The organism is Pantoea sp. X85 (genome assembly GCF_029623675.1).
In the GTDB taxonomy this organism is placed as follows: domain Bacteria; phylum Pseudomonadota; class Gammaproteobacteria; order Enterobacterales; family Enterobacteriaceae; genus Pantoea; species Pantoea leporis.
Genome location: NZ_CP121108.1, coordinates 1,094,817 through 1,150,426, shown reverse-complemented (window position 1 = coordinate 1,150,426; position 55,610 = coordinate 1,094,817). Strand labels below are relative to the sequence as shown.

General features: G+C 56.4%; 58 protein-coding genes, 1 other RNA gene and 1 other annotated feature (2 of these 60 cut by a window edge). Of the genes, 29 read left to right on the top strand and 30 right to left on the bottom strand.

The window, feature by feature from the left end:
- The 3 genes from P6287_RS05255 to purK all read left to right on the top strand — a co-directional run.
- On the top strand, positions 1-447 hold the 3' portion of the coding sequence (locus P6287_RS05255) for a UDP-2,3-diacylglucosamine diphosphatase (protein ID WP_277974607.1). The gene continues 270 nt to the left of window position 1, outside the view; 447 of the gene's 717 nt are visible here — the last part of the coding sequence; its start codon lies beyond the left edge, outside the window; it ends in the stop codon at positions 445-447.
- Positions 448-578: 131 nt separating this feature from the next.
- Positions 579-1,088 carry a 5-(carboxyamino)imidazole ribonucleotide mutase gene (gene purE / locus P6287_RS05250; protein ID WP_192236684.1) on the top strand — a complete coding sequence of 170 codons (510 nt, stop codon included), beginning with the start codon at positions 579-581 and terminating at the stop codon, positions 1,086-1,088.
- Positions 1,085-2,149, top strand: coding sequence for a 5-(carboxyamino)imidazole ribonucleotide synthase (gene purK, locus P6287_RS05245; RefSeq protein ID WP_277974606.1), 1,065 nt, complete (start codon positions 1,085-1,087; stop codon positions 2,147-2,149). The genes purE and purK overlap by 4 nt, the downstream gene beginning before the upstream one ends.
- Before the next feature lie 116 nt (positions 2,150-2,265).
- Here purK and P6287_RS05240 read toward each other — a convergent pair whose 3' ends face one another.
- The 3 genes from P6287_RS05240 to ybbA all read right to left on the bottom strand — a co-directional run bounded on the left by P6287_RS05240 (position 2,266) and on the right by ybbA (position 6,192).
- On the bottom strand, positions 2,266-3,009 hold the full coding sequence (locus P6287_RS05240; protein ID WP_101762377.1) for a class I SAM-dependent methyltransferase: 744 nt from the start codon (positions 3,007-3,009) through the stop codon (positions 2,266-2,268).
- A gap of 82 nt (positions 3,010-3,091) precedes the next feature.
- Positions 3,092-5,509, bottom strand: coding sequence for a putative ABC transporter permease subunit YbbP (gene ybbP, locus P6287_RS05235; RefSeq protein ID WP_277974605.1), 2,418 nt, complete (start codon positions 5,507-5,509; stop codon positions 3,092-3,094).
- Positions 5,506-6,192 (bottom strand): putative ABC transporter ATP-binding protein YbbA, encoded by a 687-nt coding sequence (ybbA, locus tag P6287_RS05230; RefSeq protein ID WP_101762379.1) that lies wholly within the window; start codon positions 6,190-6,192, stop codon positions 5,506-5,508. The genes ybbP and ybbA overlap by 4 nt, the downstream gene beginning before the upstream one ends.
- Between ybbA and tesA the strand changes: the two genes are divergently transcribed.
- The 5 genes from tesA to P6287_RS05205 all read left to right on the top strand — a co-directional run bounded on the left by tesA (position 6,160) and on the right by P6287_RS05205 (position 9,961).
- Positions 6,160-6,786, top strand: a complete 627-nt coding sequence (gene tesA / locus P6287_RS05225) for a multifunctional acyl-CoA thioesterase I/protease I/lysophospholipase L1 (RefSeq protein WP_176971305.1) — start codon at positions 6,160-6,162, stop codon at positions 6,784-6,786. The genes ybbA and tesA overlap by 33 nt on opposite strands.
- A 31-nt stretch (positions 6,787-6,817) precedes the next feature.
- Entirely contained in the window at positions 6,818-7,591 is a 774-nt protein-coding gene (locus P6287_RS05220; protein ID WP_137385302.1) for an SDR family oxidoreductase, read from the top strand.
- Between the two features lie 79 nt (positions 7,592-7,670).
- Positions 7,671-8,525, top strand: coding sequence for a co-chaperone YbbN (locus P6287_RS05215; RefSeq protein ID WP_101762382.1), 855 nt, complete (start codon positions 7,671-7,673; stop codon positions 8,523-8,525).
- Positions 8,526-8,588: 63 nt separating this feature from the next.
- Positions 8,589-9,503 (top strand): SPFH domain-containing protein, encoded by a 915-nt coding sequence (locus P6287_RS05210; RefSeq protein WP_101762383.1) that lies wholly within the window; start codon positions 8,589-8,591, stop codon positions 9,501-9,503.
- Positions 9,503-9,961, top strand: a complete 459-nt coding sequence (locus tag P6287_RS05205) for an NfeD family protein (RefSeq protein ID WP_277974906.1) — start codon at positions 9,503-9,505, stop codon at positions 9,959-9,961. The genes P6287_RS05210 and P6287_RS05205 overlap by 1 nt, the downstream gene beginning before the upstream one ends.
- On the opposite strand, the gene cueR is transcribed toward P6287_RS05205, so the two are convergent.
- The gene (cueR, locus tag P6287_RS05200; protein ID WP_101762384.1) at positions 9,937-10,353 is read right to left on the bottom strand and encodes a Cu(I)-responsive transcriptional regulator; all 417 of its coding nucleotides are present in this window, start codon (positions 10,351-10,353) and stop codon (positions 9,937-9,939) included. The two genes, P6287_RS05205 and cueR, sit on opposite strands and share 25 nt — an antisense overlap.
- Before the next feature lie 96 nt (positions 10,354-10,449).
- On the opposite strand from cueR, the gene copA reads away from it, so the two are divergent.
- The 3 genes from copA (at position 10,450) to ybaK (ending at position 14,579) form a co-directional block, all read left to right on the top strand.
- On the top strand, positions 10,450-12,969 hold the full coding sequence (copA, locus tag P6287_RS05195) for a copper-exporting P-type ATPase CopA (protein WP_277974604.1): 2,520 nt from the start codon (positions 10,450-10,452) through the stop codon (positions 12,967-12,969).
- A 68-nt stretch (positions 12,970-13,037) separates the two neighbouring features.
- Positions 13,038-13,838: a TraB/GumN family protein gene (locus P6287_RS05190; RefSeq protein WP_192414064.1), complete on the top strand. Its 801-nt coding sequence runs from the start codon at positions 13,038-13,040 to the stop codon at positions 13,836-13,838.
- A 261-nt stretch (positions 13,839-14,099) separates the two neighbouring features.
- Entirely contained in the window at positions 14,100-14,579 is a 480-nt protein-coding gene (gene ybaK, locus P6287_RS05185) for a Cys-tRNA(Pro)/Cys-tRNA(Cys) deacylase YbaK (RefSeq protein ID WP_137385298.1), read from the top strand.
- Here the strand turns inward: ybaK and P6287_RS05180 are convergent.
- On the bottom strand, positions 14,576-15,445 hold the full coding sequence (locus P6287_RS05180) for a LysR family transcriptional regulator (protein WP_101762388.1): 870 nt from the start codon (positions 15,443-15,445) through the stop codon (positions 14,576-14,578). The two genes, ybaK and P6287_RS05180, sit on opposite strands and share 4 nt — an antisense overlap.
- A gap of 90 nt (positions 15,446-15,535) precedes the next feature.
- Here P6287_RS05180 and P6287_RS05175 point away from each other — a divergent pair, with 90 nt between their 5' ends.
- Positions 15,536-15,967: a multidrug/biocide efflux PACE transporter gene (locus P6287_RS05175; protein ID WP_110865657.1), complete on the top strand. Its 432-nt coding sequence runs from the start codon at positions 15,536-15,538 to the stop codon at positions 15,965-15,967.
- A gap of 50 nt (positions 15,968-16,017) precedes the next feature.
- Here P6287_RS05175 and ushA read toward each other — a convergent pair whose 3' ends face one another.
- Entirely contained in the window at positions 16,018-17,769 is a 1,752-nt protein-coding gene (gene ushA, locus P6287_RS05170; RefSeq protein ID WP_277974603.1) for a bifunctional UDP-sugar hydrolase/5'-nucleotidase UshA, read from the bottom strand.
- A 459-nt stretch (positions 17,770-18,228) separates the two neighbouring features.
- On the opposite strand from ushA, the gene ybaL reads away from it, so the two are divergent.
- Positions 18,229-19,917 carry a YbaL family putative K(+) efflux transporter gene (ybaL, locus tag P6287_RS05165; RefSeq protein WP_101762391.1) on the top strand — a complete coding sequence of 563 codons (1,689 nt, stop codon included), beginning with the start codon at positions 18,229-18,231 and terminating at the stop codon, positions 19,915-19,917.
- 47 nt (positions 19,918-19,964) lie between these two features.
- On the opposite strand, the gene P6287_RS05160 is transcribed toward ybaL, so the two are convergent.
- The 4 genes from P6287_RS05160 to P6287_RS05145 form a co-directional block, all read right to left on the bottom strand.
- Positions 19,965-21,266 (bottom strand): inosine/guanosine kinase, encoded by a 1,302-nt coding sequence (locus P6287_RS05160; protein WP_277974602.1) that lies wholly within the window; start codon positions 21,264-21,266, stop codon positions 19,965-19,967.
- A gap of 58 nt (positions 21,267-21,324) precedes the next feature.
- Complete coding sequence (gene hemH / locus P6287_RS05155) at positions 21,325-22,284, bottom strand: ferrochelatase (RefSeq protein ID WP_192414060.1); 960 nt, start codon at positions 22,282-22,284, stop codon at positions 21,325-21,327.
- A 121-nt stretch (positions 22,285-22,405) separates the two neighbouring features.
- On the bottom strand, positions 22,406-23,050 hold the full coding sequence (adk, locus tag P6287_RS05150; protein WP_008103865.1) for an adenylate kinase: 645 nt from the start codon (positions 23,048-23,050) through the stop codon (positions 22,406-22,408).
- 151 nt (positions 23,051-23,201) lie between these two features.
- On the bottom strand, positions 23,202-24,032 hold the full coding sequence (locus P6287_RS05145; protein ID WP_192414058.1) for a DUF6024 family protein: 831 nt from the start codon (positions 24,030-24,032) through the stop codon (positions 23,202-23,204).
- Between the two features lie 188 nt (positions 24,033-24,220).
- Here P6287_RS05145 and P6287_RS05140 point away from each other — a divergent pair, with 188 nt between their 5' ends.
- Entirely contained in the window at positions 24,221-25,090 is an 870-nt protein-coding gene (locus P6287_RS05140) for a LysR substrate-binding domain-containing protein (protein ID WP_222181566.1), read from the top strand.
- 53 nt (positions 25,091-25,143) lie between these two features.
- Here the strand turns inward: P6287_RS05140 and htpG are convergent, their stop codons facing one another.
- From htpG to P6287_RS05110, 6 genes are all read right to left on the bottom strand, one after another.
- Positions 25,144-27,018, bottom strand: coding sequence for a molecular chaperone HtpG (gene htpG / locus P6287_RS05135; protein ID WP_101762396.1), 1,875 nt, complete (start codon positions 27,016-27,018; stop codon positions 25,144-25,146).
- A gap of 99 nt (positions 27,019-27,117) precedes the next feature.
- On the bottom strand, positions 27,118-27,723 hold the full coding sequence (gene recR / locus P6287_RS05130; protein WP_008103873.1) for a recombination mediator RecR: 606 nt from the start codon (positions 27,721-27,723) through the stop codon (positions 27,118-27,120).
- A complete protein-coding gene (locus tag P6287_RS05125; RefSeq protein ID WP_008103874.1) occupies positions 27,723-28,052 on the bottom strand; it encodes a YbaB/EbfC family nucleoid-associated protein in 330 nt (109 codons plus the stop codon). The genes recR and P6287_RS05125 overlap by 1 nt, the downstream gene beginning before the upstream one ends.
- A gap of 50 nt (positions 28,053-28,102) precedes the next feature.
- Positions 28,103-30,082 (bottom strand): DNA polymerase III subunit gamma/tau, encoded by a 1,980-nt coding sequence (gene dnaX / locus P6287_RS05120; RefSeq protein ID WP_277974601.1) that lies wholly within the window; start codon positions 30,080-30,082, stop codon positions 28,103-28,105.
- Positions 28,700-28,761: a sequence feature (DnaX frameshifting element), on the bottom strand. It overlaps the preceding gene by 62 nt.
- Positions 30,083-30,233: 151 nt before the next feature.
- Positions 30,234-30,785: an adenine phosphoribosyltransferase gene (gene apt, locus P6287_RS05115; RefSeq protein ID WP_008103878.1), complete on the bottom strand. Its 552-nt coding sequence runs from the start codon at positions 30,783-30,785 to the stop codon at positions 30,234-30,236.
- 149 nt (positions 30,786-30,934) lie between these two features.
- Complete coding sequence (locus tag P6287_RS05110) at positions 30,935-31,318, bottom strand: DUF454 family protein (protein WP_101762399.1); 384 nt, start codon at positions 31,316-31,318, stop codon at positions 30,935-30,937.
- Positions 31,319-31,376: 58 nt separating this feature from the next.
- Here P6287_RS05110 and P6287_RS05105 point away from each other — a divergent pair, with 58 nt between their 5' ends.
- From P6287_RS05105 to rsmS, 3 genes are read left to right on the top strand one after another with little or no spacing between them, the layout of a single operon-like run.
- Positions 31,377-31,889 (top strand): primosomal replication protein, encoded by a 513-nt coding sequence (locus P6287_RS05105; protein ID WP_101762400.1) that lies wholly within the window; start codon positions 31,377-31,379, stop codon positions 31,887-31,889.
- A gap of 52 nt (positions 31,890-31,941) precedes the next feature.
- Entirely contained in the window at positions 31,942-32,187 is a 246-nt protein-coding gene (locus P6287_RS05100) for a hypothetical protein (RefSeq protein WP_101762401.1), read from the top strand.
- Positions 32,188-32,195: 8 nt separating this feature from the next.
- The gene (rsmS, locus tag P6287_RS05095; protein ID WP_101762402.1) at positions 32,196-32,354 is read left to right on the top strand and encodes a pleiotropic regulatory protein RsmS; all 159 of its coding nucleotides are present in this window, start codon (positions 32,196-32,198) and stop codon (positions 32,352-32,354) included.
- On the opposite strand, the gene acrR is transcribed toward rsmS, so the two are convergent.
- On the bottom strand, positions 32,341-32,979 hold the full coding sequence (acrR, locus tag P6287_RS05090; protein ID WP_110867732.1) for a multidrug efflux transporter transcriptional repressor AcrR: 639 nt from the start codon (positions 32,977-32,979) through the stop codon (positions 32,341-32,343). The genes rsmS and acrR overlap by 14 nt on opposite strands.
- A gap of 142 nt (positions 32,980-33,121) precedes the next feature.
- Between acrR and P6287_RS05085 the strand changes: the two genes are divergently transcribed.
- The 4 genes from P6287_RS05085 to ykgO all read left to right on the top strand — a co-directional run bounded on the left by P6287_RS05085 (position 33,122) and on the right by ykgO (position 38,041).
- Positions 33,122-34,312: an efflux RND transporter periplasmic adaptor subunit gene (locus tag P6287_RS05085; protein WP_101762404.1), complete on the top strand. Its 1,191-nt coding sequence runs from the start codon at positions 33,122-33,124 to the stop codon at positions 34,310-34,312.
- A 16-nt stretch (positions 34,313-34,328) separates the two neighbouring features.
- Complete coding sequence (locus tag P6287_RS05080; protein WP_101762405.1) at positions 34,329-37,478, top strand: multidrug efflux RND transporter permease subunit AcrB; 3,150 nt, start codon at positions 34,329-34,331, stop codon at positions 37,476-37,478.
- Between the two features lie 149 nt (positions 37,479-37,627).
- On the top strand, positions 37,628-37,885 hold the full coding sequence (locus P6287_RS05075) for a type B 50S ribosomal protein L31 (RefSeq protein ID WP_101762406.1): 258 nt from the start codon (positions 37,628-37,630) through the stop codon (positions 37,883-37,885).
- 15 nt (positions 37,886-37,900) lie between these two features.
- Entirely contained in the window at positions 37,901-38,041 is a 141-nt protein-coding gene (ykgO, locus tag P6287_RS05070) for a type B 50S ribosomal protein L36 (protein ID WP_008103894.1), read from the top strand.
- Positions 38,042-38,085: 44 nt separating this feature from the next.
- Here the strand turns inward: ykgO and P6287_RS05065 are convergent, their stop codons facing one another.
- Genes P6287_RS05065 through P6287_RS05055 form a run of 3 tightly spaced genes read right to left on the bottom strand, consistent with a single transcriptional unit; the run spans position 38,086 to position 40,479 of the window.
- Complete coding sequence (locus tag P6287_RS05065) at positions 38,086-38,964, bottom strand: metal ABC transporter substrate-binding protein (RefSeq protein ID WP_277974600.1); 879 nt, start codon at positions 38,962-38,964, stop codon at positions 38,086-38,088.
- 22 nt (positions 38,965-38,986) lie between these two features.
- The gene (locus tag P6287_RS05060) at positions 38,987-39,826 is read right to left on the bottom strand and encodes a metal ABC transporter permease (RefSeq protein WP_101762408.1); all 840 of its coding nucleotides are present in this window, start codon (positions 39,824-39,826) and stop codon (positions 38,987-38,989) included.
- Positions 39,823-40,479: an ABC transporter ATP-binding protein gene (locus tag P6287_RS05055; protein ID WP_277974599.1), complete on the bottom strand. Its 657-nt coding sequence runs from the start codon at positions 40,477-40,479 to the stop codon at positions 39,823-39,825. Before P6287_RS05055 ends, P6287_RS05060 begins: the two co-directional genes overlap by 4 nt.
- A 340-nt stretch (positions 40,480-40,819) precedes the next feature.
- Between P6287_RS05055 and P6287_RS05050 the strand changes: the two genes are divergently transcribed.
- The 3 genes from P6287_RS05050 (at position 40,820) to P6287_RS05040 (ending at position 41,941) form a co-directional block, all read left to right on the top strand.
- The gene (locus P6287_RS05050; protein ID WP_101762410.1) at positions 40,820-41,173 is read left to right on the top strand and encodes a hypothetical protein; all 354 of its coding nucleotides are present in this window, start codon (positions 40,820-40,822) and stop codon (positions 41,171-41,173) included.
- A 147-nt stretch (positions 41,174-41,320) separates the two neighbouring features.
- Positions 41,321-41,698: an Hha toxicity modulator TomB gene (gene tomB / locus P6287_RS05045; protein ID WP_007886936.1), complete on the top strand. Its 378-nt coding sequence runs from the start codon at positions 41,321-41,323 to the stop codon at positions 41,696-41,698.
- Positions 41,699-41,722: 24 nt separating this feature from the next.
- Complete coding sequence (locus P6287_RS05040; RefSeq protein WP_007886938.1) at positions 41,723-41,941, top strand: HHA domain-containing protein; 219 nt, start codon at positions 41,723-41,725, stop codon at positions 41,939-41,941.
- Between the two features lie 129 nt (positions 41,942-42,070).
- Here the strand turns inward: P6287_RS05040 and ffs are convergent.
- Positions 42,071-42,167, bottom strand: an RNA gene (gene ffs, locus P6287_RS05035) — signal recognition particle sRNA small type.
- A 177-nt stretch (positions 42,168-42,344) separates the two neighbouring features.
- Between ffs and P6287_RS05030 the strand changes: the two genes are divergently transcribed.
- Positions 42,345-42,656 (top strand): MGMT family protein, encoded by a 312-nt coding sequence (locus tag P6287_RS05030; RefSeq protein WP_101762411.1) that lies wholly within the window; start codon positions 42,345-42,347, stop codon positions 42,654-42,656.
- A gap of 145 nt (positions 42,657-42,801) precedes the next feature.
- On the opposite strand, the gene P6287_RS05025 is transcribed toward P6287_RS05030, so the two are convergent.
- Entirely contained in the window at positions 42,802-43,359 is a 558-nt protein-coding gene (locus tag P6287_RS05025; RefSeq protein ID WP_110867736.1) for a YbaY family lipoprotein, read from the bottom strand.
- Positions 43,360-43,564: 205 nt separating this feature from the next.
- Between P6287_RS05025 and tesB the strand changes: the two genes are divergently transcribed.
- Positions 43,565-44,428 (top strand): acyl-CoA thioesterase II, encoded by an 864-nt coding sequence (gene tesB, locus P6287_RS05020; protein WP_101762413.1) that lies wholly within the window; start codon positions 43,565-43,567, stop codon positions 44,426-44,428.
- A gap of 70 nt (positions 44,429-44,498) precedes the next feature.
- On the opposite strand, the gene amtB is transcribed toward tesB, so the two are convergent.
- The 5 genes from amtB to P6287_RS04995 all read right to left on the bottom strand — a co-directional run bounded on the left by amtB (position 44,499) and on the right by P6287_RS04995 (position 50,442).
- Positions 44,499-45,788 (bottom strand): ammonium transporter AmtB, encoded by a 1,290-nt coding sequence (amtB, locus tag P6287_RS05015; RefSeq protein WP_101762414.1) that lies wholly within the window; start codon positions 45,786-45,788, stop codon positions 44,499-44,501.
- Positions 45,789-45,821: 33 nt separating this feature from the next.
- On the bottom strand, positions 45,822-46,160 hold the full coding sequence (gene glnK, locus P6287_RS05010) for a P-II family nitrogen regulator (RefSeq protein WP_007886947.1): 339 nt from the start codon (positions 46,158-46,160) through the stop codon (positions 45,822-45,824).
- Positions 46,161-46,419: 259 nt separating this feature from the next.
- On the bottom strand, positions 46,420-48,195 hold the full coding sequence (locus tag P6287_RS05005) for a SmdB family multidrug efflux ABC transporter permease/ATP-binding protein (protein ID WP_277974598.1): 1,776 nt from the start codon (positions 48,193-48,195) through the stop codon (positions 46,420-46,422).
- The gene (locus P6287_RS05000; RefSeq protein WP_277974597.1) at positions 48,188-49,957 is read right to left on the bottom strand and encodes a SmdA family multidrug ABC transporter permease/ATP-binding protein; all 1,770 of its coding nucleotides are present in this window, start codon (positions 49,955-49,957) and stop codon (positions 48,188-48,190) included. Before P6287_RS05000 ends, P6287_RS05005 begins: the two co-directional genes overlap by 8 nt.
- A 23-nt stretch (positions 49,958-49,980) precedes the next feature.
- Complete coding sequence (locus P6287_RS04995; protein WP_008103913.1) at positions 49,981-50,442, bottom strand: Lrp/AsnC family transcriptional regulator; 462 nt, start codon at positions 50,440-50,442, stop codon at positions 49,981-49,983.
- Between the two features lie 115 nt (positions 50,443-50,557).
- On the opposite strand from P6287_RS04995, the gene P6287_RS04990 reads away from it, so the two are divergent.
- Positions 50,558-51,592, top strand: a complete 1,035-nt coding sequence (locus P6287_RS04990; protein ID WP_277974596.1) for a PLP-dependent cysteine synthase family protein — start codon at positions 50,558-50,560, stop codon at positions 51,590-51,592.
- A 34-nt stretch (positions 51,593-51,626) separates the two neighbouring features.
- Here P6287_RS04990 and cof read toward each other — a convergent pair whose 3' ends face one another.
- On the bottom strand, positions 51,627-52,448 hold the full coding sequence (gene cof, locus P6287_RS04985; protein ID WP_210081232.1) for an HMP-PP phosphatase: 822 nt from the start codon (positions 52,446-52,448) through the stop codon (positions 51,627-51,629).
- A gap of 93 nt (positions 52,449-52,541) precedes the next feature.
- Here cof and P6287_RS04980 point away from each other — a divergent pair, with 93 nt between their 5' ends.
- The gene (locus tag P6287_RS04980; protein WP_277974595.1) at positions 52,542-54,257 is read left to right on the top strand and encodes an SgrR family transcriptional regulator; all 1,716 of its coding nucleotides are present in this window, start codon (positions 52,542-52,544) and stop codon (positions 54,255-54,257) included.
- 26 nt (positions 54,258-54,283) lie between these two features.
- Positions 54,284-54,979, top strand: coding sequence for a 7-cyano-7-deazaguanine synthase QueC (gene queC, locus P6287_RS04975; protein ID WP_101762419.1), 696 nt, complete (start codon positions 54,284-54,286; stop codon positions 54,977-54,979).
- 37 nt (positions 54,980-55,016) lie between these two features.
- Here the strand turns inward: queC and P6287_RS04970 are convergent, their stop codons facing one another.
- A complete protein-coding gene (locus tag P6287_RS04970; protein ID WP_137385275.1) occupies positions 55,017-55,424 on the bottom strand; it encodes a YbgC/FadM family acyl-CoA thioesterase in 408 nt (135 codons plus the stop codon).
- Positions 55,425-55,526: 102 nt separating this feature from the next.
- Positions 55,527-55,610: the final stretch of a ComEA family DNA-binding protein gene (locus P6287_RS04965; protein WP_101762421.1), read on the bottom strand. 240 nt of this gene lie beyond the right edge of the window; only the last 84 of its 324 coding nucleotides appear in the window; its start codon lies off the right edge, out of view; its stop codon occupies positions 55,527-55,529.

Below are 55,610 nucleotides of genomic sequence, written 5' to 3'. Positions count from 1 at the left end.
GGCATGACGCTGCTGCCGGAAGAGAAGGTGCTCGATCGCTACGGACATCGTGTGTTGATCATGCACGGCGATACCTTGTGCACCGACGATGAAGGCTATCAGCGCTTCCGCGCCAAAGTGCATCAGCGCTGGTTGCAGCGTCTGTTCCTCACGTTGCCGCTGCGTCTGCGCATGCGCATTGCCGCGCGCATGCGCAATGGCAGCAAGCAGGCGAATCAGCATAAATCGGTCAGCATCATGGACGTCAATCAGTCCGCGGTGGAAGCCGCGATGACGCGTCAAGAGGTGCCGATTCTGATTCACGGCCACACGCATCGTCCCGCCATTCACGCCTTCCCGCTGCACGGCAAAAACGCCGAGCGCGCGGTGCTGGGTGCCTGGCATGAGAACGGATCGATGATTCAGCTTGATGCCAGCGGCGTCAGCCTGATCGAATTCCCCTTCTGAAATCCGGGCATCAATGCCCGTTTTCCGCCTACGCAACCGTTTTCCTTGCTGCCATCTCATGCTATTCTCTGTGCCCTTCTTCGCCTGCCCGCCCGGCCAGGTTCGTTTGCATATTCACAGGAGTTGACCGCATGTCATCCAACGCCGCCCCGGCCCGTATCGCCATTGTCATGGGTTCCAAAAGTGACTGGGCTACCATGCAGTTCGCCGAGGAAATTCTTAACAGCCTGGATGTTCCCTTCCACGTTGAAGTGGTCTCAGCTCACCGTACGCCCGACAAACTGTTCAGCTTCGCGGAAACCGCAGCCGACAACGGTTTTCAGGTGATCATCGCCGGTGCCGGCGGTGCTGCCCATTTGCCGGGCATGCTGGCCGCGAAAACGCTGGTGCCGGTGCTGGGCGTGCCCGTGCAAAGCGCGGCGCTGAGCGGCGTCGATAGCCTCTACTCCATCGTGCAGATGCCGCGCGGCATTCCGGTGGGTACGCTGGCAATTGGTAAAGCCGGTGCTGCCAACGCCGCCCTGCTGGCGGCACAGATTCTGGCGATCCACGACAGCGCGCTGTCAACGCGCATCGCCCACTGGCGTCAAACGCAAACTGATGAAGTGCTGAACAACCCGGATCCGCGGGAGGACGCATGAAGCCGGTTTGCGTATTAGGAAATGGTCAGTTAGGCCGCATGCTGCGCCAGGCCGGAGAACCGCTGGGCATCGCGGTCTATCCGGTGGGCTTAGATGCAGAACCTTCTGCGCTGCCGATCGCTGAAAGCGTGATCACCGCCGAGATCGAGCGCTGGCCGGAAACCGCGTTAACCCGCGAACTGGCGAGCCATCCGGCCTTTGTGAATCGCGATATCTTCCCGCGTCTGGCCGATCGCCTGACGCAAAAACAGCTGCTGGATCAGCTGAACCTCGCCACCGCGCCGTGGCAGCTGCTGGCCGATAAAGCCGAGTGGCCAAATGTGTTCAGTAACTTGGGCGAACTGGCGATTGTAAAGCGTCGTACCGGCGGCTATGACGGCCGTGGCCAATGGCGTTTGCGCGCCAATGAAACCGATGCGCTGCCGGATGAGTGCTACGGCGAATGCATCGTTGAGCAGGGCATTAATTTCAGCGGCGAAGTGTCGCTGGTCGGCGCGCGTGGACACGATGGCAGCACGGTGTTTTATCCGCTGACGCACAACCTGCATCAGGACGGCATTCTGCGCACCAGCGTGGCGTTCCCTCAGGCCGATACCGCACAGCAACAGCAGGCGGAAGCGATGCTCAGCGCCATCATGCATGAGCTGAACTACGTCGGCGTGATGGCGATGGAGTGTTTCATTACGCCAGAAGGTTTGCTGATCAACGAGTTAGCACCGCGCGTGCACAACAGCGGCCACTGGACGCAGAATGGCGCGTCAATCAGCCAGTTCGAGCTGCATCTGCGTGCGGTTTTGGGCCTGGCGCTGCCGCAACCGGTGGTGTTTGCGCCGTCGGTGATGGTGAATCTGATTGGTACTGAGGTGAATCTGGCGTGGCTGCAGCAGCCGCTGGTGCATCTGCATTGGTATGACAAAGAGGTGCGTGAAGGCCGCAAGGTTGGGCATCTTAATCTCACCGATAGCGATCACGCGCGTCTGGCGTCAGCCTTGAATGCGCTGGTGCCGCTGCTGCCGGAAGCGTATGCAAGCGGGATTGCGTGGGCGGTTGAGAAGCTGTAGTTCAGCTGTTTTTCCCTCACCCTAGCCCTCTCCCACTGGGAGAGGGAACCGATCGAGCTAACATCTCCCTCTGGGAGAGGGCCGGGCTGAGGGCATCAGCCCGCCCAGAACTCCCTTTATCCCACCATCTTCATCGCCACATGGCTCCAGCGATTCAGATGCGTAATCTGGAACCCATGCGCACTGAACAATGCATTCAGCGACGCTTCCGAATGAATCGTAATATGACCGGTGCGCGGCGCAATATACCAGTCAGTCATCCCCAAATGACTCACTTCGTCAGTGGTCGCGGTGCTGAAGAAAAACACCCCGCCTTTTTTCAAAAAACCTGATACTTCTGCCAGCGTTTTATGCGGATCCGGCGTATGCTCAAACACCTCAAAACTGGTCATAAATTCATAAGAATTCAGTTCTGGATAATCGCCGGGCACAAACGGATCCCACGCCACCATATCAATGCCCACTTCCTGCATTAAGCGCGCCAGCGTGCCGGTGCCGCCACCGTAATCCAGCATTTTTTTGCCGTGATATTTTTTGAATAACGTCAAAATCAGATCGCGATTTCTCATCGGTCGATTGATCTCATAGTTAGGATCAAACTGCCCGTAAGCCTCGTTATACATATGCTGTGCATAATCCGCTGGCGTCCAGTCATCGCATGCGTGGGTATACACCAAACCACAGGTCTGGCATTGATGATAATAAATCGCCACGCCGGTGAGCGGATAAGTGTAACGACTGGCATTTTCCGAATGACAGATGGTATTGAAATCGGTCACACCATACAGCGTGGCCTCGCCCTGGCAGACTTTACAGCAGCCGATTTCAACAACGGATTTGACGATAAGTGGAGATGACATGTTTAGCCTTAAATAAGTCTGGTCTGCTTTTATGAGTCGACTCACGCAGACCAGAACTTAAATTTAAGACAAATCGTTTTGCTTATCCGGCATTGAAGCTTCTGAACAGCGCCTTCTGTTTTAACAGCCGAATCCCCAACCAGGCACCGCACAGCGAGAGCAGCAGCGCGCCGCCGATCGGCAAGGCGATCCACAACGTCCAGTCTGGCTGCCACGGGAAATCGAAGATCTTACGCTGCAAGCCCCACAGCGCCGCTTCCGCGCCCAGCGCCGCCGCAATCCCCGACACCACGCCCAGTAGCGCAAACTCACACCATAAGGTGCCGCGCAGCAGGCGCTTACTGGCACCCAACGTGCGATAGACCACCAACTCCTGCCGACGCTGACGCATGCCAACCTGGATCTGCGCCAGCAACAGCAGCACGCCGCACACCGTCACCAGCACCACCATCACTTCCAGCGCCTGGCTCACCTGCGTCAGCACCTGACCGATCTGACGCATCATGCTGCCAATATCCAGCAGGCTCAGCGTCGGGAATGCGCGATTAAGCTGTGCCAGCAGCGCCGGATTGCTCTCCATACGGAAGCTGGTCAGCCAGGTTTGTGGCTGTTGATCGAGTGCGCCCGGCGGGAAGATAAAGAAGAAGTTCGGCCGCAGACTCTCCCAATCCACCTTGCGCAAGCTGGTGATTTTGGCGCTGAACTGCTGCGTATCGCCGCTGAAGGTCAAGCTATCTCCGAGCTTCACGCCCAGACGATCCGCCAGCTCCACCTCCATCGACACTTCACCGGCTTGCGGCGGCCAGTTACCGGAAATCAGCGGATTGTGATCCGGACGCTCCGCTTGCCACGTCAGATTAAGTTCGCGATTCAGCGCGTTATCCAGCTGGGGATCAGCCTCTTTGCCGTTTAGCTCGGTCAGCCGCGCACGCACAATCGGGTAGAAGGTTTCCGGCTTGAGCTGATGTCCGGCCAGGAACTCGCGCACCTGCGGCACCTGCTCTTTGGTAATGTTCAGCAGGAAATAGTTCGGACTGTCAGGCGGCAGTTGCTGTTGCCAGCGATCCAGCAGATCGCCGCGCATCACCAGCAGCAGCGCCAGCAGCATAAATGACAGCGAAAATGCCGCCAGCTGGCTGAGCGTCATCGCCGGTTGACGCAGCAGACGGTTGATCGCCAGGCGCAGCGCCAGATTGCGCACCACCAGCCGACGCAGCAGCAGCAAGGTGCCCCAGCCGAGTAACGCCAGCAGCAGCGCCAGCATCACCACGCCCGCCAGCAGCGCCCACAGCATTTTGCTGCCGCCCATCAGCAGCGCTAGCAAGCCAATCACCACCAGCGCCATTGCCGGCAGATAGAATCGCAGCGGCCAGACGTTCGCCACCGCATCCCGCCGCAGTACGCGCAGCGGTTGCGTCGCCATCAGCAAACGATACGGACGCAAACCCACCAGCAGCGAAATCACAAACATCGCGCCGATCGCCCACAGCCACGGCCAGAAACTCGCCCCAGGCAGCGCGCCCGGCAGCACCGGTTTCAGCATCAGCAGCAGAATCACTTCAATGCCCTGCCCCAGGGCGCTCCCGACAATCGCCGCCAGCAACAGCACCGCCAACCATTGACCGATAATCAGCCGCTGCAGTGCCTTGCGCGTTGCGCCCAGCGTTTTCAGCACTGCCACCAAATCGTAGCGGCTGCGGCAGTAATGACTCATCGCCACCGCCACCGCAGCAATCGCCAGCATCAGCGTCAGCAAGGCGGAAAGCAGTAAAAACTGCTGCGCACGCTGCATTGAGCGGCCCAGCGCATCTTCCGAATTCTCCACGCTGATCCAGCGCTGATCGGCTTTTAGCTGCGGCGCGATCCAGCTGTCATAGCGCGCCAGGGGTGCCGGATCGCCGGAGAATTTATAGCGCCAGCTCAGACGACTGCCCGGCTGCACCGCACCGGTTTTCTCTACGTCGGCCAGATTCATCAGCAGACGCGGCGCGGTCTGGAACGGATTGAAGCCGCCATCCGGCTCCTGAATCACTTCCCCGGCAATGCGCAGCGTGGTGTCGCCGACATCCACGCTGTCGCCCACTTTCAGATTCAGCAGCGCCAGCAAACGCGGCGCAGCTAACACCGTGCCCGCTTGTGGACGTAAGCCCGGCGGATTGGTTTGCAGCGTGCCGAACATCGGATAGGCGTTATCCACCGCCTTCACGTCCGCCAGCTGCGGCGTCTCTTGCGCGAAAGTCATGGTCATAAAGTGCAGCTGGCTGCTGACCGACAGCCCTTCGTCACGCGCTTTGTTAAGCCACGCTTCCGGCGCGGGCGCGGTGGTGCGCAGCGTGCGATCGCCGGCCATAAAGTCGCGGCTCTGCTGGCTTAAGCCTTTTTCCATGCGATCGCTGATCGAGCCCAGCGCTAGCACGCAGGCCACGGCTAAAGTGAGCGCCAGCCAGACAATCAGCAGCGAGGGCGAACGCCACTCGCGCCAGAACCAGCGCCAAATCATGACTCCTCCCACAACTTGCCGTCGCGCAGCCGTAAGCGACGGTCGCAGCGCGCCGCCAGTTGTTCATCGTGCGTCACCAGAATCAGCGTGGTGGCAAAATCGCGGTTGAGGGAGAACAGCAGATCGGCGATACGATCGCCGGTTTTACGATCGAGGTTGCCGGTGGGTTCATCAGCAAACAGCAGGCCGGGGCGACCACTAAAGGCACGCGCCAGCGCCACACGCTGCTGCTCGCCGCCCGAAAGTTGCGCCGGCAGATGGTGCAGACGATCTTTCAAACCCAGCACCGTCAGCAGTTCCACCGCCTGGCGGCGACTTTCGCGATCGCTGTCGCCACGCAGCAGCGCCGGCAGCTGCACGTTTTCCAGCGCATTCAGCGTCGGCACCAGCATAAAGGATTGAAACACAAACCCCACTTCACGCGCACGCAGCGCCGCTCGCTGCTCTTCATTCATGCTGTGTAGCGGCTGGCCAAGCAGATGCACTTCGCCGCTGCTGCCGTCGTCCAGTCCGGCCAGAATGCCCAGCAGCGTGGATTTGCCCGAGCCGGACTCGCCAATCAGGGCGATGGTCTCAGCTGGTTTGACAACCAGCTCAACTCCGGTAAGGATGGTCAGCTGATGCTCTCCCTGACCGACGGACTTAGTAAGATGATGAACTGCAACAATGTTTTCCGCTGGCATTATCCCTTCCTGTTGTTATTGCTTCTGCTGGTGTCCCGACTCGCCGCCGCCGATACCTTGCTGGTGTTGGGCGACAGCCTGAGCGCCGGGTATCGCATGTCCGCCACCGCGGCCTGGCCCAGCCTGCTGAATAAAGAGTGGCAACAGCAGCCCAAAGTGGTCAACGCCAGCATCAGCGGAGATACCGCAGGACAAGGGCTGGCGCGTTTACCGGGCCTATTAAAACAGCATCAACCCCGCTGGGTGTTAATCGAATTGGGCGGTAACGATGGCCTGCGTGGTTTCCCGCCGCAGAATATCGCCGCGGACCTGACCAAAGTGATCGACGAAGTGAAAGCCGCTAAAGCGCAGCCGCTGCTGATGCAGATTCGTCTGCCGGCTAATTATGGACGTCGTTATACGGAAGCGTTTAGCGCGATCTATCCGCGCCTGGCACAGCAGTACGACATTCCTCTGGTGCCCTTCTTTATGGAGCAGGTCTACCTGAAGCCGGAGTGGATGCAGCAGGATGGAATTCACCCCAATCCGGATGCTCAGCCGTTTATCGCCAACCTGATGGCGACCGAACTGGCTCCGCTAGTAAAGCATGATTAATGCAGGCGTGTGATTTTTAACGGGTAAAGAAATGCAAAAAACAATTCTCATCACCGGCTGCTCGAGCGGCATTGGTTTGGTCGCCGCAAATGACCTTTTATCGCGCGGCTATCGCGTGCTGGCCGCCTGTCGCCGCGCCGACGATGTGGCGCGCATGGAAGCATTGGGATTTATTGGCGTGCAGCTCGATCTCGATGATGCCGCCAGCGTCGATGCCGCCGCCGATCGCGTGCTGGAACTCACCGATCATCGCCTGCACGCGCTGTTTAACAACGGCGGTTTTGGTCAATATGGGCCGCTCAGCAGCGTTTCGCGTCAGCAATTAGAGAAGCAATTTTCCACCAATCTGTTTGGCACTCATCAACTGACCATGCGCCTGCTGCCCGCGCTGCAAGCCAGCGGCAACGGACGCATCGTCAATACCAGTTCGGTACTGGGACTGATCTCGACGCCGGGGCGCGGCGCCTATGCCGCCAGCAAATGGGCGCTGGAAGCCTGGAGCGATGCGCTGCGTCTTGAAGTGCGCGACTCTGGCGTGCGCGTTAGCCTGATTGAACCCGGCCCGATAAGCACGCGTTTCACCGATAACGTGCATCAGGGCCAGCAGGATAAACCGGTACAAAATCCGGGCATCGCCGCGCGTTTCACGCTGCCGCCGGAAGCGATTTTGCCGAAGCTGCGCCACGCGTTAGAGAGCAAACATCCGCGCCTGCGCTATCCGGTAACGCTGGTGGCCTGGGCGATGAGCCTGCTGAAACGCCTGCTGCCAGGTTGGATACTGGATCGCATTTTGCGCAGCAACTAAGCTGCAACGCAGAATCAAACTTGAACCGGGGCAGCTTGCCCCCATATCCTCAACACACTTTCTGACAAGAGACGTATTCATGTCACACGCTTTGATTATCGACATCAACGAATCCAACCTGCAGCAGACCTTAGAACAGTCGATGCAGCTGCCGGTGCTGTTCTATTTCTGGTCCGAACGCAGTCAGCACTGTCTGGAACTGACGCCGGTGCTGGATCGCCTGGCGCAGGAGTATGCGGGTCAGTTTATTTTGGCGAAGCTGGATTGCGATAAAGAGCAAATGGTGGCATCGCAGTTTGGCCTGCGCTCGATCCCAACCGTTTATCTGTTCCAGAACGGTCAACCGGTTGACGGCTTCCAGGGACCGCAGCCGGAAGAGGCAATTCGCGCTCTGCTGCAAAAAGTGTTGCCGCGTGAAGAAGAAGTTAAAGCGCAGCAGGCGATGCAATTGATGCACGAAGGCAAACCGCTGGAAGCGCTGCCGCTGCTGAAAGACGCCTGGCAGCTGAGCAACAAAAACAGCGAAATTGGCTTCCTGCTGGCAGAAGTGTTGATCACCCTGAACCGCAGCGACGAAGCAGAAACCGTGCTGGATGCGGTGCCGCTGCAGGATCAGGACACGCGCTATCAGAGCCTGATTTCGCAAATCGACCTGTTAAAGCAGGCCGCCGATACGCCAGAAATTCAGCTGTTGCAGGAGCAGTTAGCCAGCGATCCGACCAATGCCGAGCTGGCTGCTAAACTGTCGTTACAGCTGCATCAGGTTGGCCGCAACGAGGAAGCGCTGGAGTTGTTGTTCAGCTTCCTGAAAAGCGATCTCAGCGTCGGTGACGGCCAGGTGCGTAAAATGTTCCAGGAAATTTTGGCCGCACTCGGCACCGGCGACACGCTCGCCACGCGCTATCGCCGCCAGCTTTACTCGCTGCTGTACTGATCGGTACCGCGCGTTAAACGGGCCGAACGACTCGGCCCGACAATCTGACAGCCAGGAGGTTATATGTTAACGGTCATTCCCGTCATCATTGTGCTCGCACTCGTTACCGTGTGGGCCGGTGTAAAAATTGTTCCACAAGGTTACCAGTGGACGGTAGAGCGCTTTGGCCGCTACACCAAAACCCTGGCGCCAGGCCTCAATTTGCTTGTGCCGTTCATGGATCGTATTGGTCGCAAAATCAATATGATGGAACAGGTACTCGATATCCCTTCGCAGGAAATCATCTCTAAAGACAACGCCAACGTCACCATTGATGCAGTCTGCTTTATTCAGGTTGTCGATCCGGCGCGCGCCGCCTACGAAGTCAGCAATCTTGAACTCTCGATCCTGAATTTGACCATGACCAATATCCGCACCGTGCTTGGCAGCATGGAGCTGGATGAGATGCTGTCGCAGCGCGACAACATCAACACGCGTCTGCTGCATATCGTTGATGAAGCCACCAATCCGTGGGGCGTGAAAATTACCCGTATCGAAATTCGTGACGTGCGCCCGCCGCAGGAATTGATCGCCGCGATGAACGCGCAGATGAAGGCGGAACGTACCAAACGCGCCGATATCCTTGCCGCCGAAGGCGTACGTCAGGCGGCGATTTTGCGCGCAGAAGGGGATAAGCAGTCGCAAATCCTCAAAGCAGAAGGCGAACGCACCTCGGCCTTCCTGCAAGCTGAAGCGCGCGAGCGTCAGGCGGAGGCGGAAGCCACGGCGACGCGCATGGTCTCCGAGGCGATAGCCGCCGGTGATATTCAGGCGGTGAACTACTTTGTGGCGCAGAAATACACCGACGCGCTGCAAAAAATCGGCGAAGCCAACAACAGCAAAGTGGTGATGATGCCGCTGGACGCCAGCAGCCTGCTCGGTTCAATTGCCGGTATCAGTGAGTTGCTGAAGGAGAACCGGACGGAGCGCAGACCATGATCCTGATGGAGCTGATTGCGCATCCACACTGGTTCTGGCTGACGCTGGGCGGCCTGCTGTTGGCCGCCGAAATGCTCGGCACCAGCGGTTATCTGCTGTGGAGTGGCTTAGCCGCCGTCGCGGTGGCGCTGATTGAGTGGCTGTTTCCCATCTCATGGACCAGTCAGGGCATTGTGTTTGCGGTGATGACGCTGCTGAGCGCGTTCTTCTGGCATCGCTGGATGCGCTATCGCGAATCGTCGCAGGTCGCCAACACGCTTAACCAGCGCGGCAACCAGTTAATGGGCATGCAGCTGACGCTGGATAACGCGCTGAAAAATGGCCTTGGTCACGTACGCATTGGCGACAGCAGCTGGCGCGTGCAGGCAGATAGCGACCTGCCGGCGGGCACGCCGGTGATTGTCACTGGCGTGGTCGGCATTACGCTGATGATTCAGCCGCGCTTGCCATCGGCGTGATGGCAGCAACCGGCCAGGTGATTGATGATCGGGCACTCTGCGCTGTCATCGCCGGGGCAAGCCTCCGCCAGTTCCAGCAAGCGCGCACGCATTGCATGTAACTCTTCGATGTGCGCAGCAATCTCGTCGGCTTTCTGCAAGGTGCGCGCTTTAACATCGGCGCTGTGGCGCGCGGGATCGTTGAACAGCGTCACCAGTTCACGGCACTCTTCCAGCGTAAATCCCACCTGACGCGCCTGGCGCAGCAGATTTAGCTCATCAATATGATGCGCCGCGTAATGGCGATAGCCATTGTCACCGCGCGACGGCGGCGTCACCACGCCCTTCTCTTCGTAGAAGCGAATCGCTTTGCTGGTGAGTCCGGTTTTTTTTGCCACATCGCTGATGTTCATCTTTCCCCCTTGACCTTCCATTCAGGGGAAGGTTTAGGCTGTAGTTCTAATGCAAATTTTGCATGCAGTCAAAATCATTAGCCTGAGGAGTACACCATGTCACATACCCAACTGCTGGCGCTGGACGGCTTGTCCTGTGGCCACTGTGTAAAACGCGTCAAAGAAGCGCTGGAGCAGCGCAGCGATGTTGAACAGGCGGACGTCACGCAGCAAGAAGCGCGCGTGACCGGTGCGGCGAGCGCCAGCGATCTGATCGCTACGGTTGAACAAGCCGGTTATCACGCGGTGCTAAAAGAAGGCGCAGCCAGCCCAAAGCCTGATCCGTTGACAGCTACAGAGCCGCCGCCGGAGGCGCTGACAACGGAGTCGCAACCGGCACAATCCACTGAAGCTGAGCTTGCTGTGCATCATTTACTGATTGGCGGCATGAGCTGCGCCAGCTGCGTAAGCCGCGTGGAACAGGCGCTGCGAAAAGTGCCGGGCGTCAGCCAGGCACGCGTCAATCTCGGTGAGCGCAGCGCGCTGATCATGGGTGATGCAAGCGCCGAAGCGCTGGTGAGCGCGGTCGATCAGGCTGGGTATTCCGCCGAAGTGATCGAGGATGAACAAACCCGCCGCGAACGCCAGCAGGTTAGCGCGCAGCACGCCATGCGCCGCTTTAGCTGGCAATCGGCGCTGGCGTTGCTGCTCGGCGTGCCGATGATGATTTGGGGCATGCTCGGCGACAACATGATGCTGAGCGCAGATAACCAAACGCTGTGGCGCACGCTCGGCGTGATTACCTTGCTGGTGATGGTGATGGCCGGCGGCCACTTCTATCGCAGCGCGTGGCGCAGTTTGCGTCACGGCACAGCCACCATGGACACGCTGGTGGCGCTGGGAACCGGCGCGGCGTGGCTCTATTCGATGAGCGTCGCCCTTTGGCCCGAATTCTTCCCGCATCAGGCGCGTCATCTCTATTTTGAAGCCAGCGTGATGATCGTTGGCCTGATCAATCTCGGCCACGCGCTGGAGCAGCGCGCACGCCAGCGCGCCTCGCAGGCGCTGGAACGATTACTGGATTTAACCCCGGCGCAAGCGCGGGTCATCAGCGATCAGGGTGAAACGCTGCTACCGCTCAGCGAGGTTAAGTCCGGCATGACGCTGAAGCTGGTCACCGGCGATCGCGTACCGGTGGACGGTGACGTCGCCAGCGGTGAAGCCTGGCTGGATGAAGCGATGCTGACAGGCGAGGCAGTGCCGCAGGCCAAACAGCCGGGAGATAAAATCTTTGCCGGTACGCTGGTACAAGACGGCACGCTGCACTTTGTGGCGCGCGCCATCGGCAGCCACACCACGTTGGCGCGCATTATCAATCTGGTGCGTCAGGCGCAAAGCAGCAAACCGGATATTGGCCGACTGGCGGATCGCATCTCCGCGGTATTTGTGCCGGTGGTGGTGGCGATTGCGCTGCTGAGCGGGGTGATTTGGTATCTGGCGGGTCCGCAGCCGCAACTGGCTTACACGCTGGTAATTGTCACCACGGTGCTGATCATCGCCTGCCCTTGCGCTTTGGGTTTAGCCACGCCGATGTCAGTGATTGCTGGCGTCGGACGCGCCGCAGAGCTGGGCGTGCTGGTGCGTGACGCCGATGCGCTGCAGCGAGCCAGCGAAGTCGATACCATTGTGTTTGATAAAACCGGCACCCTGACGCGCGGCACGCCGCAGGTCAGCGATGTGGTGCTGTATGGCGACTGGAATCGCGAGCAGGTGCTCAGCGCGGCGGCGCAGATGGAGCAAGGCTCCAGCCATCCGCTCGCCAAAGCGATTCTTGAGGCTGCGCCTGCGGTGAACGCCGAAGCGGTTAAGCAATTTCGTACAATACGCGGCAAAGGCATCAGCGCTACAGTGGCAAACAGAACGCTGCTGCTGGGGAATCAGGCGCTGCTGGATGAGCAGCAGGTTGATTACCGCGCCGCGCAGGACGATATCGCGCGCTTCGCCGCACAAGGCGCAACGCCGGTGCTGCTGGCCGACAATCAGCAGCTGCTGGGATTGATCGCGCTGCGTGACAGCTTGCGTCCCGAGAGTAAAGCGGCGCTGCAGCGTCTGCATCAGCAAGGTTATCGCCTGATTATGCTGACCGGCGATCATCAAAAAACCGCGCAGGCCATTGCCGCCGAAGCGGGTATTGATGAAGTGATTGCCGGCGTGTTGCCGGATGGCAAAGCGCAGGCGATTACTCAGTTACAGCAGCAAGGCCGCAAAGTGGTGATGGTCGGCGACGGCATTAATGATGCGCCCGCGCTGGCGCTGGCCGATGTCGGCATTGCAATGGGCGGCGGCAGCGATGTGGCGGTAGAAACCGCCGCCATGACGCTGATGCGCAACGATCTGCACTGCGTCGCCGATGCGCTGTCGATCTCCAGCGCTACGCTGCGCAATATGCGGCAAAATCTGTTGGGCGCCTTTATCTACAACAGCCTCGGGATTCCCATTGCGGCCGGCGTGCTCTATCCGTTTACTGGCATGCTGCTGAGCCCGATTGTCGCGGGCGCGGCGATGGCGCTGTCATCCATTACCGTGGTGAGCAACGCTAACCGTTTGTTGCGCTTCAAGCCGGCGCAACGGCAATAGCCATTCCAGCCCTGTTTTTCATGAGATGAAATCGCTAGCATGGTTTTTTGCCTTAAAAAGGACAGGGAATGAGACACGGTCTGTGGCACAGCATCCAACAACGGATCGCGACCCTTTTTCCGGCCAGTTACAGCTGGCCGGCCATGGATATTCAGCTGGGCGATCGTCGTTTGCATTTGGCGGGCAGCATTCACATGGGCACGCGCGATATGCAGCCGCTGCCTGCCGGGCTATTGCGCCAGCTGCATAAAGCCGACGCGCTGATTGTCGAAGCCGATATCACTCAAGGCGAATCGCCGTTCAGCAATGATGATGAACATCCGCCGCTGGCAATGCGACTCGACGACGACGTGCTGCAGCGCTTGCAGGCCTTGTGCGATGAGCTTTCGCTGTCACTGAGCCTGTTCGATACGCTGCCGTTCTGGCAGATCGCGCTGATGTTGCAGGCGCAACAGGCGCAGCGGCTGGGATTGCGTCCGCAGTTTGGTATCGATTATCAGCTGTTGCAGGCGGCCAAAGCGGCCAACAAACGCATTATCGAGCTGGAAGGTCCGGAAACGCAGATCGCCCTGCTGAAATCGCTGCCGCAGGATGGTTTGCCGCTGTTGCTGGATACGCTGGAACACTGGCACACCAACGCGCGCCTGCTGCAAACCATGATCAGCTGGTGGCTGGATGCGCCGCCCACCCAGCAACCGGTGGCGCTGCCGACCACCTTTAGCAGCGAGCTGAACGACACGCTGATGCGCAACCGCAACCAGCACTGGCGCGAGCTGCTGCTGGCGTTACCGAAAGGGCGTTATGTGGTGGCGGTGGGCGCACTGCATCTGTATGGCGATGATAATTTGCCGGGACTGCTGAAGAGCTGATTTATGCACATTTCGTAGCGGCGCAATTTATTGCGCGTTGAGACGCGCCGCTACGGGCTTGTGCGGTTGATTAACTGTGCGTTTGGCAGAAAAAAAGAAGGCCAATAATACTATTGGCCCGTCAAAGAGGAATTTGTTTATGATTTTGGTTATCACCAACAATCTCTTGCTGGCGCGGGCCAATTCTCGCGCAAAGTTCAGAATTTCGCCACTGTTTTTCCATCAAAACTGAAATAAGAATTTTCCTAACAAGGACCGATCATGACGCCTGCGGTAAAACTTCTGGAAAAACAAAAAGTCACCTTTACCCTGCATCCCTACGACCACGATAGCCACGAAACCAATTTTGGCGACGAAGCGGTGCGTAAACTTAATCTGGATGCGCGCCAGGTGTTCAAAACCTTGCTGGTATCGCTCAACGGCGATGCTAAAGCGCTGGCGGTTGCGGTGACGCCGGTCTCAACCCAATTGGATCTAAAAAAGGTCGCCAAAGCGCTGGGCGCGAAGAAAGCGGATATGGCCGATCCGCAGCTGGCACAGCGCGTGACCGGTTATCTGGTAGGCGGCATTAGCCCGCTGGGACAGAAAAAACGTCTGCCGACGGTGATCGATCGGCAGGCAGCGGAGTTTGCCACCATCTTTATCTCCGGCGGCAAACGTGGGCTGGATATCGAGCTGGCCGCGCAAGATTTGTCTCGCCTGCTGGATGCGCCGCTGGCCGACGTCGCACGGCGCGATTAGTCGGGCTGCTGGGCGCAGAGTTGATCGATCATCCAGCGCCCGGCCGGTCCCGGCGGATTACGCCGCGACCACACCACATCAACCGCGATATGCTGCGGCCAGCCCGGCACCGGCAACTCCTTCAACACCTGATGACCAAACTGCTCCACCAGCCAGCGCGGTAATATACTCCAGCCAAAACCCTGCTCCGCCATCTCTAACAGCAATAAATAAGATGGTGCCGACCACACGCGTCCGGCGGGCAAGGGATCGCGATTTTGTACCCAGGTATTGAGCCGCAGATGCCGCAACTCACCTAACTGCCCTTCACTCACCTGCTGAGCCTGCGACAGCGCATGATCCTGATGAAGGTAGATCGCCATCTGCGCCCCCACTTGCAAGCGTGCCACCGCCAAATCCGGCGGCAATTGTGGCTGCGCCCGCACCACGCCAAGGTGCACGCGCCCGGCTTGTATCAAATCTAATGCATCAGCATCCTCGGCGATCATGCACTCAAAATCGATATCTGGATAACGCACCTCAAACCGGTTAAGCAGATTTTCATGGTGATCCGCTTGCCAAAAATCGGAGATCGCCAGGCTAAGGCGCGGTTCTACGCCCTGCGACAAGCGCACTGCCAGCTCATCCAGCCGCTGGCTGGCGGCCAGAATCTGCTGCACTTGCGCAAACGCGCGCTGGCCATGCTCGGTCAATACCGGGTTACGTCCGCTGCGATCAAACAGCGTGAAACCCAGATCGTCTTCCAGATTAGCGATCGCGTTACTGATGGTGGACTGGCTTTTAGACAACGCGCGCGCCGCCGCCGAAAAGGATCCGCTGGCCACGGTTTGCACAAATGCCTCAAGGGATTCCGGGGAATATTTCATGTTGAACCATCGCTTTTATCGATAGGTGATCATTTTATCTTAGCATCACCCAGTGCGAAAATAGGGGTTATCACCAATAAGGAGGTTTATATGCGTACCCGTTCGCTGAAAGAACGTTTTTGTCATGCCGCAGGCTTTGAAGGGTTAGCACTTATCACTGTTGCGCCGCTGGCTGCCTGGATCATGGAGAAACCGCTGTTTCAGATGGGCGCGCTGGCGATTATGTTGTCAACCGTCGCCATGCTGTGGAACATGATCTATAACACCGGCTTTGACCGCATCTGGCCGCCGCAGGTGAAACGCGGATTCGGTTTACGCGCCATGCATGCGCTGGGCTTTGAAGGCGGTTTTATCCTGATTGGCTTGCCGATTGCCGCCTGGATGCTGAATATTTCACTGCTGGAAGCCTTTGTGCTGGAAGTGGCGTTCTTCCTGTTCTTCCTGCCCTATACCATGGTTTACAACTGGATGTGGGATAAGTTGCGCCACCGTTGGGTGACGCAGAAATCGTGTCAGGCGTGATGTGCATTTGAAAAGAGGTCGCCATGAATGGCGACCTACGAGCGCAGAGTTCAATGTTGTGCGGCGCGCGGCCAGATCCACGCCAGAATCATTTGCGGGTAGCTTGGTTTGCGTTGCTTCTCCAGCGCTTTGTTGCGCTCTTCAATTTGCGCTGCCGTCAGATGCACGATGCCGGTCGGTTGATAATCCGCTACCTTCAGCGGTGAATGCTGGCTGACATACTCACGCAGCACATCCGCATCGCGCTGCCCGCTGTTGCTGAAGCCAGCATGGGTTTCAATGTTCGGATAACCGTCGCCGCCGCTGGCGTTAAAGCTGTTAGTCGCCATGCGGTAGGTTTTATCCTTTTGCAGCGGTTCGCCATTAATCTTCACGTCGCTGACGCCTTTACCATCCGCCACCAGGCTGATGTTGCTGAACTGCGCGAAGCCGCCGGAGTCCACTTTGATATTGGCAACCGTCGCCAGATAATTCAGCACTTCATTACCCTTCAGCGTCACCGACACCACCTGATTGCCAAACGGCTGCACCTGCAACAAATCGCGCCAGCTGAGATTACCCTGCGCCAGCGAAGTGCGAATGCCACCGCCGCTCATCACCGCAAAGTCCGCTTTGGTCGCCGCCATTTGGGCGCGCAAAATTAGCTGCCCAAGATTGGTCTGCTCAAAGCGTACCTTGTCGCGCTCACCGACAAACACGCCGTCGCTGCTGCCGACGTTAACATCCAGTTTCTTGCCAGCACGCAGTTGATACGGCGTTAACAGCTTCATCATCGCGCTGTTTTTCGGGATCTCTTCCTGCCAGGTAAGCCAGGATTCGCTGCCATCAAGATTTTTTACCTTGTGCTTGAGGTTGACCGGGATCAGCTGGTAATTCTCCAGCGTCAGCTCACCATTGCGGAAGGTGAAGTCGCCGCGCCCAACAAATTTGCCCCACTCTTTTGCCTGCATGATCCACACGCCGTTTTGCCGATCCGGCTGGCAGGGCTGGCCTGGCTGATAATCTTTTACGCTGACGTTCTCTTTCTCCATGCACACCGCATCCTGCGAATGGCCGCCAATGATCACGTTGAGGGTGCCCGGTGGCAGGCTGCGCGCCAGCTCCACGTCGCCTGGCGCATTGCTGCCGTGCTGACCGTCGTCGTAGTGGCCCATGTGTGTCAGCGCGATGATGACATCAGGCTTTTCGCTGGCGCGTAGTTCCGCCACCGCTTTTTCGGTCTCTTTCACCGGATCGCGAATATCAATCGTCGCAATGTTTTCCGGATTGGCGATGCGCAGCGTGTCGGTGGTGGTCAGGCCGATCACCGCAATCTTCAGCCCCATGCGGTTAAAGGTTGCCCACGGCTTAAATAAGCGCGTGTCGGTGCCTTTTTGATAGATGTTGGCCGAAAGGAACGGAAATTTGGCCCACTTCTGCTGCTGTTGCAGCACGCTAAGCGGTTTGTCGAATTCGTGGTTGCCCAACGCCATGGCGTCATAGCCCACCAGGTTCATGCCGCGAATGTCGGGTTCAGCATCCAGCATGTCTGACTCTGGCACGCCGGTATTCACATCGCCCGCCGACAGGATCAGCGCGCCGCCACCTTTGGCCTGCACATCGTAGCGCTGTTGATCCATCAGCGTTTTCTGTGCCGCAAGGCCATATTCGCCCTGTGCGTTCGGCCAGTAACGACCGTGATGATCGTTGGTGTGCAGAATGCTGAAACGATAACTGCGATCCGTTTGCCACGCCTGCGCCAGCATCGGCAGCAGTAAAACTGTCAGCGCCAGCCAGCGCCCTTTTCGCGGTGATAAAAACAAAGTCGATCTCCTTATTCTGCGTTTTTCCACTTAGCGGTGGACTTAATGTGCGTTATCGCCCTTCTGTGTCGCACAGATGGCTGGCTAACTCAAGATGAAACACGCATTGCATCATGGCACAGCGTGACGACCAGCATTTTTAAATTCGCTTCTCGCTGGGACTGACAACCCAATTCTACACCTGGCGGTGACTTTATCGACTTAGGACCGCTTTAACCCTAACAACCCCTGCTGTGAAGCCAATTTCCCCCTGCAACTATTTTTTCCGCGCCACCCTTCATTCTGCGTATTTCCAGCCGATATCGTGAGATAACTGACGAAAATGGAGCTTCAGCTGCGTTTTAGTCTCATTTTTTCAATTTAGTGGGCTTTAACCGCTCAAATGTTTAAACGCGGTAAGGGATTGTGCATTACACTAGGTTGTTACAAGCGGATACATTTGCACACAAGGAGACAGGCATGCATCACACCACACCGTTGATCACTACCATTGTCGGGGGACTGGTCCTCGCATTTCTCCTTGGTATGCTGGCAAACCGCCTGCGCATCTCACCGTTAGTCGGTTATCTTCTGGCTGGCGTCCTGGCCGGCCCCTTCACGCCAGGCTTTGTCGCGGATACCAACCTTGCCCCTGAACTGGCTGAACTCGGCGTTATTCTGCTGATGTTCGGCGTCGGTTTGCACTTCTCGCTGAAGGATTTGATGTCGGTAAAGTCCATCGCCATTCCTGGCGCCATCGCGCAAATCGCCGTGGCGACGCTGCTGGGAATGGGACTTTCATGGACAATGGGCTGGTCGTGGATGACCGGCCTAGTATTTGGGTTGTGTCTTTCCACCGCCAGCACCGTGGTGCTGCTGCGCGCGCTGGAAGAGCGTCAGTTGATTGATAGCCAGCGCGGGCAAATCGCCATTGGCTGGTTGATCGTGGAAGATTTGGTGATGGTGCTGACGCTGGTGTTGCTGCCAGCCATCGCCGGCATGCTGGAACAGGGCAACGCCAGCCCAACGCTGCTGTTGTGGGATCTGCTGCTGACCATCGGTAAAGTCGTCGCCTTTATGGTGCTGATGATGGTGGTTGGCCGTCGCGTGGTGCCGTGGATTCTGGCAAAAAGTGCCGCGACCGGTTCACGTGAGCTGTTTACCCTTGCGGTGTTAGCGCTGGCGCTCGGTATCGCCTTTGGCGCCGTCGAATTCTTTGATGTCTCCTTCGCCCTCGGCGCCTTCTTTGCCGGCATGGTGCTGAACGAATCTGAACTTAGCCACCGCGCGGCGCACGATACCTTGCCGCTGCGTGATGCGTTCGCCGTCCTGTTCTTTGTGTCCGTCGGCATGCTGTTTGACCCGATGATCCTGATTGAGCAACCGCTGGCGGTGCTTGGCGCGCTGGCGATTATCGTGCTGGGTAAATCTATTGCCGCCTGGCTGCTGGTAACGCTGCTGGGTCATTCACGTCGCACCGCGATGACCATTTCGGTGAGCCTGGCGCAGATTGGTGAATTCGCCTTTATTCTCGCCGGCCTCGGCATCTCGCTCGGCATGCTGAGCGAGGAAGGCCGCAATCTGGTGCTGGCGGCGGCGATTCTCTCCATCATGCTTAACCCGATTCTGTTTAGCGTGCTGGAACGCTACCTTGACAAAACCGAGACCATCGAAGAACAGACGCTGGAAGAAGCGATCGAAGAAGAGAAGCAGATTCCGGTGGATATCTGCAATCACGCGGTTTTAGTAGGTTATGGCCGCGTCGGCAGCCTGCTGGGGCAAAAGCTGATGGAAGCGGATGTGCCGCTGGTGGTGGTGGAGAACTCCCGTCCGCGCGTTGAAGCGCTGCGCGAGCAAGGCATCAAAGCGGTGCTGGGCAATGCGGCACGCGTGGATACCATGGAACTGGCGCGCCTCGACTGCGCCCGCTGGCTGCTGCTGACCATTCCGAATGGCTACGAAGCCGGTGAAGTCGTGACGGCAGCGCGCGAGAAGCGCCCGGACATTGAGATTATTGCCCGTGCGCATTATGACGATGAAGTGACCTACATAATGGAGCGCGGCGCGAATCGCGTAGTGATGGGCGAGCGTGAGATCGCCAACAGCATGCTGCATGTGCTGGAAGAAGAGATTGCGCAGAACCCGATTGTACGTGAGTGCCCGATTTAAGTGAGTGCGGTCTTTAGCAAGGTCGCCATTAACGGCGACCTTGCGTTTTATCTGTCCCAATATGACTCTTCTAAACTGTCTTCCCGCTCCGGCAGGCCGCGCGTCAGGCGCGGTGAATGCTGGTTCAGCACCTGATAACTTACCCGGTTCGCGTATTTACACACCTGTGCCAGCGACGAATAGGTCAGGTAGGCGCGGCCGTGTTTGCTGGAGTTCGGCACTTTTTGGCGGTGGAAGTTGTTAGCGGTGATGTCGTGCAGCAGCGCCGCCAGCGCACCATCGCCCGCGCCGTTGGTGTTCATGATCTTCTCTGGGCCGCCCATATATGGCGCGATATGCGAGAAGATGCGCAGCGGCTGATCGCAATCCTTGTGGCGCATCGCGCGGCTAAATTCATATTGGTTGAACTCAGCCAGCGCGCCCGGCAGCAGCGGATGGTTGGTTTTGCGCTTGTACTCTTCTTCAGTGAAACCGGCCATGTACAAACCGGTTGGCCCAGCGGTACACAGCACCAAATCCACCCAATCCAGCGCCATATTCGACGCCAGTAGCGGATCCTGCTCGCCGGTCAGCGCAAAAGCCTCTTCTTCGTTCATCGCCACAATTGAGACGTGATCGCGCAGGAAATCGCGCCAGAACTGCGGATTATCCTGAATCACGTATTTGGTGCCGAGCGTCAATACCACCGGCACGTTGTGTTTTTTGGCGTAGTCGATGGCGCGTAAAGTGGCTTCCGGCATCGGTTCGCCCGGCTGGCAGCGCACCAGATAGGAAGTCAGCACCAGCGCCGACGCGCCTGCAATGACCTCTTCCGGAATGCTGTTGGCCTGCAGCTGGTTCATCAAGCCGGGACTGATGGCAAAGGTACGCTCGCCCTGCTCGCCAATCAGCGTAAAGCAGCGGCCAATCGCGCCATCGACGCCCTGCAGGAAGTTAAGATCCATGCGGCTGGAGGTGTTGCACAGGTAGCGATAGGCGTAGCCGCCGATCTGGATGTTATTGCACATCACGCCGAGCAGCACCGAGCGGTCATCTGCCAGCACCGAATAGTTATGCAGGGTATTTCCGATGGTGCCACCGGCAAATTGATGGCTGATGAGCGCTTCGCGCATCAGTTCGTTGTAGAGCGCCTCGGCGGTAGCATCGTCGATCACCAGCGAGTGACCGGCGCTTAAACCGTAACGCTGCAGAAAGTCGTCGTCGACTTTGGCTTCAATATCCACCAGCGTCTGGTCGATACCCACCACCCAACTGCCCTCTTCCTGCTCTTGCTGCGAGGCTTGCAGCAGCGGATCGCGCGCGTTGACGGGGAAATAGTGTTTGGATTTGCGTTTGCCGGGAAATTTCATCGAGAGTGCCGTCAGGGAAAATCAGGCAGAGAATGATATCACACTCTCTGCCACACCCTTAACGACGCGCGTTGACCAGCTGCACCATCATTTCAATGTGCTCCGCATCGGCGTTGAGCGCAGGAATGTACTCGAACTTTTCGCCGCCGGCATGCAGGAAGATCTCGCAGTTCTCACCGCTGATCTCCTCCAGCGTTTCAAGGCAATCCGCCGCAAAGCCCGGACTCATCACCTGCACATGCTTGATGCCTTTGGCCGGCAAACCTTTCATGGTTTCATCGGTGTACGGCGTCAGCCACGGCTCGCGACCAAAGCGCGACTGGAAGGTCATCATGATTTTGTGTGGCGCAATGCCCAACGCCGCGGCCAGCGCATCGGTGGTGTCTTTGCAACGCAGCGGATAATCATCGCCTTCATTGGCGAAACGCTGCGGAATGCCGTGATAGGACAGCACCAGCAGATCCGGTTCGCCATGCAGCGCAAACGAGCGCTCAACCGAGGCTTTCAGCGCGGCGATGTAAGCCGGATGCTCCGCGTAATCACGGATAAACGCCACTTCTGGCAGCGAGCGCAGTGGTTTAAAGCTGGTGGCTAAGCCATCCCATACTGCGGCAACCGTCGAGCAGGAGAACTGCGGATAGAGCGGCAGCACGATGAGTTTGGTCACGCCCTGATCCAGCAAGCGCTTCAGCGCGCTGTCGAGGCTTGGCTGGCCGTAGCTCATACCGAGTTCAACCGGCATATCAAGGCGCTGCGCCAATGCTTCACGCTGACGCTTGCTGAACACCATCAGCGGTGATCCTTCATCCATCCATACGGAAGCATACAGTTTCGATACGCGTGGCGAACGGAAAGGCACGATGATGAAATTGAGAATCGGCCACCACAGTAAGCGCGGTGTATCAACCACTCGTGGATCGCCGAGGAATTGTTTCAGATAGCGTTTAACCGCAGGTGTTGTGGGTGCGTCTGGTGTGCCTAAGTTAACCAGCAAAACCCCGGGCTTTTCTTGCCTCATGGTATTTCCTTGATGTCGAAACGAATGGGTCGAATGCAAAATCAGGGGGAAATTGTAGCGGAAATTGAAGGAGGGGAAAGCAATTGCTGCAAAAGGGCCGGACAACCGGCCCCTCAACGCATTAACCGAGAATCGTGGCCAATTGCGTGCTCACTTCGGCGACAGGACGTGTGCCGTCGATTTTGTGATATTCGGTGTTGCCGTCTTGCGCTTCTTTGCCGTAGTAGGCAATCAGCGGCGCAGTCAGTTGATGGTATTCCACCAGACGCTTACGCACGGTCTCTTCCTGGTCATCTTTACGCGTGGTCAGCTCTTCGCCGGTCAGGTCATCTTTACCTTCCACTTTCGGTGGATTGTAAGTGACGTGATAAACGCGGCCCGATGGCGTATGTACGCGGCGGCCAACAATACGATCCACAATCAGCTCGTCCGGTACAGCGAACTCCAGCACGTAGTCAACCTTGATGCCCGCTTCTTTCATCGCGTCAGCCTGCGGGATAGTGCGTGGGAAGCCATCGAGCAGGAAACCGTTTTTGCAGTCTTCCTGCGCGATACGCTCTTTAACCAGCGCAATCACCAGCTCGTCAGTCACCAGTTTACCGGCATCCATGATCGCTTTTGCCTGTTGGCCCAGTTCCGTACCTGCTTTGACTGCCGCACGTAACATGTCACCGGTGGAGATTTGCGGAATACCGTATTTCTCCATGATGAATTGAGCCTGAGTGCCTTTACCTGCGCCCGGAGCTCCGAGCAGAATAATACGCATTGCGTAATTCCCCTTGCGAATCGCATTGTTCAATCTGAGAAGGCGAAGAACATACCATTATGGCCCGCGCACCACAAGGAAACGGGCGCGCTCGCCACGAAAGGTCTACTTTGACCTGCTTTGTCAGCAAATACCAGCAGAGTGCCCGTTTTTAGGAATCGCGGCTAAGCATGAGCACGTCTTTGAGGCGTTTTTTCAGTGCGGGTGTGACGTTCAGCTGTTTGTTGACCCCGCCGCGCACGTCGGCGCACAAGCGTAATTGCGCCTGTTCGGGCAGCACCTGAATATCCTGCGGCAATTCACTGGCATTGAGGCCGTTCGGCAGCGGAAAAAGCGCAAAGGGTAATCCCGGTTGCTGAATGGAGTGCAGGATGAATGGCGAGTCGAACGCGATTTTTTCCACCATCGCAATATTGTACGGACGCCATTCGCTCTCCTTCATCATTGCCAGCGCCTGTTCTGGCGCGCCACCGAGCGCTAATCCTTGCTCAAACAGCCGCAGCTCGCTGCGCACCAATGTGCTGAAATCGGCGGTGCGCAATGCGATTAACACCAGATCGCCGCATAACGCCGAATGGCGATCAAGGCGGGCGACAAACAGTCGCGCATCGCTTACCAGCCGTTTGTGTAGCTGCGTGGCAAACGACTCCGATGCATCGGTGACGCCGTGGCTTTGACATTCGCTCAACGCACGCACGCGACCTTGCTGCATATCAACATGATCCACCAGCGCAATGTTGCCCGCAGTCATCGGCAAAGTGGGCAGCACGCTCAGTTCGCTAACCGGATAGTGCGAGGCATAGCGCGTGTGATTACGTGATTGCTCCTGACGGAGAAACAGCTGGGAAAGCAGCACTCGCGAGATATGCAAAGAGGGAGCGAAGAAGAGATCGAAATTTTCAAGCCGGTAATAACGGGAAAGCGAGCCGCGAAGCTTATCGCGCGCCGCCGCCGCCCTGGCAGAAGCAAGTTGTGGAGCCATCGCGTGGTATGTCTCTGGTTATTATGCTGTGTGTGGGAGGTGAAACCTGCGGTGATAGTCGGCGTAAAACACAGAGAGCCGTAGCCGTCAACCTGCCAGAATCTGGTGGAAAGGTTAGGCCAATGCGGCTGGACATTAAAATGATATAAACTGACAATCCCTGTTAGGTTTTTACACAGGGGACGAGTATGACCGTGCTTCCATCGTTACGTGCACTGCACTATTTCCACCAGGCGGCACTGTTCAGCAGTTTTAGCGTAGCGGCCGAACGTCTGCATGTCACCCATAGCGCCATTAGCCATCAGGTTCGACAGCTGGAGAGCTGGATGGGGAAGCCGCTGTTTGTGCGTACCAATGGACGCGTCAAATTAACCTCACACGGTGAACGTTTGCTGGTGAGTTGTCAGAAAGCCTTTAGCGAGCTCTCCACCACCTGCGAAAGCATTCGTACCGGCATGCGCCATCATATCAGCGTCTCCTGCGCGCCCAGCTTTCTCTCGCAATGGCTGATTCCGCGCATCGCCAGCTTCTATCAGCGCTATCCCGATATTGAAGTGCAGTTTCAGCCGCTGGTGGAGATTGACCAGTTGCGCAGCGAGCACACCGATGTGCTGATTCTCAGCGCCGAGCAGTCGCCGGATGACGATATTGATGCCACCTTGATCAGCGATGATTACATCGGTCCGCTGTGCGCCCCGCAGTTTGCCGCCCGCTTTCAAAGCGAGCAGGATCTCGCCGCGCTGCCGCTGCTGCACGCCGATACGCGGCTGCATGCGTGGGCCGAATGGGCGAAAACCAGCGGCGTACGCGGCAATTACTGGATCGGCAAGCATTTCGATAATTTGACGTTAGCCATTCAGGCGGCGAGAAACGGATTGGGCGTGATTATGGCGCCACGCTTGCTGGTGCGTCAGGAGTTGAGTGACGGCACCCTGATCGCACCGCTGGGCTTTGTGCGCGTCGATCGCGCCACGTTAATGATGACCAAGACTTCGCGTCAGCACGATGCAGAGATTACGTTGTTTCGCGATTGGTTGCGGGATCAGGCGCAGATTTAACAGCAGATATAAAAAAGGTCGCCATGAATGACGACCTTTCGGGTTTGGTGCGATTACGCCGTCAGCAACTGGTTCATGCGACGGATAAACTGGTTTGGATCGTCAAGCGTACCGCGCTCGGCGAGCAGCGCCTGATCCAGCAGCAGCTCAACCCACTCGGCAAAGCGCGTCTCGTCCTGGGTATCAGCCACGCGTTTCACCAGCGTATGATCCGGATTGATCTCGAAAATGTACTTCACGTCCGGCACGTCCTGACCGGCCGCGGCAAACAGCTTCGCCATCTGCGTGGTCATTTCGTTAGCATCGGTGGTGACGATCGCTGGCGTGTCGGTGAGACGATGCGTCAGACGCACCTCTTTCACACGCTCGCCCAGCAGCGTTTTCACGCGCTCAACAAACGGCTCCAGCGCCTTCTCCGCTTCTTTCTGCTCTTCGGTCTCTTCATCGGCCAGTTTGCTCAGCGAATCATCCGCTTTGCTGACTGACTGGAAGGTTTTGCCGTCGAACTCGGTGAGGTAGCTCATCATCCATTCGTCGATACGATCGGAGAGCAGCAGCACCTCGATGCCTTTCTTGCGGAACAGTTCCAGATGCGGGCTGCTCTTCGCTGCGGCATAGCTGTCGGCGGTGATGTAGTAAATCTTGTCCTGACCTTCCACCATGCGCGTCACGTAATCGTCGAGCGAAACGGTCTGCTCAGCGCTTTCGCTCTGGCTGGTGGCAAAGCGCAGCAGTTTGGCAATCTGTTGCTGGTTAGCGTTGTCTTCGGCTGGACCTTCTTTCAGTACCAGACCGAACTCTTTCCAGAACTGCTGATATTTTTCCGCGTCGTCTTTCGCCAGCTTCTCTAACATCTGCAGGCTACGCTTGGTCAGCGCGCCACGCAGGCTCTGGGTCACACGGCTGTCCTGCAGGATTTCACGCGAAACGTTGAGCGGCAGATCGTTGGAATCTATCAAACCACGCACGAAGCGCAGGTAGTTCGGCATGAACTGCTCGGCATCGTCCATGATGAACACGCGCTGTACGTAGAGTTTCAGGCCGTGCTTGCTGTCGCGGTTCCACATGTCGAACGGCGCACGCGCCGGGATATACAGCAGGCTGGTGTATTCCTGCTTACCTTCCACGCGGTTATGGCTCCAGATCGCCGGATCGCTGAAATCGTGGGCGATGTGTTTGTAGAACTCGTTGTACTCGTCGTCGCTGATCTCAGACTTGTTGCGCGTCCACAGCGCCTGGGCTTTGTTGATCTTTTCCCAGGTGGTGGTGTCGCTCTCTTCGTCTTTGCTTTCAATCTCAACCGGCAGCGCGATGTGATCGGAGTATTTGCTGATCACGTTACGCACGCGCCACGCATCGAGGAAATCATCTTCGCCTTCACGGAAGTGCAGCGTAATTTCGGTACCGCGATCGGCTTTCTCAATCTCTGCCAGCGTATATTCGCCTTCGCCAGCAGATTCCCAGAACACCGCTTCATCGGCTTTCGCGCCGGCGGCGCGGGTGCGCACGGTGACTTTATCCGCCACAATGAACGCAGAGTAGAAGCCCACGCCGAACTGGCCGATCAGCTGGCTGTCTTTCGCCTGGTCGGAGCCCATGGATTCGAGGAAGGATTTGGTGCCGGATTTAGCGATGGTGCCGAGGTTCTCAATCACCTCATCACGGCGCATACCGATGCCGTTATCGCTGAGCGTCAGCGTGCGATTTTCCGGATTGACCGAGATACGTACGCGCAGGTCGCCGTCGCCTTCATACAGATCGGGCGTCGACAGCGCGCGGAAGCGCAGTTTGTCGGCGGCATCTGAAGCGTTGGAAATCAGCTCGCGCAGGAAAATCTCTTTATTTGAATAGAGTGAATGGATCATCAGGTGCAGAAGTTGTTTTACCTCTGACTGGAAGCCACGCGTCTCTTGTCCTTTCATGGTCATTGCTACCTCAACTGAATCGGGGTTGATGATACGTTGAGAGAGAAATGGGGATGAAGGAGAGGATTTCAAGCCGATGTCTGTGAAGACATCGGCAAGTGATTAGAAATTAATCTTGTGGCGTCCGGCGAGCGAGTGCGACAGCGTGGTGCCATCGACCATTTCCAGCTCACCACCGACCGGCACACCGTGTGCAATGCGGCTGGCATCAACGCCATATTGTCCGCACAGCTCGGCGATGTAGTTGGCCGTGGCTTCCCCTTCCACCGTGGGATTGGTGGCGAGGATCACTTCGGTTAAGGTTTCGCGCTCGAGACGCTGCTCCAGCCGATCCAGGCCGATATCCTGTGGACCAATGCCATCCAGCGGTGACAAGTGCCCCATCAGCACAAAGTAGCGGCCGCCAAACTGGCCGGTCTGCTCAATGGCGTGGATATCTGCCGGGCTCTCCACCACACAAATCTGGCCGTTTTGCTGACGACGCGGATTGGCGCAGATGGTGCAGATTTCCTGTTCGGTGAAGGTACGGCAATCGGCGCAGTGACCGATTTCCGACATGGCGCGGGTCAATGCCTGCGCCAGACGCATGCCACCGCTACGATCGCGCTGCAACAGCTGAAAAGCCATACGCTGCGCCGACTTCGGGCCAACGCCCGGCAGGCAGCGCAACGACTCCATCAAAGATTCAAGCAGTGGACTGGTTTGCATCAGAACGGCATCTTGAAGCCAGGCGGCAGCTGCATACCTGAAGAGACCGCAGCCATCTTCTCTTTCTGCGTTTCGTCAATACGGCGTGCCGCATCGTTGAAGGCCGCGGCGATCAGATCTTCCAGCATGTCTTTGTCATCTTCCAGCAAGCTAGGATCGACTTCAACACGACGGCAGTTGTGCGCACCGTTGATGGTTACTTTAACCAAGCCAGCGCCTGATTCACCGGTCACTTCGATCGCGGCGATCTCTTCCTGCACTTTGGCCATTTTGTCTTGCATCTGCTGGGCCTGTTTCATCAGGTTGCCCAATCCGCCTTTACCAAACATAGTTTTCTCTCTCTGCTGGGGCTGCGCGCAGTTGACGCGCGGCAGCATGTTCACACCGGTCGAATACTCTCTTCATCCAAATCGGCATCGAAGAATCGACGCAATGTCTGAATATGGGTATCGCTTTCGATCGACTGTCGCGCCTGCGACAGCTTCTCTTCATAAATGGCCTGGCGCCACTCCAGTGGCGTCAATACCGTAGGATTATCGTCTTCAATAATCGTCAATTCAACCGGCTGACCGGCAGACTGACTCAGCGCTTCCGCCAGCGCCTGCCTGGCAGAAGCTGAATTCAGATGGCGCTGACTGCTGCGCAGATGCAGCGTAACGCCGGCTTCGCCCGCCTCTTTCCACGCATTGAGCGCCACTTGCTGCACCAGTTTCGGTAGCGTCAGCGCGGCGATTTCAGCAGCCCACGCATCGCGCTGCTGGGCTTCTTCCGCCAGACGCAGCGCCAGCTCAGGGGTTTTCTCATGCTCCAGTGCCGAACGCAAGGCTTTTGGCGTCGCCACCGGCTCCGCTTTAACCTCCACCGGCAGCTGCGTTTTCCAGCGATAAGCTTCCGGTTTGGCCGGGGCTTTTACCGTGGGTTCGGACGCACGTTGTTGCACACGTTCAGTGACGCTAGCGAGACGTTCCAGCGCCGGATTCGCCGGCCGCGCGGAACGCGCTGCCGGCTCACTCTTTTTTGCTTTGCCGGCTCCCTGACGCAGCAACTGCGTTCGCGCCTGTAACAACTGGCTGGTGGAGTCAGGTAACGGATCGGGCGCGGGCTGCATGTCTGGATAATCATCCGACACCGGCGGCGCGTCAGGGTTCGGCGGTGCCATCTGCGGCTGCGCAGCCGGTGCGGGCGCGGCTTTCGCTGCAGCTTGTGGCGCAGCAACCTGCGGCGCAGCTTGTGGCGTCAAGGTGGGACGCGCCACCGGCTCCGCAATCGTTGCCTGCGGATGGAACGCCAGCGCCCGCAGCAGCGTCATCTCTACGCCTAAGCGCCGATCCGGTGCCAGCGGCAGATCTTTACGTCCCATCAACAACGTTTGGTAATAGAGCTGCACGTCAGCCGGTGGCAAGACGCGGGCTAACTCGCGCAGGCGATCGGCCTGGCTGAGATCATCCTCGCTGAGCGAGCCTGGCAACAGTTGCACCATCGCAATGCGGTGCAGTAAGCGCAGCATCTCAACCAGCAGCGCTTCCCACTCAACCCCACGCGACGCGGCCTGATTCAGCAGCGCCATCACCTGTTCGCCCTGGCCATCCACCAGCGCTTCAATCAGCGCCAGCGGCTGTTCATCGTCGAGCGTGCCAAGCATTTGTGCCACGGTGTCACGCGTTACGCTGCCCTGCCCCATGGCAATCGCCTGGTCGGTCAGGCTCAGCGCATCGCGCATGCTGCCGTCAGCGGCGCGTGCCAGCAGATGCAGCGCACGCGGTTCGGCAGCAATCTGCTCCTGCTGCAACACATGCGCCAGCTGCTGCTGGATTTGCTCCACGTCCAGCGCTTTGAGATGGAATTGCAGGCAGCGGGACAAAATCGTCACAGGCAGCTTCTGCGGATCGGTGGTCGCCAGCAGGAATTTAACGTGCGATGGCGGCTCTTCCAGCGTTTTCAGCAGCGCGTTGAAGCTGTGACGCGACAGCATGTGCACTTCATCGATCAGATAGACCTTGAAGCGACCGCGCGCCGGCGCGTACTGCACGTTATCGAGCAGATCGCGCGTATCTTCAACTTTGGTGCGTGATGCGGCATCGATCTCAATCAGATCGACAAAACGGCCCTGCTCGATTTCGCGGCAGTTATCGCATTGCCCGCACGGCGTTGACGTGATGCCGGTTTCACAGTTAAGCCCCTTCGCCAGCAGACGGGCGATCGAGGTTTTCCCGACGCCGCGTGTGCCAGAAAAGAGATAAGCATGATGGATTCGTCCCAGTGACAACCCGTTGGCCAGCGCAGTCAGCACATGTTCCTGACCGACTACGTCAGCGAAGGCCTGGGGACGCCATTTTCGCGCAAGTACCTGATAGCTCATGTGGATTCAATCACTGGAATTTAGGGAGAAGGGAGAAAATGCAGCTTCGCAAACCCTGTTTATTTTGGCAGTAGTTTAACAGCCACCAGCGGATCAGCAACCACTAACTTTGCAGAGGTGGCGCCCCGCCGTGCAGCGGAGCGCGCAGGCCTTAGTGGCCGGGGAAATTCACCAGGCTGAAGCACTCGACGCCCATGGCAGTCAGGCGGGCTTCGCCGGTCAGGTCAAACAAATTAATCACAAATGCGGCGTCTTTCACTTCTCCACCGGCGCGGCGGATCAGTTTCACCGTTGCTTCCAGCGTGCCGCCAGTCGCCAGCAGATCGTCCACCACCAGCACCACATCGCCTGGTTTGATGGCATCTTTGTGCAGTTCCAGCGCATCGGTGCCGTACTCCAGCTCGTAGCTTTCGCTGAAAGTTTCACGCGGCAGTTTGCCCGGCTTACGCACCGGCACAAAACCCACGCCCAAACCCAGCGCCACCGGTGCGCCAAACAGGAAGCCACGCGCTTCCGTTCCCACCACCTTGGTGATGCCTTTGTTACGATAACGCTCCACCAGAATGGCGATCGACGCGGCATACGCCTGCGGATCTTCCATCAGACTGGTCACGTCACGGAACAGAATGCCCGGCTTCGGATAGTCAGGAATGCTTTTAATGCTGTTTTTGATGAGTTCAAGCTGCTGCGCAGTTGCGGTCATAAATGTTACGCCTGGAGAAAATATCTAATACGCGCAGCTTCTCTAGCGCCAAACCCCGGAAACCGGGTTAAGCGAAGTCGTTTATAAGGGAAGCCACGCACGAAGATGCCCAAATCTATGCAAATACCCGGCTAAATGCAACCCTCACGCTACTGTTGTGGCGGGTTGGCATCCTCGGTTACAACCGGAATGCGCCACATAAAAAGCAGCAGCAGGCACAGCATCGCGCCTAACAGGATGCGCACCCACAGCAGGTTTACTAAATAAAGGGACACCGAAAAGGTAATCACAATCAGCAACATGGCGCGCCCTTTGGCGCCGGGCGGCATGGCACGATGCTGCTGCCAGTGGCGAATAAAGCGACCAAACGGCGACTTCCACAGCAACCAATGATGGAAACGCGGCGACGAGCGGGCAAAACACCAGGCCGCCAGCAACACAAATGGCGTCGTTGGTAATAAAGGTAATACAATGCCCAGCGTACCTAGCACAATCGCCAGCCAGCCAAGGCTCAGTAGTAAAATGCGCTGCATGCCTGATGCCTGAATAAGTCAAAAACAGCGTTACGTTAACACAGTCGGAAACAGAGTGATGCCCCAACCGCCCGCCCAGCAACGTCTCCATGCCATGTTAGAGTTACTGCGCCAGCAGATTGCGCAGCAGCCGGATGGTGCCTGTCGTCAGCCCCGTTTTGATTCTCACCTGTTTCGCACCAGCGGCACGCGTCTGGCGGATTATCTGCGCGAACTGGAAGGCAATGTGACGCAGTTAACCGCTGCTGACACTGATGTGGCGCGCCGTCAATGGCTGGCGGAGAAAGTGCTGGATCAAATTGCCGCATTACAGCGCGAATGCCAGAGCCAGCAGCTGCGCGTCAAGCGCGAGCGGCCACGTGTCGATGCACGCCAGGCCAAGCGTGAAGAGTATCAAGGCTACGAAAAACGCTTACTGGCGATGATTGCGCAGCGCGAGCAGCATCTGGCGCGCGCTGAAACGCTGAGCGTTCAGCAGCAGTTAATTCGTGAAGTCGATCAGCTGCAAGAACGTTTGGCACGCTGCCGCGCCGCTATCTACAAACTGGAGTTGCCGCCTATGCCGCGCTGAACGCGGCGCTTTTTCCTCTATACTCATTGCGGTGAGAAAAAGGAGTAAAATCATGACGCTGGTATTATGGATTGTGATCGGTTTAGCGGCAGGCTGGCTCAAACGGGTGATTTTTCCCGGTCGTCCGGGAGGATTTGTGCCGACGTTGGTGCTGGCGGTGATTGGCGCGCTAATTGGCGGCTATATCGCCACCTACTTCACCACCGGCGATCTGGCCGCCCTGCATCCAGCCGGTTTCGCTAGCGCACTGCTGGGCGCACTATTAATGCTGCTGGTCGCGGCGAAATTACGTATTTAGGAGAAAAAATGTCACTGGACAGCGCACCCGACGACATCAAACTTGCCGTCGATCTGATTCAACTGCTTGAAGAGAATAATGTCCCTACCGCCACCGTGCTGGCTGCGTTGGCGATTGTTCAGCGAGATTATGAGCAGAAACAAGCGGCGGAAATCAAGGCCGACTAAGCAGCGTTGGACTCAGGCGCAACATATCAAGAAACGCATCCACCAGCTGAGGCGCATCGGCTGCTAAATCAAAACTTTGCGGGTTAAACAGCCAGCTTTCCATCATGCCATTGATGTAGCCGCGCATCAGTAGCGCCGCCTGACGCGTATTCAGGTTCGCAGGCAATTGGCTGGCATCAATACAAAGACGTAGTACAGTTTCAATTCGATCGTAACACGCTTGCAGTAAGCTCTGCTGCATATCCTGTAACGTCGACATTTCGCCAACAAACTCACATTTGTGAAAGATAATCTCCATTAATGCGCGTCTTTGCGGATCCTTTGCTGTGGCGTCAAGGATATAGATCAACATAGAACGAACAACAGAAAGTGGATCGCCCGGGTATTTTGTCTGATACTCAAGTTCCACATCGTCCAGCCCAGCGTCACAACGCAGCCAGATTTCCTGTAAGAGATCGGCTTTATTTTTGAAGTGCCAGTAGATAGCCCCGCGCGTGACGCCGGCCGCTGTTGCGATATCCGCCAGAGACGTGGCGGCCACACCATGTTCGGAAAAGTGTGCTAATGCGGCGTCAAGAATTTGATGCCGTGTTTCAAGAGCTTGCGCTTTGGTTTTTCGTGCCATGCTGGGCTTTTTTTACAAACTTGTAAGTTTACATACATTTGTGAATGTATGTACCATAGCATGACCCGTGTTTTAACGCAGCAATGGGTTTATCGGTTTGTGATCCATTGATCATTTGATATCGGACACTAGAGGTTTATTTATGAATAAAAACAGAGGATTAGCGCCTCTGGCGGCCGTCCTGATGCTATCAGGCAGCTTTGTGTTAACAGGATGTGATGATAATAAATCCCAGCAAGCCGCCCAGCAGCAGCCCCCAGAAGTGGGTGTTGTAACGTTAAAAAACGAACCCTTGAAAATTACCACCGAGCTGCCGGGCCGTACCTCGGCTTTCCGCGTTGCGGAAGTTCGCCCTCAGGTGTCAGGAATTATCCTCAAGCGTAATTTTGTTGAAGGTAGTGATGTAAAAGCCGGTCAGTCGCTGTATCAGATTGATCCCGCCACCTATCAGGCGGCCTACGACAGCGCTAAAGCGGATCTCGCCCAGGCTGAAGCCAATGCGCGTGTTGCGCAGTTAACCATTACTCGCTATAAGCCGCTGCTGGGTACTAAGTACATCAGTCAGCAGGACTATGACACCGCCGCAGGCACCGCAGCCCAGACTGCTGCTGCTGCCCAGGCTGCGCGTGCCAACGTCGAAACTGCGCGCATCAATCTGGCGTATACCAAAGTAACGTCACCCATCAGCGGCCGTATTGGTAAATCGTCGGTAACCGAAGGTGCGCTGGTTTCCAACGGGCAAACCACTGCCCTGGCGACCGTGCAACAGCTCGATCCTATGTATGTAGATGTGACCCAATCCAGTGATGATTTCCTGCGTCTGCGCGCGGAGCTGGAATCCGGTCAGCTGAAACAGAACGACGGTAAGGCCAACGTCACCCTGCTGATGCAAAACGGTAACGCATACCCGCAGACAGGCACATTGGAATTCTCTGATGTGAGCGTGGATGAAACCACCGGCTCGATCACGCTGCGCGCCATCTTCCCGAACCCGGACAATCGCCTGCTGCCAGGCATGTTTGTTCGTGCGCGTCTGGATGAGGGCACCAATCCCACCGCACTGCTGGTGCCGCAACAGGGCGTAACACGCACCCCAACCGGTCAGGCAACCGCAATGGTGGTTGGCGCAGATAATAAAGTGGAATCCCGTAACATCACCGCTAATCAGGCATTTGGCGACAAATGGCTGGTGACGGAAGGTCTAAAAGAAGGCGATCGGGTGATCACCACCGGTATCCAGCGTGCCAAACCGGGTGCGCAGGTGACGCCAAAAGAAGTCTCCGATGATGCCAAAGCTGCACCAGAATCACCGTCTGCTAAATCATCGTCATAACAGGAGCCACTGATACATGGCTAAGTTCTTTATTGATCGCCCCATTTTTGCGTGGGTGCTCGCCATCATCATCATGTTGGCTGGTGTGCTATCGATTATCAGCCTGCCGATTGAGCAATATCCCAATGTTGCACCGCCGGCGGTTGAAATCCAGGCCACCTATCCGGGTGCTGATGCGAAAACGCTGCAAGATTCGGTGACGCAGGTCATCGAGCAAAACATGAACGGTATCGATGGACTGATGTATATGTCCTCGAGCAGTGACTCGTCGGGTACATTGACGCTGACGCTGACCTTCCAATCCGGTACTGATGCCGATATCGCGCAGGTTCAGGTGCAGAACAAACTGCAGCTGGCCACGCCGTTACTGCCACAGGAAGTACAGCAACAGGGTATTCAGGTTAAGAAATCCTCTAGCAGCTTCCTGATGGTGGCGGGTTTTGTCAGTGATGATGGCACCATGACGCAGAATGATATTTCTGACTATGTTGCTTCAAACATCAAAGATCCGGTCAGTCGTATGCCGGGCGTCGGTGATACTCAGGTGTTTGGTGCGCAGTATGCGATGCGCATCTGGCTGGACCCACACAAGCTGAACAACTATTCACTGACACCAGTGGATGTGATCAACGCGCTGAAAGTCCAGAACACCCAGATCGCCGCGGGTCAGTTGGGCGGTACGCCACCTGTACCGGGCCAACAGCTGAATGCCTCGATCATTGCGCAAACCCGTCTGACATCGACAGATGAGTTCGGCAATATTCTGCTGAAGGTGAATCAGGATGGTTCGCAGGTACGTCTGCGTGACGTGGCGAAGATTGAACTCGGTGGTGAAAACTACGAGATCATCGCGCGTTATAACGGCAAACCGGCTTCCGGTATCGGTATCAAACTGGCCACCGGCGCTAATGCACTGGACACCGCCGATGCGGTGAAAGCAGAACTGGCGAAACTGGAGCCGTTCTTCCCGGCAGGCATGAAAACGGTTTATCCGTACGACACCACACCGTTCGTGAAAATTTCGATTTTCGAAGTGGTGAAAACGCTGTTCGAAGCAATCGTGCTGGTGTTCCTGGTGATGTATCTGTTCCTGCAAAACTTCCGTGCGACGCTGATTCCAACCATCGCCGTTCCTGTTGTGTTGCTCGGAACCTTTGCGATCATCAGTGCCTTTGGCTACTCGATAAACACCCTGACGATGTTCGGGATGGTGCTCGCCATTGGCCTGCTGGTGGACGACGCCATCGTGGTGGTAGAGAACGTCGAACGTGTAATGGCGGAAGAAGGCTTACCGCCGAAAGAAGCGACCAAACGTTCGATGGAGCAGATTCAGGGCGCATTGGTCGGTATTGCCTTGGTGCTGTCAGCGGTATTTATTCCAATGGCGTTCTTCGGTGGTTCAACCGGCGTCATTTATCGCCAGTTCTCCATCACCATTGTTTCGGCGATGGCGCTGTCGGTGCTGGTGGCGTTGATCCTGACGCCTGCGCTTTGTGCCACCATGCTGAAGCCGGTGGAGAAAGGCGCTCACGGCAAAACCACCGGTTTCTTCGGCTGGTTTAACCGCCTGTTTGATAAGAGCACCAACCACTACGTTGATAGTGTCGGTCATATCATTCGCAGCACCGGCCGTTACCTGCTGATTTATCTGGTGATCGTGGTCGGCATGGCGTACCTGTTCCTGAAACTGCCTACCTCATTCCTGCCGGAAGAGGATCAGGGTTTGTTACTGGCGCAGGCGCAATTGCCAGCCGGTGCTACCCAGGAACGTACCCAGAAAGTATTGGATCAGGTGACGGATTACTTCCTGACCAAAGAGAAAGACAGCGTTAATTCCGTGTTTACCGTTAACGGCTTCGGCTTCGCCGGTCGTGGACAGAACACCGGTATTGCGTTCGTCAGCCTCAAGCCGTGGGATGAGCGTGGCGATGCCAACCTGAAAGTGCCTGCGATTGCCGGTCGTGCCATGCAGGCGCTCGGTCAAATCAAAGATGCGATGGTGTTCCCGTTCAACCTGCCAGCAATTATCGAACTGGGTAACGCCACCGGCTTCGACTTCATGCTGACCGATCAGGGTAACCTGGGTCACGAGAAGCTGACCGCCGCGCGTAACCAGCTGTTTGGCATGATCGCCCAGCATTCGGATACGCTGGTAGGTGTGCGTCCAAACGGCATGGAAGATACGCCGCAGTACAAACTGATCATCGACCAAGAGAAAGCGCAGGCGCTGGGTGTGTCGCTGTCTGACATCAATACCACGCTGGCTTCAGCATGGGGCGGTTCTTACGTCAACGACTTCATCGACCGCGGTCGCGTGAAGAAGGTGTACGTTATGGGCAAGGCCGATTCACGTATGTTGCCGGACGATATCAGTAAATGGTACGTGCGCAACAGCGGCGGCACCATGGTACCGTTCTCCGCCTTCTCTTCGGCGAAGTGGCAGTACGGTTCACCGCGTCTGGAACGTTACAACGGCTTGCCATCGATGGAGATTCTGGGCCAGGCTGCGCCAGGCAAGAGCTCCGGTGATGCCATGAACCTGATGGAAGAGTTGGCAGGAAAACTGCCGGCGGGTATTGGTTACGACTGGACCGGCATGTCCTATCAGGAACGCTTGTCAGGTAACCAGGCTCCGGCGCTGTATGCTATCTCACTGATTGTGGTGTTCCTGTGTCTGGCCGCGCTGTATGAGAGCTGGTCGATTCCGTTCTCGGTCATGTTGGTGGTACCGCTGGGTGTTGTCGGCGCACTGATCTTCACCACGCTGCGCGGCTTAAGTAACGACGTCTACTTTGTGGTGGGCTTGTTGACTACCATAGGATTGTCGGCGAAGAACGCCATCCTGATTGTCGAATTCGCCAAGGATTTGATGGAGAAGGAAGGTAAAGGGTTGGTGGAATCCACGCTGGAAGCATCCCGTATGCGTCTGCGTCCGATTCTGATGACCTCACTCGCCTTTATCCTCGGCGTAATGCCGCTGGCGATCAGCACCGGTGCGGGTTCTGGCGCACAAAATGCGGTAGGTACCGGCGTAATGGGCGGGATGGTAACAGCGACCGCGCTGGCTATCTTCTTCGTTCCGGTGTTCTTCGTGGTGGTACGTCGCCGCTTCAGTAAGAACAAAGGTGACCTGGAACACGGTCATCCGGTTGAGCACAAACACTAAGTTTTACTCTTCCCTAAAAGGCCGCTGATGCGGCCTTTTTTATTGCTGTTCCCCTGCCCCACCAAAATCCCTGCGTTTTTCACGGTTGCAATCAGCCATGTTCGGGCTCATACTATTGTTATAGTATAACATTACATAGCGAGGTTACTATGAAACCGAATATCCATCCTCTTTATCGCCCAGTGGTGTTCCACGACACCTCGGCCAACGAATACTTTAAAGTCGGCTCCACCATCAAAACCGAGCGCACCATTGAGTATGAAGGTGAAGTGCTGCCATATGTCACGCTGGATGTCTCGTCAAAATCCCACGTGTTCTACACCGGCAAGCAGAAAGACTTTGCTAAAGAAGGCAGCACCGCGCGCTTCAACCAGCGTTTCGGCAGCTTCCTGTCGCGCAACAAGTAACGCTGGAGAGAACAGATGCAGGTATTGAGTTCATTGCGCTCTGCAAAGACGCGCCATAAGGATTGCAAAGTCGTGCGTCGTAAAGGTCGCATCTATGTGATTTGCAAAACTAACCCGCGCTTTAAGGCGGTTCAGGGAAGAAAGAAAAAAAGGTAGGAAAGTGTCGTGATAGTTGGCCGGGATGCTCCCCGGCCTTTTTTTTACTTCATGCTATGCAAAATGGCGTCAACATTGTGTTTGAACGCGGCGACATAGGTCGCTGCTGGGCCATTCGCTTCCGACAGCGCCTCAGGATAAAGTTCCCCGCCCGGCTGCGCGCCGGTTTCGCTGGCAATCTGTTTTACCAGTCGCGGATCGGTTTGATTCTCCATGAAGTAGGTTTTGATGTGCTCGGCCTTCAGTTGTTGGATGATCGAGGCCACGTCGCTGGCGCTGGCTTCCGCTTCGGTAGAGAAGCCCACCGGCGCCAGGAAACTGACGCCATAACGTTGGCCAAAGTAGCCAAAGGCATCATGGCTGGTCAGCACTTTACGCTTGCTCTTCGGCACTTCGGCAAACGCATTTTTCGCCCAGCTATCCAGCTTCTGCAGCTGCTGAATGTAACTTTCACCGCTTTTACGAATATCCGCCGCATCTTCTGGAGCGGCTTTGATCAGCGCATTCATCACATTAGTGGCGTAGATCACACCGTTTTGCATGCTGTTCCACGCATGCGGATCGGTGATGCTTTTGCCGTCCTCTTCCATCTTACGCGTGTTGACACCGTTCGATGCCACTACGATGGTGCCTTTATAGCCTGACGCGCTGATCAGGCGATCCATCCAGCCTTCCATGCCCAAACCGCTCACGAATACCACATCCGCCTTCGACAGCGCCTGGCTATCCTGCGGCGTCGGTTCGAAGGTGTGCGGATCGCCATTCGGCCCGACCAGCGATTTCACGTTAACGTGATCGCCACCAACCTGTTTAACGATATCCGCCAGCACGGTAAAGCTCGCCACAACATCAACGCTTTTCGCCAGCGACAGCGGGCTTGCCAGCATGGCGCTAATCGCCAGACTCAGCGGTAACTTTTTCATTCCTATCCCCTTATTGGTTTGGTTATCGACGGCGCAACAGGCCGCCACATGGTCCTGTCAAAACAGAAAGCAGAAACAGCACCGCAGCACTGAGCACCACCGCCGGTCCAGCCGGCAGCGAGAAATGCCACGAAAGAATCAGGCCGATAAATGCTGAGACGATCGCCAGCAGCATGGCGATGCCGAGCATGTAAGCCAGGTGGCGGCTCCAGAAGCGTGCGCTGGTGGCCGGCAACATCATCAATCCCACCGACATCAGCGTGCCCAGCACCTGAAAGCCCGCCACCAGATTGAGCACCACCAGCATCAAAAACAGACCGTGCACCAGCGGAGCGCTCCATTTGCCCTGAGCGCGCAGGAAATCGGGATCGAAGGCATCGATCACCAGCGGACGGAAGATCACCGCCAGCAGCAGCAAGGTCGTAGCCGCAATGCCGCCAACCAGCAGAATCGCCGCGTTATCCACCGCCAGCAGCGATCCAAATAACACGTGCAGCAGATCGACGCTGGAGCCGCGCAGCGACACCAGTGTGACGCCGAGTGCGAGAGAGCCGAGGTAAAAGCCGGAAAAACTGGCATCCTCTTTGAGATGCGTATAACGGCTGACCGCTCCCGAGAGCAGCGCCACCGCCAATCCGGCAATCAGGCCGCCGATACCCATCGCCACCAGCGATAATCCCGATACCAGATAACCAATCGCCGCGCCGGGTAACACAGCATGTGATAAGGCATCGCCGACCAAACTCATGCGGCGCAGGGAAAGGAAAACGCCCAGCGGCGTGGCGCTGATCGCTAATGCAACGCAGGCCACCAGCGCACGGCGCATAAAACCAAATTCGATAAAGGGTTGGAGTAATGTCACGACGCCACCCTACGCAACTTTGGCGTTTGTGCGGCATCAGCGTCATCGAGCGATAACACATCCTTAAAATAGCGCGCCACCAGCGGACGATCGTGTAGCACGACTAATAATGTGGTGCCCGCCTGCTGCTGCTGTTCGAGAATCGACATCAGCAAGGTGACGGTTTGGCTATCAATGCCGTTGAAGGGTTCATCCAGCAGCCAGAGCTGGCTGCGCTGCAGCATTAAGCGCGCGAACAGCACGCGCTGCAGTTGCCCGCCAGATAACGTCGATGGCTGCGCATCGGCGAACTCACGCATTTGTACCGCATCCAGCGCGGCATCGATTTCCAGGCGCAAGGCGCGATTGATACCACCAAACCAGCCGCAGCGTGGCCAGCAGCCCATCGCCACCAGTTCATAGGCAGTAAGAGGAAAGCGGGTTTCAAGTTCACTGCGTTGCGGTAACCAGCCCAGCGCTTTGCGTGGGATGTGCAATTCGCAGTTGCCGGAAATTGGCGGTAGTAAGCCGGCAATGGTTTTTAATAATGTCGATTTGCCGGTGCCGTTAGCGCCAATCAGCGCCGTCATGCTGCCTGTTGCCAGCTCACCGTTAACGACCGGCGTCACCGCACGGCCTTGATAACCGGCTTGTAAGCGGTTGAAATGCATCATTTCTGCATGCCCCAATCTAAGGCCAGCGCTAGCAAGGCAATCAGCATCAGCGCAACCAGCAAACGGCCGCCAAGGGAAAGAAGTAAACCGCTGTGATTCATACTCAACAACCAATAATGTTATAACATAACAATTATCATACCCGACTCATCCTCAATTGCGCCCAGGCAAAAGTGTTTCAAAAGTTGATCGATCATGAAGATAGCCGCGCTAATTCGCCGTTGCGCCATGATTGTGTTATGAAACCCATCACAACGATTACTCTTTCTGTTTATTAGCGACTTGCAATGTCACTCAATAAGCACAATGATAGAAACATCATTCTTTTACTGGATACAAAATGCCGTCTATTATTCATTGTGATATTGCTGTGGATGAGGACGATTGCGAAAAGTTGGTCAGAATTATCCAGGGGAATATTCTCAAAATAGCCGAGGCATTAGCCGGTGATTTACAGTGGTATTCTCAAAACGCGCAATTAGTTCCCGATAGCTTCCAGATTATTTCTATTCAACCAACCGACAATAATCGATTTAAAATGCTTTACGATTTCAGCTGGAATTTATTTAATCCTTGCCTGGATTTAAATGAAACGTTTACGCGTCGTGAAGAAGTGTTGTTTCAGGTAAAGCCCGGCGCGCTGGTGTTTGACGTGATTGACAATGAGCGCCCCTCTCCCGCCGATGAATTGTAATATTTGGTAATTGAGGTGAGCAAAGCTAATGATTGTGGATTACATTTAAGGAGTCGCTGAATTCAATTTTATTCGATATCGCTTCCTGGTAGCTTTTCTTAATCTCGCCGCGCTGCGGTAACTGTGCTAGCTATGGAGGGGAAAAAGATGGACGAATACTCACCGAAACGGCATGATATTGCCCAGCTTAAATACCTGTGTGAGAACCTGTTCGACGAAAGTATGGCGACATTGACCGACAGCCATCATGGTTGGGTTAATGATCCTACTTCGGAAAGCAATTTACAGCTCAACGATTTGATTGAGCATATCGCTTCTTTCACGATGAATTACAAAATTAAGCACGTTGAAGATGAAGCCCTGATTACGCAAATCGATGAATATCTTGACGATACCTTTATGCTGTTCAGCAGCTATGGAATCAATACTCAGGATCTACAACGGTGGCAGCGTTCAGCAAAACGCTTATTTAATCTGTTTGCCGAAGAGTGCGCTTATCTCCAACAACCTAGCCATTCCTTTTAGCACCAGACTGAGACCGGTTTATTTATGAGCAACCAAGCCTTAACTAAAACAGATTATTTGATGCGACTGCGCCGCTGTCGCTCAATCGATACCCTTGAACGGGTTATCGAAAAAAACAAGTATGAATTACCTGATAATGAACTCGCGGTATTCTATTCGGCAGCCGATCATCGTCTGGCTGAACTGACAATGAATAAGCTTTACGATAAAGTACCGGTTTCTGTCTGGAAGTTCGTCCGCTAAGTTTTTCCCCTAACAGCCGATCTGCACCATCATCGTTTTGATCAAGGATTGAATCACCGGCAAAGGATTGCCAGATTTCTCTGTGCGTAAAATTCTGTGGAGTATGAGGCGGGTACAAATTGGTGGGGGCCCTGCCAGCTACATCCCGGCACACGCGTCGCCTGCTGCGGCTGCTTCCTTCCGGATCTGACCGAGTTCACAAGTTAGCATTGCGGGAGAACCAACAGGGCCCCCATTGACAAGCCCTCATTTCGAGAGCGCAGGCATTATCAAGTATGCCCCCGGCAATTGCAAGCGCAGGCCCGACAACCGTTGGTTTCTTGCACAAGCACACAGCAATGCGCTGATGTCTACCCTTCTGCATGCTAAAGTTTGCCCTTTCCTGATAAAAATAGGTGCGCATATGAGCGACCAACACAATTTCTCTGAGCGCGTCTGGCAGATCATCGCGGCCATTCCGCCAGGAAAGGTCACTACTTACGGGGATGTTGCGCAATTAGCGGGTTCGCCGCGCGCGGCACGCCAGGTGGGTGGCGTATTACGCCGTTTGCCGGAAGGCAGTAAATTACCCTGGTTTCGCGTTATCAATCGCCATGGCCGCATTTCACTGCAGGGCGACGACTTGTTTCGTCAGCGCGATGCGCTGGAAGCGGAAGGAATTGAAGTGAGCGATGCTGGGGAGATCGAGTTAGAGAAATATCGGTGGGAAATTTAGCGGTGCGATATGTCGCGCACAGGCCTGCAGCCGTTACGTAAAGGCGCTGTCTCGTCCCTGATCGCTCGGCACACGCCATCCATGGCGTATGACGCTTTACTCCACGGCAGCGGGCCTGTGCGCTTGGCCTGTGCCGTTTGGTAGATTACAGACTTGTCGGTGCCGGCACCGAAGCAGATGGCGTCACCTGCGTAGGTGATGTCGAAGGCACTGTTGTTGCTGCTCCCGGCTGGGTTTGCATCGCGACGTTAGTCACTGGCACCAACAGCAGTTCGGCTTTTGTCCCGCCCTGATTAATCACCGGTTTCACCGTATCGGTGATAAATGCCAGCTTGCCATCAATCGAAATCGCCGCACTCAACAGAATGCGCGCGTTCGGCTGGATGTCAGCCGGATTAAACGGTAAGACAAACTGGAACGGCGACTGTTTCCCTTCAGTACGCACCACGCGCTGCGACAGCACTTTTGAAGGCGCGTCGGCCAGCGATGCATCTGATAGCGTAACGGTCAGCACAGAATCCGGCGGCAGCGCAATGCGCTGGCGGATATACACCGAACCACTGACATTAGGCTGCGCAATCGCGGCCTGCTGCCCCGCTACCGCTGAGCCGAGTGTAGGTGTGGCAACCGGCTTGCTGTGGTCCGCACAACCGGTAATCGCCGCAGCCAGGGTCATACCGCTAATAACTTGCCAGAGTTTCATCGATGTCGTCTCCTTATGAACACTATGATTGTCGGCGGTAAATTTATTGCTTAGCTTTTCAGCCGCCGAATGACCTTAATTCTGGCACAAATATCGGCATTGCGCCTAAACCCTCCGCCAGCCCGCTGAAATCGCGGCAAAATCATTGACGGAAACTGGTCGGATCTTTCACACTGACGCGATAAGTCACGCTGAGGAATCCGCTATGAGCCAGGCACTGCACAACCTGCTTAATTTATTAAATCTAGAAAAACTGGAAGAAGGCCTGTTTCGTGGTCAGAGCGAAGATCTGGGCTTGCGCCAGGTGTTTGGTGGCCAGGTAGTCGGCCAGGCGCTGTATGCCGCGAAACAAACGGTGCCGGAAGAGCGCATCATTCACTCCTTCCACAGCTACTTTCTACGTCCGGGCGATAGCCAAAAAGCCATCATTTATGATGTCGAAACGCTGCGTGACGGCAAAAGCTTCAGCGCACGCCGCGTTAGCGCGGTACAGAATGGTCAGCCGATCTTCTACATGACGGCTTCGTTCCAGGCACCTGAAAGCGGCTTCGAGCATCAGAATGAAATGCCGCAGGTGCCGGGCCCGGATAATCTGCCATCGGAACAGGATTTGGCGAAGAAGCTGGCCGCGCATCTGCCACTCAAGCTGAAAGAAAAATTCCTCGCCGAGCGTCCGCTGGATATTCGTCCGGTGCAAATTCATAACCCGCTGAAAGGCCACGTCGATGAGCCGCTGCGTCAGGTGTGGATTCGTGCCAACGGCGAGTTACCGGCCGATCGTCGTATCCATCAATACCTGCTGGGCTATGCCTCGGATCTCAACTTCCTGCCGGTGGCGCTGCAGCCGCACGGTAAAGGCTTCCTCGAAGCCGATATGCAGGTTGCAACCATCGATCACTCAATGTGGTTCCATCGTCCGTTCGACTTGTCTGAATGGCTGCTGTACAGCGTGGTGAGCACTTCCGCCTCGGGCGCGCGCGGTTTTGTGCGGGGTGAGTTTTATACCCAGGATGGCCGACTGGTGGCGACCACGGTGCAGGAAGGCGTGATGCGCCAACGCGACGCATAAAAAAAGGGCGATAAAATCGCCCCTCTGTTTTTTTATAATTTTAGCGCACTGCTCTTCTTTAGCCCGGCGGTTACTGGTTGTAAGCGTTCTCGCCGTGGCTGTTTACATCCAGACCTTCACGTTCCTGATCTTCCGGAACACGCAGTCCAACAATCATATCCGCCAGTTTGAAGCCGATGAAGGCTACAACTGCAGTCCAGACGATGGTCACACCCACGCTGAATAGCTGAATCCAAACCTGATGGCCCATGGTCACGCCTTCTGCGTAGCCTACGCCGCCCAGTGAAGAGGACGCGAACACGCCGGTCAGGATACAACCAAGGATGCCACACACGCCGTGCACACCGAACACATCACATGGGTCATCAACGCGCAGCCATTTCTTCAGGGTTGTTACGCCCCACAGACCGGCTAAACCACCTGCCAGGCCGATAATCAGCGCGCCGCCGACACCCACATAACCACAAGCTGGGGTAATCGCCACCAGACCGGCGATGAAGCCAGAGCAGGCGCCAAGCAGAGAAGGTTTACCGCGTACCGCCCACTCGCCAAACACCCACGACAGCACCGCACCCGCTGTAGCCACCACGGTATTCAGGAACGCCAGCGCAGCGATTTCGTTAGCTGAGGAAGCAGAACCAGCGTTGAAGCCGAACCAGCCCACATACAGAATCGCGGTACCGAGGAACACCATCGGCAGGTTGTGTGGTTTGAAGGCTTCTTTGCCGAAACCAGCACGTTTGCCCACCAGGTAAGCCCCCACCAGGCCAGCAACGGCGGCGTTGATGTGAACCACGGTGCCGCCCGCGAAGTCGAGCGCGCCGTCTTGCGCCAGCAAGCCACCAGCCCATACCATGTGTGCGATTGGCAGATAAGCCAGCGTCAGCCACACCACCACGAAGATCAATACCGCAGAGAAGCGAATACGTTCAGCCAGCGCACCAACAATCAGGCCGACGGTGATACAGGCGAAGGAAGCCTGGAACGCGATGTGAATGTACTGATAGAAGCTGCCCATCAGCGCTTTCAACTCAATATTTTTCAGCATCGCCCACTGGAAGCTACCGAAGAAGGCGTTGCCTTCACTGAACGCCAGTGAGTAGCCGTAAATTACCCACAGCACGCAAACCAGTGAGAAGGTCACCGCAACCTGCGTCAGCATCGACAGCACGTTCTTGCCGCGAATCAAACCGCCGTAGAACAGCGCAATGCCGGGAATCGACATAAACAGTACCAAGGCGGTACAGATCATCATAAAGGCGTTATCGGCTTTATCCGCTACTGCAGGGGCGGCCGCCATCGCCAGAGAAGGTAACAGCGCAAGGCTGGTGAGGCCCAACTTCGTTATCAGTTTATTCATTTCTTTCCATCCCATCACAATTCAGAGCCCCAGTTACAGTGCTGCTTCGTCGGTCTCGCCGGTACGAATACGAATGACGCGCTGCAGTTCTGCGACGAAAATCTTGCCGTCGCCAATTTTGCCGGTATACGCGGCTTTGCTGATGACATCGACCACTTCATCAAGTTGGTCGTCCGCAATAGCGATATCAATTTTTACTTTTGGCAGGAAGTTAACGCTGTACTCGGCACCGCGATAAAGCTCTGCGTGACCTTTCTGGCGACCAAAACCTTTAACCTCGGTAACGGTCAGTCCCTGAATGCCAATAGAGGATAAGGCTTCACGCACGTCCTCCAGCTTAAATGGTTTGATTACCACGGTAACCAGCTTCATACGTTCCCCTCCGGATAAGAAATTGAGTGAGTCTTCGCGGACACGTAGGGATATAAGCAAAGGCTGTGCCATAAATAAAAAAAGGGGAATGTCAGTAGCATAGGCGCGCTGCATCACGCTTCGTTATGTGAAGCACAGCGCAGATTGCGGAGGAGGAAGAGGAAAGGTGTTGCAATATTGCACTTCTTTGGTGCTTCAAGCCTCAAAGAAGTGCATCAATACAGAACATTCCGATAAAACTGTGCAAAAAAGGTGCAATTCACCCTTCGGTTTGTACGGGGATGCCCGCCGCGAGTTCATCGCCGGCCTGCTGCAGCTGATACATCTGCCAGTAACGGCCCTGCTCGGCCAGCAGCTCAGCATGCGTACCGCGTTCAACCACCTGACCGCGATGCAGCACTAAAATCTGATCGGCTTCGGTAATGGTGGAAAGGCGATGCGCAATCACCACCAACGTGCTGTGCTGGCGTAGTGCACGTAACGCCTGCTGAATCGCCTGTTCCGTGCCGGAATCGATATTGGCCGTGGCTTCGTCGAGGATCAGGATTTGCGGCAATGACACCAGCACGCGCGCCAGCGCCAGCAGCTGTTTCTGCCCAACCGACAGATTATTGCCCTGCTCGCCTAAACGCGTATGGATGCCGTCCGCCATGCTGCGCGCCAGCGGTGCCAGCTGCACCGTCTCCAGCGCCTGCCACACCTTATCTTCCGGGATATCGCGCCCCAAACGCACGTTGGCCAGCAGCGAATCCGCCAGCACCACCGGATCCTGTTGCACCATCGCAACGCTTTGACGTAAAGCGGCGTGCGACAGCTGCGGCAGCGGGCGACCATCCAGTTCGATACTGCCGCGCGTCACCGGGTAATAGCCCATCAGCAGATTCGCCAGCGTACTTTTCCCGCTGCCGGTGTGCCCCACCAGCGCAACAAAATGACGCGCCGGCACTTCGAGATTGATGTGGCTGAGCACATCGCGATTATCGCGATAGGCAAAGCTCACATCCCGCAGCGAGATGCTGCCGGAGGCCAGCGGCAGACTATCGCTGCCGTAACCTTGCTGTTCTGCATCCATCAGTTCAAAGATACGCTCGCCGGACACCACCGCCTGTTGCAGCATCGACTGCTGCGTGGTGAGTTCAATCAGCGGTTCATTGAGGCGGCCAAGATAGGTAATAAAGGCATACAGCACACCGACTTCAAACACGCCCGGCGTGGCGAAGCTGAACAGCATCAGCAAACCGCACAGAATCATGGCCGAAAACAGACTCAACAACGGGCGCAACAAAAAGCCATCCAGCCGCAGCGTTTCCATACGTGCCAGATAGTGTGAACGGCTGGCTTCGCCCATGCGTTCACCAAAGCGCGCCTGCTGGCGGAACTGCTGGATCACGCTCATGCCGTTGATCACTTCATTGAAGCCGTTGTTGATGTCCGCCAAATAGCTGCGCACGCGACGCGCAATCGGCGTGCTAAAGCGCTGATAAATCAGCATCACCGTCAGCACCAGCGGGAAAATCACGATCGCTACCAACGCCATGCGCCAGTCAAGGGAGAACATCGCCACCAGCATCGCGCCAATCAACGCGGCAGCCCGCAACACTGTGGCCACCACGGTAACGTAGAGATCTTTGATCACTTCGGTGTCGTTGGTGACGCGCGAGATGATTTGGCCGACCGGCTGCGTATCGAAGGCGCCGAGCGGCTGGCGCAACGCCGCGTTCATCACGTCCACGCGCAATTGCTGCACCACGCCAATCGCCGCGCGGTTAAACAGCAACGCCTGAAAATAGTGCAAACCGGCGGCCAGCAATTGCAGCAGGACAAAGCCCACCAGCAGCCCCGCGACGATGCCCCACGGCATCTGATGTTTCGCCACCAGATTATCGATGAAGTAGCTTACCAGCACCGGTCCGGTGACTTCGGCTGCCGCCGCAATCCACAGCATGCCGACCGCCAGCCACAGCGATTTACGCCACGGTTTGCCATACGCCAGCAGTCGTTTCAGCGTCGGCCATAAACGTTGTGATTTAGCCACGGCTTGCTCCTTCTGCCACTTCATCGTCATCCAGTGCGGCTTCCAGCTGCTGATAACGGTACATATCGCGATACCAGCCTTCTTTGGCCGCCAGGGTGTCATGATCGCCACGCTGCGTCACGGCGCCGTGCTGCAGCACCAGAATTTCGCTGGCCTCGGTAAGCGCCGACAGACGATGCGCGCTGATAATCAAGGTGCGCCCTTTGCCCCACTGACGCAGGTTATGCAGGATGTCATGTTCAGTGCGGCCATCAACCGCCGACAGCGCATCATCCAGAATCAGGATTTCGGCATTCAGCAGCAGCGCGCGTGCAATCGCGATGCGCTGCTTCTGTCCGCCCGATAACATCACGCCACGTTCGCCCACTTCGGTCTCATAACCTTGTGGCAGGCGCAGAATATCATCGTGCACGCAGGCCATGGTTGCCACGCGCTCCAGCTCTTGCTGCGTCGCATTCGGGCGACCCAGCGCCAGATTGGCGGCAATGGTGTCAGAGAACAGGAAAGGCGTCTGGCTGACGACCGCCAGCCGGCTGCGCCAGCTATCGAGCCGCAACTGCGGCAGCGGTGTATTGTGGTAGCGAATATCGCCCTGATCGATGTCGAAGTGGCGCTGAATCAAGCTTAGGAGCGTGCTCTTGCCGCATCCGGTTGGCCCACATAATCCCAGCATTTGGCCCGGTTTTAACTGGAAATTAAGATGGCTCAGCACCGGGCCAGAGCTGGCCGGATAGCGGAACTCACGAATAGCGACCTGCAGGATGCCAGGCTCAGGCGGTAAAACCTTCTGACCATCTTCAACCGCTGGCGCTTCCGCCAGCAATGAACGGATACGGCTCCACGCCGCACTGCCGCGCTCAACGATGTTGATCATCCACGCCAGCGCCAGCATGGGCCAAATCATCAGACCGAGGTACATCACAAAGCTGGTGAGCTGCCCAAGCGTCAAACTGCCGTTCCACACCATCCAGCCGCCACCGGCAATTGCCAGCAGGTTAGAGAAGCCGACGGCGATATAAATGATCGGATCGAATCGCGCATCCACGCGCGCCACATGCAGGTTTTTCTTGCCGGTATCAGCAGCGATGCCGGCAAACTGCTGCGACTGGTGATCTTCGAGGCCAAATGCTTTGATCATACGGATGCTGGTCAGGCTTTCCTGGGTTTGATCGTTCAGGCTTGAAAACGCCGCCTGCGCCACTTTAAAACGTTGATGCAAGCGGGCACCGTCTTTCTGGATGGCGAAAGCCATAATTGGCATCGGGATCAGCGCCAGTAACGTCAGTTGCCAGCTGATTTGGGTGCTCATCACAATCAGCACCACCAATCCCATCACCAGCGAATCCACCAGCGTCAGCACGCCTTCACCGGCGGCAAACACCACGCGATCCACATCATTGGTGGCGCGGGCGATCAGATCGCCAGTGCGATGGCGCAGATAAAATGCCGGATGCTGGCGGCTGAGCTGGCGATAAAAATCTTCACGTAGCTCAACGGCTAATTGATAGGATGCGCCGAACAACAGCACGCGCCAGACGTAGCGCAACAGATAGACGATCACCGCCGTCACCAGCATCACGCCGATCCACATTAAGATCTGCCCGGCGCTTAAATTATGCTGGGTGACGCCGTCGACAATCACGCCAACCACGTGCGGTGGCAGCAATTGCAGTAAGGCAATAACGATCAGCAAGCTGACGGCGCCCAGATATCGCCGCCACTCGCGCAGGAAATACCAACTTAACTGGCTGAATAATTGCACAAGCGTGTCTCTTTCTGTGCCCGTTAGGGCGCTACCGGCAAGGCGGTGGTGTATTTAATCTCTTCCATGGCAAAACTGGAGGTCACATCCATCAGTCCCGGTACGCCGTTCACCAGGCGCTTATAAAAGCTGTCGTAACTCTTCATGTCCGCGACCTGAATGCGCAGCAAATAATCGTACTCGCCCGCCATGCGATAAAACGCCATCACTTCCGGCATTTGCTGCACCACGGCGACAAATTGCTTAAACCACTCGCTGCTGTGCTGCTGAGTTTTGACAAACATAAAAGCGGTGAGCGACAGACCGATTTTTTCGCCGTCCACCAGCGCCACGCGCGCACGAATAATGCCATCATCTTCCAGTTTTTTCAGGCGTTTCCAGCACGGCGTGGTGGTGAGGTTCACCGCATCGGCCAACGTCTGCAGCGACAATGTGCAATCCTGCTGCAGCATTGCCAGCAAAGTGCGGTCAGTTTTATCTAACATTTGCCACTCCCGGAGAAAAATTTTCTCTAAGCGCACCATTATACCGTGATTAAAGCAACCTCTTTTTCCTGCCAGTGCCTTACACTGTGCGCAATAATGATTACGGAAATGCCACATGCAAACGCCCTGGGTTCGCCACGCCATCAATGAAATTAACGCCGATTTTCAGCGCTCCGCGGATACGCATCTGATCCGCTTTAAGCTGGATGATTATCCCGGCATTCACTTCTATCTTAAGGATGAAAGCACCCATCCCAGCGGCAGCTTAAAACACCGTTTGGCGCGTTCCCTGTTTCTCTATGGCCTGGCGAATGGCTGGATCCACGAAAATACGCCGATCATTGAAGCCTCATCCGGCAGTACTGCGGTATCGGAAGCTTACTTCGCGCGTTTGCTCGGTTTGCCCTTTATCGCTGTGATGCCCGCCAGCACCGCGAAACGCAAAATCGAGATGATTGGTTTTTACGGTGGCGAGTGCCATTTCGTCGCCGATCCCTGCCAGCTGTACAGCGAATCCGAGCGTTTAGCGCGTGAACTGAATGGCCACTTTATGGACCAGTTCACCTATGCCGAGCGCGCCACCGACTGGCGCGGCAACAACAACATCGCCGAAAGCATTTTCCGCCAGATGTCACACGAACCCTTCCCGGTGCCGCATACGGTGATCATGAGCGCCGGTACCGGCGGCACCTCAGCAACTCTGGGCCGCTATATCCGCTATCAGGGCCATGACACGCGCCTGCTGGTGGTCGATCCGCAGCATTCAGTGTTCTTTGATTACTGGCAGAGCCGCGACAAAACGCTGCGCAGCGAACGCGGCAGCCTGATTGAAGGCATTGGTCGTCCGCGCGTGGAACCGTCGTTTTTACCCGACGTGATTGACGAGATGATGAAAGTGCCGGATGGCGCGACTATCGCCGCGATGCTGCAGCTGGAAAAGGTGCTGGGACGTCGCCCTGGCGCCTCAACCGGCACCAACTTCTGGGGCATGATGCAGTTGGCAAAACGCATGCGGGACAACGGCGAGCAGGGTTCTTTGGTGACGTTGCTGTGTGACAGCGGTGAGCGCTATCCCGACACCTATTACAATGCGCAGTGGGTGAAGCAGAATATCGGCGACATTGCGCCGTGGGTGCGTGAGCTACAATAAAAAACCGGACGTCCTGTCCGGTTCACTGTAAGCCTCAGCATTCGGGGGAATAATCGAGGTGTGGTGTGGTCATCCAGTGATTAAGGTAGTGAGAAACTGCCTGTGTCTCGCAATGTCCGATAATCGGTAAATGGGGCAACGACGCTTTCAATTGATGCATGGCGTTGCCCATAATAAAACCGCTGCCAACACGTTCCAGCATTTCGCGATCGTTCATGGCATCGCCAAACGCCATACAATCCGCCAGCGACAGCGAAAGATGCTGGCACAAACGCCCCAACGCCGCGCCTTTATGGCAATCGACCGGCAACACCTCCAGACAATCCCACGCAGAGAAGCAAATGTTGGCCCGCTCGCCCAACGCGGCCTGCAATTCGCTTTTTAACGCCTGCAACATTTCATGTGGCGCAATAAAACAGATTTTCGTGACTTCATGCGCCGACATCTGACGCAAATCGCGCAGCTGATAATGGAAGCCACTCATCGCATGCGCTTCCAGCGCGCCGAGCAGCGGCTTATCGGTAAACCAGCCCTCATCGTTGAAAACATGAATCGAGGCCGGCGTTTGCCAATGCGTATGAATCACCTCTTCCGCCACCGATGGCGATAAATCGCAGCCGTAAAGTGGGTTGCCTTCAAGATCGTGAATGCGCGTGCCGTTACCGGTAATCAGCCACGCAGGCAAGGTGATTTGTTCACGTACTCGCTGCATATCCATGAGATGACGCCCGGTGGCAAACGCCAACGTGACGCCGCGCTGATGCAACGCATGCAGGCTTGCCAGCGTTTCATTACCTAACCGGTGCGAAGGCAGCAACAGCGTGCCGTCCATATCAAATGCCGCGAGGCGAGCCATGCGAATTCTCCTGTCTGAGTGAGGCAACTACTATCGTCTGGTAATTACGGAACTAATAGTGAATACTTTTTAAAAACTGTTCCGGGTTTAACTATGCGTGAACTTCATCGGGTCAATCAATTTCAGCGCCTGTGGCAACTCAGCCACGGCGAAACGCAACGCCTTAGCGTCGCTGCGATGGCGCAACACTGCTTTTGCAGCGAGCGCCATCTGCGCACGCTGCTGCGTCAGTGGCAGGATGCCGGCTGGCTGCAGTGGCGCGGTGAATCCGGGCGTGGCAAACAGGGTGAGCTGACTTTCCTGGTGTCGCCGGAACAGCTGCGCCAGCAGTTGTTAACGCAGCAACTCGACGCCGGCGAGGCGGTACAGGCGCTGCAGGTGCTCGATCTGCATCCCGAGCGATTAGTAAAATTGCTGCGACCACTGATGGGCGGTCAGTGGCAGAAGCAATCGCCGGTGCTGCGCATTCCTTACTACCGCGCGATGGAGCCGTTGCGTCCGCTGCAGCTGACCGGACGCGCCGAGCAACATCTGGCGCGCCAGGTTTTCTCCGGGTTAACGCGCTTTCGCGATAACGATGTTGAAGGCGATCTCGCTCACCATTGGCAGCATGATGCCAGCGGCCGTGACTGGTATTTCTGGCTGCGCCCACAGCTCAGCTGGCACAACGATGAACCGGTGCAGGCGGCACAGTTGGTTGAGCAGCTGCAACAGATCAGGCATTCGCCACGCGGTTCGCGGCTGCTGGCGGCGATTGAACAGATTGAAGCGCCGCATCCGCTAGCGATACATATTCAACTGCGCGAAAGCGATTATTGGCTGCCGCAGCGGCTGGCGCACCAGTTCTGTCTGTTACCGCATCCTGAATTCGCCGATATCGGTAGCGGGCCGTGGAAACTCACGCATTTCACCGCTGAGATGGTGCGTCTGGAGAGCCATGCGCGCTGGCATTTGCAGCGTCCGCTGATCCAGCGGATGGAATACTGGATCACACCGCAGCTGTTTGATCGTGATCTCGGCACCAGTTGCAGCCATCCGGTGCAAATCGCCATTGGCGATCCTGATGAACTCGGCTCGCTACGTCCGGTTGATCGCAGTATCAGCCTGGGATTTTGCTATCTGGCGCCACGCATCTCGGCGAACTTCAGTGCCGAACAGGCCCAATCGCTGATTGCCCTGATTCAGCGCAGCGGTGTGATTCAGCAACTGCCGCTGGATGAGGGTTTAATCACACCGAGCCATGAGCTGCTGCCTGGCTGGCCGGTACCGCGCGCCGAAAGAGAGACGATTGCACTGCCGCCCACATTAACGCTGCATTACCACTTGCCGGTCGAACTGCATGTGATGGCGCAGGCGTTAATTCCACTGCTGGCGCAACACGGCTGCGCCCTCACCTGCATCTTCCATGACGTAAAAAGCTGGCGAGACGATAGCGATCTCAGTGAGGCCGATGTGGTGATGGGCGATCGACTGATTGGCGATGCACCGCTGTTTACGCTGGTGAACTGGCTGGAGAACGATCCGGTCTGGCAGCCGCTGCGCGAACAGGTTCTGCAAACGCCACTGAGCGCGATTGCCCAACAACCTGATGCATTGCAGCGCGGTGAATTGACTCAGCAACTGTTTCAGCAGCTGATGTGCGATGGCCACTTACTGCCGCTGTTTAACTATCGCTATCAGGTTTTTGCGCCGCCCGGCGTGGAGGGCATCCAGCTTAATAGTTTGGGATGGTTTGATTTCACCCGCGCCTGGATTCCGCCGCCAACCACAGCTAGCGCTGTTCAGCCTGCGTCCGAGCCAGTACCATAAGCGCACTGATTTTTGGGGAAGAAAAAATGAAACGAGCCGTTGTGGTATTCAGTGGCGGACAAGACTCCACCACCTGTTTAATTCAGGCGCTGCAACACTATGATGAAGTGCATTGCGTTACTTTTGATTACGGCCAACGCCATCGTGAAGAGATCGAGGTTGCGGCTGAGCTGTCGCACAAGCTGGGCGCGCGCGCGCACAAAGTGCTGGACGTTACGCTGCTCAACGAGTTAGCCGTCAGCAGCCTGACGCGCGACAACATTCCGGTGCCAACCTATGATCCCAATGCCAGCGGTTTGCCGAGTACCTTTGTACCGGGCCGCAATATCCTGTTCCTGACGCTGGCATCGATTTATGCCTATCAGGTCGAAGCCGAAGCGGTGATCACCGGCGTGTGCGAAACCGATTTCTCCGGCTACCCGGATTGCCGTGATGAGTTTGTTAAAGCACTGAATAACGCCGTCAGCCTCGGCATGGCGCGCAATATTCGCTTTGAGACGCCGCTGATGTGGCTGAATAAAGCGGAAACCTGGGCGCTGGCCGATTACTGGCAGCAACTGCCGCTGGTGCGCGCTGAAACGCTTACCTGCTACAACGGCGTAAAAGGTGATGGCTGTGGCGAATGCGCGGCCTGCCATTTACGCGCTCGTGGCCTGGCAGATTATCAGGCGAACGCGCCGGCGGTGATGGCAGCGATGAAACAAAAAAGCGGCCTCAACTGATTCAGGCCGCAGGGTAAACTGGCGTCATCGGCGCCAGTTATTCATTTTCCACCATCAATGACGCCAGACGCTCGCGCAACTCCCCTTCCATCGGCACCGCTTTTTGCGTGCGCAAATCGATACAGACAAAGGTCAGCGCGGCATCGGCCACAACCGAATTATCACTGGCCAGCAAGACACGCTGCGCAATGATGCCACTTTTACCGCTGAGCTGTGACACTTCACTTTCAATATTCAATACGTCGCCCAATACCGCCGGACGACGATAGTTGATGTTGATATTCACCACCACAAACGCCAGTTGCTGCTCCATCAGCCAATGAAACGCATCGACATCCTCCAGCCACTGCCAGCGCGCCTCTTCCAGAAATTCCAGATAGCGCGCGTTATTCACGTGCTGATAAACATCCAGATGATAACCGCGCACTTTAATTGTGGTTTGCATTGTTGCTCCTTGTTCAGGCTGAGAATGACAACTGGTAAGACCTGTTGAGCATAGCACAGCCTGAATCCGGGCTTTTTCAATCCTTCAAAGTCGCGAGACGCTTCACAGTTTAAGCCGGGCGCTGTTGCGCTCAATCAGGGCGCTACCAATGCCCGGCACCTCCTTGAGCTGTTCAATGGCGGTAAA

Excerpts from the sequence above, each read along its gene's own strand:
- purE (WP_192236684.1), top strand. The coding sequence starts at position 579 with ATGTCATCCAACGCCGCCCCGGCCCGTATCGCCATTGTCATGGGTTCC.
- purK (WP_277974606.1), top strand. The coding sequence starts at position 1,085 with ATGAAGCCGGTTTGCGTATTAGGAAATGGTCAGTTAGGCCGCATGCTG.
- P6287_RS05240 (WP_101762377.1), bottom strand. The coding sequence starts at position 3,009 with ATGTCATCTCCACTTATCGTCAAATCCGTTGTTGAAATCGGCTGCTGT.
- ybbP (WP_277974605.1), bottom strand. The coding sequence starts at position 5,509 with ATGATTTGGCGCTGGTTCTGGCGCGAGTGGCGTTCGCCCTCGCTGCTG.
- tesA (WP_176971305.1), top strand. The coding sequence starts at position 6,160 with ATGATGAACTGCAACAATGTTTTCCGCTGGCATTATCCCTTCCTGTTG.
- ybbA (WP_101762379.1), bottom strand. The coding sequence starts at position 6,192 with ATGCCAGCGGAAAACATTGTTGCAGTTCATCATCTTACTAAGTCCGTC.
- P6287_RS05220 (WP_137385302.1), top strand. The coding sequence starts at position 6,818 with ATGCAAAAAACAATTCTCATCACCGGCTGCTCGAGCGGCATTGGTTTG.
- P6287_RS05215 (WP_101762382.1), top strand. The coding sequence starts at position 7,671 with ATGTCACACGCTTTGATTATCGACATCAACGAATCCAACCTGCAGCAG.
- P6287_RS05210 (WP_101762383.1), top strand. The coding sequence starts at position 8,589 with ATGTTAACGGTCATTCCCGTCATCATTGTGCTCGCACTCGTTACCGTG.
- cueR (WP_101762384.1), bottom strand. The coding sequence starts at position 10,353 with ATGAACATCAGCGATGTGGCAAAAAAAACCGGACTCACCAGCAAAGCG.
- copA (WP_277974604.1), top strand. The coding sequence starts at position 10,450 with ATGTCACATACCCAACTGCTGGCGCTGGACGGCTTGTCCTGTGGCCAC.
- P6287_RS05190 (WP_192414064.1), top strand. The coding sequence starts at position 13,038 with ATGAGACACGGTCTGTGGCACAGCATCCAACAACGGATCGCGACCCTT.
- ybaK (WP_137385298.1), top strand. The coding sequence starts at position 14,100 with ATGACGCCTGCGGTAAAACTTCTGGAAAAACAAAAAGTCACCTTTACC.
- P6287_RS05180 (WP_101762388.1), bottom strand. The coding sequence starts at position 15,445 with ATGAAATATTCCCCGGAATCCCTTGAGGCATTTGTGCAAACCGTGGCC.
- P6287_RS05175 (WP_110865657.1), top strand. The coding sequence starts at position 15,536 with ATGCGTACCCGTTCGCTGAAAGAACGTTTTTGTCATGCCGCAGGCTTT.
- ybaL (WP_101762391.1), top strand. The coding sequence starts at position 18,229 with ATGCATCACACCACACCGTTGATCACTACCATTGTCGGGGGACTGGTC.
- P6287_RS05160 (WP_277974602.1), bottom strand. The coding sequence starts at position 21,266 with ATGAAATTTCCCGGCAAACGCAAATCCAAACACTATTTCCCCGTCAAC.
- hemH (WP_192414060.1), bottom strand. The coding sequence starts at position 22,284 with ATGAGGCAAGAAAAGCCCGGGGTTTTGCTGGTTAACTTAGGCACACCA.
- adk (WP_008103865.1), bottom strand. The coding sequence starts at position 23,050 with ATGCGTATTATTCTGCTCGGAGCTCCGGGCGCAGGTAAAGGCACTCAG.
- P6287_RS05145 (WP_192414058.1), bottom strand. The coding sequence starts at position 24,032 with ATGGCTCCACAACTTGCTTCTGCCAGGGCGGCGGCGGCGCGCGATAAG.
- P6287_RS05140 (WP_222181566.1), top strand. The coding sequence starts at position 24,221 with ATGACCGTGCTTCCATCGTTACGTGCACTGCACTATTTCCACCAGGCG.
- htpG (WP_101762396.1), bottom strand. The coding sequence starts at position 27,018 with ATGACCATGAAAGGACAAGAGACGCGTGGCTTCCAGTCAGAGGTAAAA.
- recR (WP_008103873.1), bottom strand. The coding sequence starts at position 27,723 with ATGCAAACCAGTCCACTGCTTGAATCTTTGATGGAGTCGTTGCGCTGC.
- P6287_RS05125 (WP_008103874.1), bottom strand. The coding sequence starts at position 28,052 with ATGTTTGGTAAAGGCGGATTGGGCAACCTGATGAAACAGGCCCAGCAG.
- dnaX (WP_277974601.1), bottom strand. The coding sequence starts at position 30,082 with ATGAGCTATCAGGTACTTGCGCGAAAATGGCGTCCCCAGGCCTTCGCT.
- apt (WP_008103878.1), bottom strand. The coding sequence starts at position 30,785 with ATGACCGCAACTGCGCAGCAGCTTGAACTCATCAAAAACAGCATTAAA.
- P6287_RS05110 (WP_101762399.1), bottom strand. The coding sequence starts at position 31,318 with ATGCAGCGCATTTTACTACTGAGCCTTGGCTGGCTGGCGATTGTGCTA.
- P6287_RS05105 (WP_101762400.1), top strand. The coding sequence starts at position 31,377 with ATGCCCCAACCGCCCGCCCAGCAACGTCTCCATGCCATGTTAGAGTTA.
- P6287_RS05100 (WP_101762401.1), top strand. The coding sequence starts at position 31,942 with ATGACGCTGGTATTATGGATTGTGATCGGTTTAGCGGCAGGCTGGCTC.
- rsmS (WP_101762402.1), top strand. The coding sequence starts at position 32,196 with ATGTCACTGGACAGCGCACCCGACGACATCAAACTTGCCGTCGATCTG.
- acrR (WP_110867732.1), bottom strand. The coding sequence starts at position 32,979 with ATGGCACGAAAAACCAAAGCGCAAGCTCTTGAAACACGGCATCAAATT.
- P6287_RS05085 (WP_101762404.1), top strand. The coding sequence starts at position 33,122 with ATGAATAAAAACAGAGGATTAGCGCCTCTGGCGGCCGTCCTGATGCTA.
- P6287_RS05080 (WP_101762405.1), top strand. The coding sequence starts at position 34,329 with ATGGCTAAGTTCTTTATTGATCGCCCCATTTTTGCGTGGGTGCTCGCC.
- P6287_RS05075 (WP_101762406.1), top strand. The coding sequence starts at position 37,628 with ATGAAACCGAATATCCATCCTCTTTATCGCCCAGTGGTGTTCCACGAC.
- ykgO (WP_008103894.1), top strand. The coding sequence starts at position 37,901 with ATGCAGGTATTGAGTTCATTGCGCTCTGCAAAGACGCGCCATAAGGAT.
- P6287_RS05065 (WP_277974600.1), bottom strand. The coding sequence starts at position 38,964 with ATGAAAAAGTTACCGCTGAGTCTGGCGATTAGCGCCATGCTGGCAAGC.
- P6287_RS05055 (WP_277974599.1), bottom strand. The coding sequence starts at position 40,479 with ATGATGCATTTCAACCGCTTACAAGCCGGTTATCAAGGCCGTGCGGTG.
- P6287_RS05050 (WP_101762410.1), top strand. The coding sequence starts at position 40,820 with ATGCCGTCTATTATTCATTGTGATATTGCTGTGGATGAGGACGATTGC.
- tomB (WP_007886936.1), top strand. The coding sequence starts at position 41,321 with ATGGACGAATACTCACCGAAACGGCATGATATTGCCCAGCTTAAATAC.
- P6287_RS05040 (WP_007886938.1), top strand. The coding sequence starts at position 41,723 with ATGAGCAACCAAGCCTTAACTAAAACAGATTATTTGATGCGACTGCGC.
- P6287_RS05030 (WP_101762411.1), top strand. The coding sequence starts at position 42,345 with ATGAGCGACCAACACAATTTCTCTGAGCGCGTCTGGCAGATCATCGCG.
- P6287_RS05025 (WP_110867736.1), bottom strand. The coding sequence starts at position 43,359 with ATGAAACTCTGGCAAGTTATTAGCGGTATGACCCTGGCTGCGGCGATT.
- tesB (WP_101762413.1), top strand. The coding sequence starts at position 43,565 with ATGAGCCAGGCACTGCACAACCTGCTTAATTTATTAAATCTAGAAAAA.
- amtB (WP_101762414.1), bottom strand. The coding sequence starts at position 45,788 with ATGAATAAACTGATAACGAAGTTGGGCCTCACCAGCCTTGCGCTGTTA.
- glnK (WP_007886947.1), bottom strand. The coding sequence starts at position 46,160 with ATGAAGCTGGTTACCGTGGTAATCAAACCATTTAAGCTGGAGGACGTG.
- P6287_RS04995 (WP_008103913.1), bottom strand. The coding sequence starts at position 50,442 with ATGTTAGATAAAACTGACCGCACTTTGCTGGCAATGCTGCAGCAGGAT.
- P6287_RS04990 (WP_277974596.1), top strand. The coding sequence starts at position 50,558 with ATGCAAACGCCCTGGGTTCGCCACGCCATCAATGAAATTAACGCCGAT.
- cof (WP_210081232.1), bottom strand. The coding sequence starts at position 52,448 with ATGGCTCGCCTCGCGGCATTTGATATGGACGGCACGCTGTTGCTGCCT.
- P6287_RS04980 (WP_277974595.1), top strand. The coding sequence starts at position 52,542 with ATGCGTGAACTTCATCGGGTCAATCAATTTCAGCGCCTGTGGCAACTC.
- queC (WP_101762419.1), top strand. The coding sequence starts at position 54,284 with ATGAAACGAGCCGTTGTGGTATTCAGTGGCGGACAAGACTCCACCACC.
- P6287_RS04970 (WP_137385275.1), bottom strand. The coding sequence starts at position 55,424 with ATGCAAACCACAATTAAAGTGCGCGGTTATCATCTGGATGTTTATCAG.